The 41,224-nt window shown below is 41.5% G+C and carries 30 protein-coding genes, 8 tRNA genes and 1 pseudogene; 14 read left to right on the top strand and 25 right to left on the bottom strand.

Translation table 11 applies throughout. The features are described 5' to 3' along the window. From AB4180_RS18355 to AB4180_RS18385, 7 genes are all read right to left on the bottom strand, one after another. Positions 1-220: Arm DNA-binding domain-containing protein (locus tag AB4180_RS18355; RefSeq protein ID WP_133151474.1), on the bottom strand; the 220-nt coding region annotated here is incomplete at its 3' end. Between the two features lie 137 nt (positions 221-357). Beyond that, positions 358-1,824 (bottom strand): metallophosphoesterase, encoded by a 1,467-nt coding sequence (locus tag AB4180_RS18360; protein ID WP_017099605.1) that lies wholly within the window; start codon positions 1,822-1,824, stop codon positions 358-360. Further along, a complete protein-coding gene (locus tag AB4180_RS18365) occupies positions 1,806-2,747 on the bottom strand; it encodes a hypothetical protein (protein WP_017099606.1) in 942 nt (313 codons plus the stop codon). The genes AB4180_RS18360 and AB4180_RS18365 overlap by 19 nt, the downstream gene beginning before the upstream one ends. 394 nt (positions 2,748-3,141) lie before the next feature. After that, a tRNA-Leu gene (locus AB4180_RS18370) sits at positions 3,142-3,219 on the bottom strand. A gap of 85 nt (positions 3,220-3,304) precedes the next feature. Further along, positions 3,305-3,380 (bottom strand) — tRNA-Gly (locus AB4180_RS18375). Positions 3,381-3,424: 44 nt separating this feature from the next. After that, positions 3,425-3,498: transfer RNA gene (locus tag AB4180_RS18380), tRNA-Cys, on the bottom strand. An 83-nt stretch (positions 3,499-3,581) separates the two neighbouring features. Beyond that, positions 3,582-3,668 (bottom strand) — tRNA-Leu (locus tag AB4180_RS18385). 349 nt (positions 3,669-4,017) lie between these two features. Between AB4180_RS18385 and AB4180_RS18390 the strand changes: the two genes are divergently transcribed. Further along, a complete protein-coding gene (locus AB4180_RS18390) occupies positions 4,018-4,806 on the top strand; it encodes a lipase family protein (RefSeq protein ID WP_017101843.1) in 789 nt (262 codons plus the stop codon). A gap of 97 nt (positions 4,807-4,903) precedes the next feature. Here the strand turns inward: AB4180_RS18390 and AB4180_RS18395 are convergent, their stop codons facing one another. From AB4180_RS18395 to AB4180_RS18425, 7 genes are all read right to left on the bottom strand, one after another. Next, positions 4,904-6,769 carry a methyl-accepting chemotaxis protein gene (locus AB4180_RS18395; protein WP_017077332.1) on the bottom strand — a complete coding sequence of 622 codons (1,866 nt, stop codon included), beginning with the start codon at positions 6,767-6,769 and terminating at the stop codon, positions 4,904-4,906. Between the two features lie 319 nt (positions 6,770-7,088). Beyond that, positions 7,089-7,162 (bottom strand) — tRNA-Cys (locus AB4180_RS18400). A 64-nt stretch (positions 7,163-7,226) separates the two neighbouring features. Continuing rightward, positions 7,227-7,313, bottom strand: a tRNA-Leu gene (locus AB4180_RS18405). Positions 7,314-7,393: 80 nt separating this feature from the next. After that, positions 7,394-7,469, bottom strand: a tRNA-Gly gene (locus AB4180_RS18410). Between the two features lie 49 nt (positions 7,470-7,518). Then, a tRNA-Cys gene (locus AB4180_RS18415) sits at positions 7,519-7,592 on the bottom strand. Positions 7,593-7,790: 198 nt separating this feature from the next. Then, positions 7,791-9,236 carry an ATPase RavA stimulator ViaA gene (gene viaA / locus AB4180_RS18420; protein WP_009845428.1) on the bottom strand — a complete coding sequence of 482 codons (1,446 nt, stop codon included), beginning with the start codon at positions 9,234-9,236 and terminating at the stop codon, positions 7,791-7,793. A gap of 12 nt (positions 9,237-9,248) precedes the next feature. Continuing rightward, the gene (locus AB4180_RS18425; protein ID WP_012600558.1) at positions 9,249-10,904 is read right to left on the bottom strand and encodes an ATPase RavA domain-containing protein; all 1,656 of its coding nucleotides are present in this window, start codon (positions 10,902-10,904) and stop codon (positions 9,249-9,251) included. A gap of 287 nt (positions 10,905-11,191) precedes the next feature. On the opposite strand from AB4180_RS18425, the gene AB4180_RS18430 reads away from it, so the two are divergent. The 11 genes from AB4180_RS18430 to AB4180_RS18480 all read left to right on the top strand — a co-directional run bounded on the left by AB4180_RS18430 (position 11,192) and on the right by AB4180_RS18480 (position 22,555). After that, complete coding sequence (locus AB4180_RS18430) at positions 11,192-11,707, top strand: NUDIX hydrolase (RefSeq protein WP_009845430.1); 516 nt, start codon at positions 11,192-11,194, stop codon at positions 11,705-11,707. 40 nt (positions 11,708-11,747) lie between these two features. Continuing rightward, positions 11,748-12,752: a low-specificity L-threonine aldolase gene (gene ltaE / locus AB4180_RS18435; RefSeq protein ID WP_009845431.1), complete on the top strand. Its 1,005-nt coding sequence runs from the start codon at positions 11,748-11,750 to the stop codon at positions 12,750-12,752. A 762-nt stretch (positions 12,753-13,514) separates the two neighbouring features. Next, positions 13,515-14,039 (top strand): hypothetical protein, encoded by a 525-nt coding sequence (locus AB4180_RS18440; protein ID WP_017097466.1) that lies wholly within the window; start codon positions 13,515-13,517, stop codon positions 14,037-14,039. Between the two features lie 77 nt (positions 14,040-14,116). After that, positions 14,117-14,614 (top strand): hypothetical protein, encoded by a 498-nt coding sequence (locus AB4180_RS18445; protein WP_009845433.1) that lies wholly within the window; start codon positions 14,117-14,119, stop codon positions 14,612-14,614. 114 nt (positions 14,615-14,728) lie between these two features. Continuing rightward, a complete protein-coding gene (locus tag AB4180_RS18450) occupies positions 14,729-15,454 on the top strand; it encodes a molecular chaperone (protein ID WP_009845434.1) in 726 nt (241 codons plus the stop codon). A 2-nt stretch (positions 15,455-15,456) separates the two neighbouring features. Next, positions 15,457-16,143: a molecular chaperone gene (locus AB4180_RS18455; RefSeq protein ID WP_009845435.1), complete on the top strand. Its 687-nt coding sequence runs from the start codon at positions 15,457-15,459 to the stop codon at positions 16,141-16,143. After that, a complete protein-coding gene (locus AB4180_RS18460) occupies positions 16,127-18,619 on the top strand; it encodes a fimbria/pilus outer membrane usher protein (RefSeq protein WP_198592276.1) in 2,493 nt (830 codons plus the stop codon). The genes AB4180_RS18455 and AB4180_RS18460 overlap by 17 nt, the downstream gene beginning before the upstream one ends. Beyond that, positions 18,609-19,490 carry a hypothetical protein gene (locus AB4180_RS18465; protein WP_102250355.1) on the top strand — a complete coding sequence of 294 codons (882 nt, stop codon included), beginning with the start codon at positions 18,609-18,611 and terminating at the stop codon, positions 19,488-19,490. The genes AB4180_RS18460 and AB4180_RS18465 overlap by 11 nt, the downstream gene beginning before the upstream one ends. A gap of 95 nt (positions 19,491-19,585) precedes the next feature. Continuing rightward, the gene (locus AB4180_RS18470; protein WP_009845438.1) at positions 19,586-20,269 is read left to right on the top strand and encodes a helix-turn-helix transcriptional regulator; all 684 of its coding nucleotides are present in this window, start codon (positions 19,586-19,588) and stop codon (positions 20,267-20,269) included. A 378-nt stretch (positions 20,270-20,647) separates the two neighbouring features. Further along, complete coding sequence (locus AB4180_RS18475; RefSeq protein WP_102250356.1) at positions 20,648-20,962, top strand: cytochrome c; 315 nt, start codon at positions 20,648-20,650, stop codon at positions 20,960-20,962. A 378-nt stretch (positions 20,963-21,340) separates the two neighbouring features. Then, a complete protein-coding gene (locus AB4180_RS18480) occupies positions 21,341-22,555 on the top strand; it encodes a tyrosine-type recombinase/integrase (protein WP_102250357.1) in 1,215 nt (404 codons plus the stop codon). 89 nt (positions 22,556-22,644) lie between these two features. Here the strand turns inward: AB4180_RS18480 and AB4180_RS18485 are convergent, their stop codons facing one another. The 9 genes from AB4180_RS18485 to AB4180_RS18525 form a co-directional block, all read right to left on the bottom strand. Then, positions 22,645-28,032: a sacsin N-terminal ATP-binding-like domain-containing protein gene (locus AB4180_RS18485; RefSeq protein ID WP_102250358.1), complete on the bottom strand. Its 5,388-nt coding sequence runs from the start codon at positions 28,030-28,032 to the stop codon at positions 22,645-22,647. A gap of 92 nt (positions 28,033-28,124) precedes the next feature. Beyond that, complete coding sequence (locus tag AB4180_RS18490; RefSeq protein WP_102250359.1) at positions 28,125-31,079, bottom strand: type I restriction endonuclease subunit R; 2,955 nt, start codon at positions 31,077-31,079, stop codon at positions 28,125-28,127. A gap of 8 nt (positions 31,080-31,087) precedes the next feature. Further along, positions 31,088-32,389: a restriction endonuclease subunit S gene (locus AB4180_RS18495; RefSeq protein WP_102250360.1), complete on the bottom strand. Its 1,302-nt coding sequence runs from the start codon at positions 32,387-32,389 to the stop codon at positions 31,088-31,090. Between the two features lie 7 nt (positions 32,390-32,396). After that, positions 32,397-33,956: a type I restriction-modification system subunit M gene (locus AB4180_RS18500; RefSeq protein ID WP_102250361.1), complete on the bottom strand. Its 1,560-nt coding sequence runs from the start codon at positions 33,954-33,956 to the stop codon at positions 32,397-32,399. Positions 33,957-34,067: 111 nt separating this feature from the next. Then, on the bottom strand, positions 34,068-34,640 hold the full coding sequence (locus AB4180_RS18505) for a recombinase family protein (RefSeq protein WP_102250362.1): 573 nt from the start codon (positions 34,638-34,640) through the stop codon (positions 34,068-34,070). A gap of 154 nt (positions 34,641-34,794) precedes the next feature. Continuing rightward, positions 34,795-35,895: a site-specific integrase gene (locus AB4180_RS18510; protein ID WP_102250363.1), complete on the bottom strand. Its 1,101-nt coding sequence runs from the start codon at positions 35,893-35,895 to the stop codon at positions 34,795-34,797. A gap of 46 nt (positions 35,896-35,941) precedes the next feature. Beyond that, positions 35,942-36,373, bottom strand: coding sequence for a helix-turn-helix domain-containing protein (locus AB4180_RS18515; protein WP_102250364.1), 432 nt, complete (start codon positions 36,371-36,373; stop codon positions 35,942-35,944). A 3-nt stretch (positions 36,374-36,376) separates the two neighbouring features. Then, positions 36,377-36,574: an AlpA family transcriptional regulator gene (locus AB4180_RS18520; RefSeq protein ID WP_102250365.1), complete on the bottom strand. Its 198-nt coding sequence runs from the start codon at positions 36,572-36,574 to the stop codon at positions 36,377-36,379. A gap of 97 nt (positions 36,575-36,671) precedes the next feature. Then, positions 36,672-37,682 (bottom strand): hypothetical protein, encoded by a 1,011-nt coding sequence (locus AB4180_RS18525; protein ID WP_102250366.1) that lies wholly within the window; start codon positions 37,680-37,682, stop codon positions 36,672-36,674. A gap of 293 nt (positions 37,683-37,975) precedes the next feature. Here AB4180_RS18525 and ylqF point away from each other — a divergent pair, with 293 nt between their 5' ends. Beyond that, positions 37,976-38,920, top strand: coding sequence for a ribosome biogenesis GTPase YlqF (gene ylqF, locus AB4180_RS18530; RefSeq protein ID WP_102250367.1), 945 nt, complete (start codon positions 37,976-37,978; stop codon positions 38,918-38,920). A 185-nt stretch (positions 38,921-39,105) separates the two neighbouring features. On the opposite strand, the gene AB4180_RS18535 is transcribed toward ylqF, so the two are convergent. Beyond that, positions 39,106-39,651 (bottom strand): GNAT family N-acetyltransferase, encoded by a 546-nt coding sequence (locus AB4180_RS18535; protein ID WP_102250368.1) that lies wholly within the window; start codon positions 39,649-39,651, stop codon positions 39,106-39,108. Between the two features lie 166 nt (positions 39,652-39,817). Here AB4180_RS18535 and AB4180_RS18540 point away from each other — a divergent pair, with 166 nt between their 5' ends. Next, positions 39,818-40,960 carry a fatty acid desaturase gene (locus AB4180_RS18540; RefSeq protein ID WP_009845442.1) on the top strand — a complete coding sequence of 381 codons (1,143 nt, stop codon included), beginning with the start codon at positions 39,818-39,820 and terminating at the stop codon, positions 40,958-40,960. Between the two features lie 111 nt (positions 40,961-41,071). Here the strand turns inward: AB4180_RS18540 and AB4180_RS18545 are convergent. Beyond that, a pseudogene (locus tag AB4180_RS18545) lies at positions 41,072-41,224 on the bottom strand (IS4 family transposase); the annotation flags it as partial.

The following is a 41,224-nucleotide window of genomic DNA, read 5'->3' on the forward strand; positions in this document are numbered from 1 at the left end:
AATTACGCAACAAAGCCGGGAAAATACCCAATGACGCAGATCCTTTCTTGCCATTAAGCGTATACCTGACTAGCCATTTTTTACGTCCATTTTTACCTACTAATATCTTGAAACCCGATAACTCAGAGCACGAATATTCAGCTTCTGTAGAACGCGAGTCTGGATCATTAGGGGGTAAACTGGCGATCTTAGTAGTTGTAAATTTAAAACGTTTCTCCATAAAAGAAATCACCTATATTTAATCCATACTAGGTTTTAATATATAATTAGCTTTTATTTAGAAACGGCCAAACCACAACTATAATCTATCGTTATAGTTGTGGTTTGCTAAATATTATAATTTACGACTTTAAATAACTACTGTTCCTGCACGGTAGGCGAAACAGGTAAATAATTATCATATAAATCATACCCACGTTTTCCGTCAGATATAATTTCTCTGATTCTCAGCTTGATCTTATCAAGTTCAAAAGTAAGTAGGTTGTATGAATTTCTAGTAGACTCAGCTCTACGTTCACGACTAACCCCCGTACTCCCGCCAGATACTATTAATATAGGAGATTTGGGGTCTTCATTTGCTAGGCTAAAACTATGGTATTGAGCAATTCTATTTTCATGCTGGTGGCCATGTAATGCCATATGTATACCAACATTAGCTGCTTTATCTAACAATTCAACCGCATCTAGAGTGAGAGATATCGCATTTCTATTTGGCATCTCAACTTGACTAATGGGCACTAAATGATGGTGAAGAGCCATCATTTTATAAGTCGGTTTACTCATATTTAAATTAGCCAAGTCGTCAAGTATGTCTAAACCTAGAGAACCAACATAACCATATTCTGTAAGTTTAGAGCTTGTTACTCTACATGAGTTCATTATTGATAAGAATAAATCTACATCACCCAATGAAACAATAATGTTATAATCTAATTGACTTTTCCAATGCTTCCCAGTTAATTCTTCGGAAAAAAGACGATAGTCACGCTCGTGCTCATATGTAACCTGAGTATTTCCAGCCAACTTATTTTCGTCTATGTTGCTATCACTCGGGTAGCGTTTCATATCATGGTTTCCAGGGAGAGTAATAATATTGCTTTTATCAACCCCAAGTCCGCTAGCTATCGAGTGAAGCTCACTTATAATTAAGTTTTTTGTACTATCTGACCAATCAGATCTTGTCGTAAAATCACCTGTAATAATGATTGCAGCAATATCTTTGTTTGCTTTTACTCGCTTTAAGTCAGTCAGAATACAATCACTAAGTGTCTTCGCTGTCCCTCTTTCCAAAACCTTATCTGAAACAACGAAACCGTGATCAAGTCCAAAATGTAAATCTGAAAGATGAAGTATTGACTTTCTATCTGAACCGCTGTTGCCGATTCTAGAAACTCTTACGCTAGAGCATCCATAGCTATCACGAAGTAATAGTGTATTTTCACCCACCTGCCTACCTAAATTAGGTTCATAATCAATGACATTGATTGAAGTCAACTGAAACCAAGCTTCAACTTTCTCACATTGGTGTCTATAGTATTCAGGGACCAAAGATATGTCGACGTCAACTTTCCTTTTCCTATACACTTTATTGAAAGATGCAGTGAAACAACGTTTAGTCGATGGATCAATTAGATAAACGTAATCAGATACCGTGTCATCACTCTCTAAACTGTTAAATAAGGACTCAAATCCGTCTTCATGTTCTTTCTTCCACCACCCCCACAACACTATTCCTTTTCTATTAATAATAGCTTTATGCTCGTCTATTGTGTCGATGTCGGGTGTAGTATCTCTGAACCGTAAGATTATGCTAGGTGCTGCCATTCCATTACTCGTTTATAAGGTTTATTCGGTATATTCCACTGTTGTAGCACTGTTAAAAAAGAGTCTGCTGCTGATGAAGGCACCTTATCAGATAACCCCAAATGAAAACGTAAGATCTCTAATGCATTCGCGCTACCAATTACTGTACCCACTTTGTTTTGAGAGCTCCACAGGTCGATAACTTCCCTTCCAATTGCTCTCCTACTAACGGAAGGCCAATACCATCCATTAGCTAATGGATGCATAATTATTTTTGCAGGTAGAACATCGTGATGGTTCACACGTAATGCAAGCTGATAGTCATCTATTACAAATCGGTGCCATAATTCGGTCTTAGTGATAGCTTTCGACAAAGGAGGGATTTCTTTAATTTTTATGACAAGTAAATCGCCAAAACGCCAGTCTTCGAGAACATTATCATCACTTACTTCACTTGCTCTCATTTCAAAAACAGGAGTTTCGTAACAAAAAAAATTAGATTTTATTTCAAAATCAGCCCAGCTAGTCAACCATTCAAATAAGTTTTTTCTTTCTTCGATGGCTTGTGGCCTTGTTAATTCCGGCCAGAGAGAAATATAAATTTTTGAACCAATCGCTAAGTGTTGCGCACTCCAACTGATCCAGCGAATAGTATTCTCTATATACCAAGGCGGATCTATGACAGCAGCATCAAAGCTCTTACATAGAGGTAAATCAACATCTACGTCTACTAACGAATGAAAATTAGACCAATGTAAAGGCTGTCGATCAACAAGAAAAACCCGATTATCCAATTCTTGATGTTTTCTTATTAAAGAAGGAACACCTAGTGATAGCACTGACTCATGATCATCAAATAATTGACTCAGTTTATCAACAGTTTCTCTCGTAAACCGCCAATCATAGTCTAAGGGGTGAGGATCTGGAGGCATAAAATGTGACATCTATATTCTTTAGTTTTTTATATGACATGCGCAACTTAAGGTAACATAACACATTGATAAGTTGCAATTTATATTAATTTTGATCTGCTTTTTAGAGCTACTTAGTCAGCGTTAAAAAACTGTCAACTGGCCAGCAACCCTTAAATTTATTTTTATTAAGGCTTCGTGTCCGCTTCATCACTCACAGCCCGACCGGACAGAGACCAGAGGCACACAGAAATTCAGCCTTGGGTATGCTGGCACGACAATTACGCACAGCTCATCAGCACAGGAGGTTCTTGGCAGCTAACTCGAACAGAAAATCTGCACAGAGAACAGGAGATAGACAGGAGGGAAGATTCCGGAGGGAGTTTTATCTGAATTCAGGCACAAAAAAACCAGCATTAAGCTGGCTTGGTAATTACCGACTTGAACCGGCACAACGCGAACGTCGAGGGATTTTAAATCCCTTGTGTCTACCAATTCCACCACCAGGGCACGCAATTCTTTATTGCGATGCCGATTACTGAAAAGTAAAATACCATCTTAATGTCAAAATGAATCAACATTACAAAATTTGGAGCGATACATCGGGTTCGAACCGATGACCTCAACCTTGGCAAGGTTGCGCTCTACCAACTGAGCTAGTATCGCATTTTCATTCTACTAATTTCTTACCTTATCAAAACGTAAGAGAATGGAGGCGCCTCCCGGAGTCGAACCGAGGTCCACGGATTTGCAATCCGCTGCATAGCCACTCTGCCAAGGCGCCTTTATCAACATAAAAATATATTGAAGTGTTTTAAGAGGACCACTCTTTGTTCAACACTCTACTCAAAGTAGAAACTAGATAGATGGTGCCCTGGGCCGGACTTGAACCGGCACAGCGCGAACGCCGAGGGATTTTAAATCCCTTGTGTCTACCAATTCCACCACCAGGGCAACGCAATCATGCGATGCTGATTACCGAAGAGTAAAACACCATCTCTCTGCGACCTAAGCCGTGAGAACGAGGTGTACTTTAACGGATAGAAAAAATTCGTCAACAGTAAATTTTATCTTTCAATTCAAGTGATTAATTATCGAACTCAAACGAATGAATTTAGTGCAGCTTGTACGGTTCTTATTCGTAGACTTTGAGTTTGAGTTGGAATTCAAAGGCCGAATTCCCATTTTCAGACTCACAAAATACTGTCAATTCCATTGAATTAGAGAAACACGACTTAGTTTTCATGTGCTTTTCACATTCAAAGGCTAGAGTTTTAAGTAACGACTATTACGAAATGACAACGTGAAGCCACTAAAACGATACCAATATGAACGCTACGCTGTGCTCTGCAACCTCGCCTACCCTAGAGTTTTTAAACAAACTCGTTACGGTTTTGACCCTAATGGACAGCGCATCATAAAGAATCAGTTTGGCAAAACCATGATTCGAGTCTTATGGAGCAGCGACAAAGATGAAGTCGTCGTGGTTATCAAGGGGTCACACAGCGTTTCTGACTGGCTACTCACTTTTGCTCTATGGACAAGAAGCTGTAAAAGGATTGGGCTGAACTATCGTGTACATGCCGGGTTCTACCATCTCATGTTTCAAGGAAGCCAACCAAGCCGTAATGAAGATAAACTGGGACAAACTGTCATTGAACGCTTGGAAACCACTTTAATTCCTCTATTGGAACAAGGCAAAAGAATATCGATTACTGGCCACTCTTCTGGTGGCTCTATTGGTTGTGTATTCGCTGATTACTTGGACCAAAAACACCCAGGTTGTATTAAACGAATCGTCACGTTTGGACAGCCCGCGGTCGGTGATTGGAGTTTCAAAAAGAACTACCGCTTGAGCAAGAAAACCTACCGTATCTGTTGCGAAATCGATATTGTCACCTTCATGCCGCCCGTACCGCTGTTGTATTGGCATGTAGGCAAAGTACTTTGGCTCTATAACGGCAGGATTTACGAAAACACACCGACGTTAATACGCCTCGGGCGATCAATATTCAGTTGGTTAATCCGGCCTTTCTCTTATCACCTAATGAGTAAGTATATTCGTAACAAAGACTTCTTTGACAAACATTGAGCATGCTCTATAAATAAAAAAGAGCACACGCTTTAACAGCCAGTGCTCTTTCTAGTTTCTAATTGATCTTTGTGCTTAAGCTAATATTAGCCTGAACTTAAAGCTTGAATCGTGACAGCTCTTGTTTCAAGTCACTCGCTAAATGACTTAGCTGATCGGCTTGTGAAACCGCATCGGTCGCATCAACTGCCATCACATCACTCACTTCACGAACAGATTCGGTATTCGCATTGATTTCAGCGGTAACCAGTGACTGCTCTTCAGCAGCAGAAGCTATCTGAGTTGCCATATCGCTGATCATCTGAATTGCCTCACGTATTTGAGCCAAGCTCTCTCCCGCCATATCCACGTCATGTACGCTTGTTTTCGCCATATCGTGGCTTTGTGTCATCACTTTAACGGCACCACTAGTCGCTTGTTGTAAGCGCTTGATCTTGTCTTCGATCTCTTCTGTTGAAGCATGAGTTCGTTGTGAAAGCACTCGAACCTCATCGGCAACCACTGCAAAGCCTCGACCTTGTTCGCCTGCCCTTGCTGCTTCAATTGCCGCATTGAGTGCAAGTAAGTTAGTTTGCTCCGCTATTTCGCGAATCGTCGCCAAGATAGACGCGATTTGTTGACCATGCTCTTCAAGCTCGCTGATGATAGACACAGCGCTTGTTAGCTCTGTTGCAAGCTCATTGATCGATGATTGGCTTTTAGCCATCTGTTGGAAGCCTTGTTCGCTCAACTCAACAGAGTGAGTCGCACTTTTGGCCGTACTATCAGCATTCGTAGCAATTTCTGCTGTTGCTGTCGCCATTTCTGTCACAGCTGTTGCAACCATTGTGATCTCGTCTTGCTGTCTGCTGACGCTATCGCTGCGTTTTAATGCGCTGCTGTTGGCGTGTTCAGCTCCGTTATTCATTGCCGTCGAAACATCAGTCACGTTTTTCATCATTGCATGAAGTCTATCTACGAACACATTAAACTTGTCGGCAAGTTGCCCTACTTCATCTTTACTCGACACTTGAAGGCGCTGTGTTAAATCACCTTCCCCTTCCGCAATATCAGCTAATGCTTCACTCACTCGACCCAGTTCAACTAATTGACGAGCCACAAACCATGAGGTTGCTGCAGCCATAACGATCAATACAATCAAACCTGTGGTGATTTGGCTAATCAACATATCGAACAACGGCTGCTCTAGTACGTCTTTATCCATTTCAATCACAAGTAGCCAGTCGGTGCCTTTAATAGGCTCAGCCATGATGACGCGCTCATCACCATCAACTTGTGTAAAAATTGTCGTTAAGTTTTGTGCAGCACTGTTTAATCCAGAAACACTTAATTCAGGTGCTATCTCTTTGACTTGCTTAAGGATGAAATCTTTATTCTTATGAGCAACGACCGTGCCTTGCTTATCAATTAGGATCGCTCGTCCATTACCTGGAACCTGAATAGCCAACACATCTTCAATTAGCTTGTCTAACGCAAGGTTAGATGCCACAACACCTATGATCGATCCATTCTCGGTCACAGGATCGGTCAATGTCACCACTAAGGTTTGCATGGTTACACTCACGTAAGGCTTGGTTGTTACTGCGCGGTTCTCAGCTAAGGTTTGTTTATACCAACCTCGAACTCTTGGGTCATACCCCGCTTTATTCAATGAAGGATCATGACGGAACATCTCACCTTCTTTGTTACCGTAATAACTCAATCCAAACCCACCAGATACCAAGGTTTGACGTAAATGAGGAACGATATCTATTGAAGGGTTAAGCTGTACTTGTTGTTTAAGCCCATGTACTGCTTGTTTCTTATCGTAAAACCAGTCACTGATGCCCTTTGCATGGGCTTGAAGTGTATTACGACTTTCACTTTCTATAGCTTGCCAGCTGTTTGTTTGAAAAGTCTTATAACCCATGAAAAGAAGAATGGCAGATGTAACAGCAATCGCCAAAACTACAGAGAAAACCATTTTTCTCTTTAGACTAAATTGCATATTTAAGAACCTCTTATAGAATAATTAAAGAAATATAAAGAGGGACACTATCACTCATACACATGTTTTAATTAGAGTTATCCCATAAAACAATGAAACAAATTGAGCATTATGGTTAATTGTGACTTTGATTTATTTAGCGGTCTATCAACAAAGGTTCAACTTAGGATTCCACCAAAACGGCGTTGGGCTTAGCAAATATCAAAGGGAGAAATGAAGAGGTAAGGACGAAGAAACAAGAAGCAAAGTGCCAGAAACGAAAAAACCAACCACTAGGGCTGGTTTTTCTGAATGATGGAAGCGCCTCCCGGAGTCGAACCGAGGTCCACGGATTTGCAATCCGCTGCATAGCCACTCTGCCAAGGCGCCTTCAAGTCGTGTTTTAAGAGAACGACTCTGTTGATTACTACCAAGCAGGTAACAATCAAATAGATGGTGCCCCGGGCCGGACTTGAACCGGCACAACGCGAACGTCGAGGGATTTTAAATCCCTTGTGTCTACCAATTCCACCACCAGGGCACGCAATTTTTTATTGCGATGCCGATTACTGAAAAGTAAAACACCATCTTAATGTCAAAATGAATCAACATTACAAAATTTGGAGCGATACATCGGGTTCGAACCGATGACCTCAACCTTGGCAAGGTTGCGCTCTACCAACTGAGCTAGTATCGCAATTTCATTGTTCTTGCTTATTCTCTTCTTGTTCATGAAAGAAAGAGAATGGAGGCGCCTCCCGGAGTCGAACCGAGGTCCACGGATTTGCAATCCGCTGCATAGCCACTCTGCCAAGGCGCCTTTTCAATTCAACACTTTAGGGGCTAAAGCAAGCCACACCGCTGTGTTCGGGTGCCTACTTTACGGATCGCGGGGAGATAGTCAAACAAAAAAATGAATTTCAATTCCGTTTGCTGACATTTAAATCAAATTGCTGCATGTTCGATCTCTTCAATCAATAAACACGCAGCAAAATGGAGCAAATTAAGGAATTCGACGTTACCACTTCTTCATAAAACGACCGACTAGGCTTGGATGGTAAGCCCAACAATGGTCAAACATCGTCATAAGTTGTGGGTTGCCATATTTCGAAAGACTAACCGCATGAAAACGGTTTTTGTGCTCTTTCAATTTTTCAACCTGAGCAATCATTTCATCAGACTGCTTAGGAGCAATAAAGTCAGAAAGCACGATCAAATCTGCGTTCTTGTATTTGTCACCCGTCATCAAATCAATCGACTTCATCAGAACAGGTTCTAAATCTGTACCGCCATGGAATGAGTAGCTTAAAAAGTCACTCGCTTCACGTAGGCCATCTTGCCTTGTTAATTCATAGGTAATCTGCTCAGAAGAGAACAAAATCACGTAACAGTCTCTCTCTTCGGCTAGAGCTATCTGCATCAACGCATAAGCCATAGCTTTGGCTGACTGCTCTGGGAAACCGCTCATAGAACCAGAAGCGTCGACACAGACGATAAACGGGCCCTTTTCAATATCGATATTCTTGCTATCAGGCTTTTGCGCTTTCACTTTACGTAATGTCCGTGATTTACCTTGCGAACGATAGCTCAATAAACGCTTGTCGGCCAAGTGCTTATAAAAGATAACCTCAAGTTCAGGGTAAGCTAAGAACATGGTTTCGTTTGGCAGCATCTTGTTGAGATCATCACTTTCATGAATCCCAACAATATCATCGACTGCTTCATCGCTTTTCTCTTCAACCATCTGTAGTTCTTCTACAGGGGCTTTGTGTAGCGAAGGGTCATCTTCCTCACCAGCCATACGGCCTAGCTTTTCTGCGATCTCTTGCAAACCCTTGTGCTTATTCAGAAACTCAGCGTGGCGCTTCATGATGGTTAGGTCTGTTTTGCTTAATTTGGCCGATGCCATGTCCCACAAACGCCCTACACTGCCTTCATCGCCCGACTCTGTCACTTTGTCCATGTTTTTCATGGTTTCCATGCGCTGATAAAGATCAGCTAAGACTTTTTCTTTGCTTGTTTCGAGTTCGGTGACTTGAGCTTGTTTGATGGCGTCTGATAGCGATTGGTACCATTGATCACAAAAGTAATGTGGAAACATCGCGTTATAAACACCTTTATTGTTTTCCATCAAACGTCTTGCTTGTAGGTAAAATGCTGAGTGCCACTCCAGCTTCTTAATAACGCGATCAATCTCGTCAAAAAACTGAGATTCATCCCAGTAAATCACTTCTTGGTAAAGTGCGATTTCCTCTTGGAAACGGTCGGTTTCACACACTTTAGTGACGCGTTTTTTTACTTTACCGCGCCATTTAACTAAGTGGTTTTTGACTGATGTTTTCACACCTTTATTCTCAGCAGCCATCATCACTTGAGAACGAGCGATAAGATCATTCATCGCGGTATCAATGATACCTGAGTCAGCCACCATCAAAGCGAGGTTTAAGCCGTCAGCTCCTAACATATGCTCCCCCTCTTACTCAAAGTACTGACTCATGAACTTAATGCGTTGCGCGATCTTGCTACTCTTCACTTTTGTCGTTTCAAGCTCTTGTGTTACCGCCTGTAAGCTTGATTCCATCGCTTTCGGTAAATCAGGGTCAATATAGTTATGCGGTAATGCGTCATGGAATTCAGTGCGTACTCTTTTTAACTTGAATTCAGCTGCAGTTAACTGTTCTAGGGCTTTCTCAGCGCCATTCAACCACTTGTTATACAGTTCTTGATCTAAACCGTCAGTAGTCACCACACTCACCAATACAGAACGATTAGCAATATCTTTGATCACTAATTGATTCGATGCATCCAAGTCGAGCTTTAAGCGGCATAGATTTTTGTTTTCGTTTACGTAACCATAAATATCGCCATGACCTTCTTTTAGAACGCGGTCAAAATCATCTTTGGCTACATACACCCAACGACTATCGCCTTTCTCAGATTCAGACACCGACATATTGCTTTGCAGCATAACCAATTTAATAAGATTGTATGCGCTACCGACGCTGTACATTTTCGCGTTCTTGATATCATGTTGGTAAACGTCTTTACGTCGTAAGCCACTGGTTGACTCCACTGAGAGCGACACCGACAGAGTCGATTCAACATCATCTTGAATCTCTTCTAGCTCTTCACGAGACATTTCGATTTGAGATTTAGACTCTTGCTGATCAAACGCTCGGTTCAACGCAAAATCTTTTACAACGCTACGAACCACATCGCGAGATTCAGGGCTATGCCACAAACAATCTTGAAGAAGCATAATATCGAGCGGGTTAACGCTATCACGGCCACTGAAGAATGCGCTCGCTTTCAATAGTTTAACCGCTTTCTTCCAGCGTCTGTCCGAAACATACAAATCCGACTCTGACGCTGAGCCTTGCTTCTTAACCGTGTCTTCAAGCATGGTTTTTAGCTCAAATAACTTGTTAAACGAATTATCCGTCAACTCCAGATTATCGAGTTCTTTCTGCCATTGATGATATTCAATGTCTGTAATCGCTAACCCTTTGGGAATGACAGCTTCTTGAGAAGTACCTGTCGTTAGCATCGATTTGAAGTTTTGTTTGTTTTGAATACGGTTGACGAACACACGAACTAACATTCGGTCATAAAGTGCTTCTAGTCCACTGTCTTCGTCAGGAAGTTCATTAGACGCTGAAACCAACAAGCGCATCGGCACACGCTCAATGTCTGCGCCGTTTTTAAATGTCTTTTCGTTAACCACAGTCAGTAACGTATTGAGAATGGCAGGGCCTGCTTTCCAGATCTCATCAAGGAATACAACTTGCGCGGTTGGTAGGTAGCCTTCGGTCAGCCTTACGTAACGACCGTTGTCTTTTAATTCTTGAATGCTTAGTGGGCCGAACACTTCCTCAGGAGTAGAGAAACGTGTCATCAAATATTCGAAGTAGCTACTGTTGTCAAAAGCCTGGATGAGGCGTTTAGCGATAAGGCTTTTTGCGATACCCGGAGGGCCCAATAGGAACACACTTTCGCCAGCCAGAGCCGCCAGTAAACAAAGCTTAATGGTGTCTTCTCTTTCATAAACGCCATCAGAGAGAGCATGCGCTAATTTATTGATTCTTTCAGAGAGTAGCGCCTTGTCAGCATGTGAGGAAATAGAAGGGTTCATGCGTTACTCCGAAAATCTTTGAACAGTTGAGAGTGTAGATACGTTTTTATACATTTGTTAGCACTTTGTTACAAGTATCTTTTATTATTGAGTTGCCTTTATATCAGATGGTTAAGCTGCAATTTTCGCGCAATCATAGATTCCAATTATGAGAGTAGCATCACGAATGGTGTGAAACTAAATCTATTGTTAACCCTAATTTTTCTTTTATTTTCGACACCATAGACGTTATGGTGGTACACGTCTTCAGTTATAAGAAAAATTGGCAAGGAAAGTGGCCAGATTGCATGAGTAAAGTTATCCATCAATGGAAAAGTATTTCTCTTATAGAAGAGAACGTGACGCTCCCTACGAACGTCGTGGTAAAACATACAACAATAAACCACCCCGGCGCGGCCGTTATTCTTCCTATCACTTCGTCTGGAAAAATCATCCTCATTAACCAGTTTCGTCCTTCTCTTAAAAAATGGCTTTTGGAACTCCCTGCTGGCACGATGGAAATTGATGAGACACCTCTTCAATGTGCACAACGCGAACTCGAAGAAGAAACGGGTTACAGTGCAACTTATTTCCAGAGCTTGGGACAAGTTACCCCTTTAGCTGGCTTCTGTGATGAGATCCAACACTTGTTCATCGCAAAAGACTTAAGCCTTACTACCCGCTTTGAATGTGATGAAGATGAAGTAATAGAGGTTATCGAACTTAGCTTGGAAGAACTGCAACATAAAATTCGCAACGATCAAATTACCGATACCAAAACCATCGCTTGTTTAAGCAAAGCCCAACTATGTGGCCATCTATAGCCAATTATATGACTACCTAATAGTACTCTAGGAGATAAACATGGACTTTCGTTCTGACACCGTAACTAAACCTTCGCAAGCTATGCGTGATGTAATGGCAAATGCAGAAGTAGGCGATGATGTATATGGCGATGACCCAACCGTCAACGAACTAGAACAATGGGCTGCAAATGAAACCGGTTTTGAAGCGGCTATGTTCACTTCTTCCGGCACACAGGCCAACCTACTGGGTTTAATGGCGCACTGTGAGCGTGGTGACGAATACCTTTGTGGCCAACAAGCGCACAACTACAAATACGAAGCTGGCGGCGCTGCAGTATTAGGCTCGATTCAACCTCAGCCAATCGAGAACAACCCTGACGGCACGTTAGATTTTAAAAAGCTTGCTGCAGCGATTAAGCCAGACGACAGCCACTTTGCTCGTACTAAGCTTCTTAGTTTAGAAAACACAATCAATGGTAAAGTGCTGCCAGTCTCTTACCTAGCGGAAGCGCGTGAGTTCGTAAACCAACACGGCCTGCAAATGCACTTAGATGGCGCGCGTGTCTATAACGCGGCGGCTGCACTAGATGTTCACATTAAAGAGATCGCACAACACTTCGATTCGATGACAATTTGTTTATCAAAAGGTTTGGGTGCTCCGATTGGCTCTCTACTTCTTGGTAGCAAAGCGTACATCGCTAAAGCTCGTCGATTGCGTAAAATGGTCGGTGGTGGTATGCGTCAGGCTGGTATTCTTGCTGCAGCAGGTAAAATGGCGCTCACGGAGAACGTGGCTCAACTTAAAGTAGACCATGAAAACGCAAAAAAACTAGCGATTGGTCTAAGCAAGTTAGAAGGTTTCTCAGTTAACCCTGATTTCATTCAGACTAATATTGTGTTTGCGAAGTTAGATCAGTCGATTGATATTAACCGTATCGCACGGGAGTTAGGAGAGCAAGGCATTACAATGTCACCAGGTAACCCTGTACGTTTTGTTACTCATAGAGATATCAGTTCAAAAGACATCGCGACTTTCCTAACTAAGTTGGAAAGTGCGCTTTAACGCTGAACAAGATTCGCATTAAAGCAATTAAGACTAGAGCTTCCCTTACGAAGCTTTAGTCTTTTAAAAAAATCATTCACCTCTTCCACCGAAAAATAGATACCTATACCGACTAATCTGCCTAATAGACTCAACTAAATTAACTGCAACAGAACGCAATCTTGTTTTGGCCTATGTGAATACCTTCTATGTATTAAACCTGCGTTTAAGTATTAAATTATCGTTAAATTTCGATTTTCATTTGTGAGATTAAATTTCTCATGCACGATAAAATCAAATAATTTAATCGTAATAATTTAATTTTTATTTGCCACGCGTACGGTATTTAAGAATAAAACACACCAATTCTAAAAAAACATCGTAAGAGGCTAATTTAAATAGAAATTACCAACTAATATAGATAGCCACTTTTCACTATTACAATTAAAAATCGTCACATTCAAATTATAAACCAGTGAATAAAACTAAAAATAAAATATTCCTGGAAGAATAATCCATCGAAAAATTCACCAAAAATAACGCCGTAGACCATAGTTCTAATTTTATCAATTAATAAAAATCCACTCGTAAATTTAACTGTGGGTCAAAAACTGCCTATCTAATTGAAAACAAAATTATTATCTAAAAATGTACTATTTATACATTACCTTAAACTCATACTAAAACTCATACTTCGTCTAAATAATAAACTTTTTTTACTACTTCACCATTTTTTAAAGCACTTATAGTTTTGAAAGTTAAGCAACAGGTTACATTCAATCAATGAGAGGTGAAATGATGATTAGAGCATTCGTATTTATTCACAAATTCATCGTCTCAACGTTAATTTTTAGTCTGTCACTTTCATTCTACACCAGTGCTAACACCTTAACGTTAGGAATTAATGGCCAGATCAAAGATCGATGCGAAATAAATTTCTTTTCTGGCAATGTCATGAAGTTTACGGAACATCGTGATGTGCAACTATTGCCTTTTAATATGTATTGTAACCGTCCGTTGGGTATAACGATTAATTCAAAATATGGAGGCTTAAAATATCAACACCAAGGGGTTGATATTATTGAAACTTATAATCTGTCATTACAAATAGACGAGCTTCGTCTTTATGAAAGTAGGCACAGTAGCCAACTTACTTCACCAGTAATGATAAACAGTTCTGGTGTTATTCCTTTCTCTCAACAGGGGAGCCTTAGGGTAGCACTCGAAAATAGCTTGCGTTTCGCGGGTTATTATCAAGACGTTATTGAGATCGAAGTTTACCCTTCGATTCATAGCGTGACCAAGTAAAAGCTCTGCAATGTATCTGCAGAACAACATACGCTCAGCAGTATTCGAGCCAATCATTTAAGATAAAGGAATTTCTAATGAAAAAGCTAACACTCTACGCAGCAACAGTCACAGCTATTTTTGGTGCTCAAGTTCAAGCCGCTCCTGGTGATGTCCAGCTAGTTGGTTTTGTTTCACCTGTATGTGAAGTTACTGGTCTTTCAACACAACTGATGGACTTTGGTAATGTATCTCAAATTCAAAACCTTTCTGTTAGTGGCCTTAACATGAAGTGTAATGACGTCGATGGTGCAACTGTAACACTGACGAGTGCTGAGGGTGGTCTAGAGTCCGATGATAGCGAAGACTACGCTCTTACATACGAAGCAACATTTAACCCTTCAGGCTTAGCTCCTTTCACGCTTAATGCGCCAGGAGGCCCAGGCCTAAATGACGTTTCAATCAGTAACTCTTATGGTGGTTCAGGAGTATTGGCGACTGGTGTTGCCGCGTCCATTGATATTGTGACAACAGAAACCTCCCCATGGGCAGGTGGTTATTCAGATACGTTAACCGTAAATATCACCTCAAATTAGAGGTTGAATAAGTCGGGGGCTATTATTTGGCCTCCGACTTCATCTAAGCCTTTGTTGTATTAAAACTTAACCTCAGTTGTATTACGACTCTAGTTTAATTTGGAGCTCATCGCGATGTATAAATGGATCATGCATAAATGGACTGTTCTCTTATTATTGTCACTCACTTGTTTGTCAGCTCATGCGTTCAAAGTAGAGCCGATGTCTATGGAGATGACGCCACTTGGTAAAAGAGCTCAAATGACAATGAGGGTTGAGAATTCGTCTACCGAACCACTCACAGTCGAACTGTCTCCAGTATTTATGACTATGAATGAATACGGAAAAGAGACCACGACGCCTGCAGATGACGAGCTATTAGTGATTCCAGTAACTGCAATTATAGAGCCTGGACGTTCGCAATCTATTATGGTCCGATATTTAGGCGATCCGTCCATTACAGAGTCAAAAGCTTTTCGTATTGCTGTTAAGCAAGTGAAAGTTCAAAGAGCAAGTAGCAACCAAGGGCAAGTGAGTCTGTTACTTCAGTTTAATACGCTTATCAACGTGCGACCTCAGAACACGGCCTCTCAACTAGAAATTAAAAGTATCGAACCAAATAACAAGAATAACAAATGGGTCCTTGAAGTACTGAACAGCGGTAATAGTTATGGTCGGTTAACCAATACGACATGGAAAATTTCTGACGGCAAAAAATCAACCTATTTAAAAGGCGTAGAAATCGCCAAACGTATTCCAGGAACTTTAGTTCTTCCCTATTCCACTCGTTTTTTCGAAATGCAGCCACTTGAAAATTACAATGTAGAGACGCTATCGATTGAAATCGAGCAGGATCAGTAGCAATGAGACGTTATATTTTTGGTGGGTTCATTTCTTGTTTTCTGTGTGCACAAGCGCTTGGCATAACACTGTTTCCAACCGTCATTGAACTCAATACCGATCACAGGGCAACATCGCAACTGGTTGTGACTAACAACTCAACGCGGGATCTCCCACTTGAAGCTAACGTTCGTCGTTTGAAATTCTTACCTGATGGTACGTTCCAAACATCAGATCTATCGAGTGAGGTGATGTTTGTGTTTCCACCTGCCGCTATGTTGGCACCCGGTGAACGTCAAGTATTCCGTATACAATGGTTGGGAAACCGCCAACTCGAAACTTCCCAAAGTTACTTTGTTCGTTTCAGTACCGTAAATATTGGTCAAAACAACGAAAAAATGGACAGTCCTACCAGTTTAACAACCGGTATCAATTTGCAAGTTCACTACAATGCGTTGTTGCACATTCACTCATCCTCGCTAGAGCCTGACGTGAACTTACATATAGATGAACAAGGAAAACTAACACTCACTAATTCAGGGTCGCGATTTACCTATACATCGTTACTTCATTTTAAGGGGCTCGAATCTCAGAACCAAAAGGTACATGAGGCTTTAGGTGAACAGTTTATTCCACCACGCTCGACTATTACTTTGCCTTCTTCTTTAAATTACTTACCAGTAGGCACTTATCATGGATATGAAAACTGAAACCTCTCACAAGATGTGGCAAGTTTTCTATGTCTTGGGATTAGTACTGTTTTATTGTGCCGCCTTAAGCCCTGTAACTTGGGGCCAGGATATGGTATTGAACCCGACAGGACGCGACATTCAACTTACCTCTTTACTAAGGATAAGTGACACCATTCTTGGTGAAGCGGATATTATCATTACCGCAAACAACGAAATTCTTTTGCCAAAGGAAAGTACGCTGTCTCTCCTTTCGTCTGTCGTCACTCAAGAAGGTATTGGTAAGCTCCATGACACGACAGACGATGAGATGCTGTCGCAGCACCACTTTATGAGCGTAGGGCTGGGACTAAATTTCGACTTTTCTTCGTTGGAATGTATCGTGACGGTTCCGCCAGAATTTAGCTTAACCCAACAACTCTCGATGAACGGCGCAGATGATTTTTATAACTATGCTGAGCCAAGTCTGTTAAGCGGATACGTTAACGTCGCCCTTTCCGCCAATGAGAGCCAATATGTCGATCAAAAATCGTCAAGGCAAGATCTTTATCGCAGTCAATTCGACTCTGCACTTAACATTGGTTTTTTCAATTTTGAATATGAATCCTATTTAGAAAATGGTTCATCGAAAAAGTCACAATATGTGAGAGAAGGAACTCGTCTTAATATTGACTTTGCACAGCAAGGTACACGACTTGTGCTCGGCGATATGTACAACAGTGGCCAATCTTTTCAGGACAGTACCGACATACTTGGTATTGGCTTAACTCGAGATTTCACACTGATTCCAACCAGAAATGCACGACCACGAGCCAATCAATCATTCACACTTCAAAGAGCCTCGAATGTCGATGTCTATATAGATGGGATTGCAGTCCAACGATTGACCTTAGGCGCTGGTAGCTACAACCTGAGTGATATACCTCTTGCGCAAGGTAGTAACGATATTGTACTCGTCATTACCGATCGTTCTGGGAATGAAGAGCGTATCGAGTTTTCTATTGCGACGGGTAACGACTTACTCAATAGCGGTGAGTTTGAATATAGCATTATGTATGGAGCACCCTCTGAACTCCAAAATGGACAATTAGAATACCTAACCGATGAGCGTATTTTCCATGGTTATGTTGATGTGGGGATTAACCCTTGGTTAACGTTAGGTACCAACTTTCAAACCCGTGAAGATTTATACCAATATGGTACTACCGCACTCATCGCTTCTAGATGGGGAGTCACTGAACTCAATGCTTCACGTAGCGAACATCCTGTATTAGGAAACGGCGATGCTTACAAATTTGCATTCGATGCGGAATTTTCCAGCAAGAATACACTGGCTCCACAACTGAGTGTTAGTTATGAGTATCTGAGCAACAATTTTACTGGTGTTGCTGGGTTTGACGCCTCCGATAAAGACATCAACTTAACCACTCATTATGCTTCTGCATTCGGTTCGATTTATCTAAGTCGATCATTACGTGCCGCCATGACAGTCAATTACCGTTTAGGAATAGACAAAGAGAACGACTATTGGCTAATTAGCCCGAGTTTATCGGACGGACTGTTTGATACTCACGCGACTTGGAGTGCCCGTGTTAGCTATCAAGATCACGCCAGTAAAGACGATGACATCAGCACTACGCTCACCATAAGTTGGCCTCTTAGCCGACAAACTCGTGTCGTCGGTCGTTACAGTACAGAGCTAAGAGAAGCCGCCTTAGATTACAGCTATCAGAATAATATAGGTAACACCGGAGGGATATCAGGCTTTGCGAGTGTCATTACGAATGAAGAAACGGACGCCGATATGGACGCTGGTATTAACTATACGGCAAACCGTTACGAATTGAGTGCGACCCATGCCTCTCGACTTGACGACATTAGTGGTGACACAAGAAACCACAGTACCGACGTAACCATCAGCAGTGCACTTGCGTTTGCAGGTTCATCGGTAACGATCGGCAGACCAGTCCGAGAAGCATTTGCTATTGTCAGCAAGCATGAAAGCCTCGCAGAGAATGACGTGGCATTGGACCCAACAAAAGACGGAGAGTACGCACGTGTTTACCTTAACGGAGATGCCAGTGCCATGGTTCCTGATCTTGTTGCTTACAATAGCCAAGTCATCGGTTATGAGGTCGATAACTTACCACCAGGATATGATTTGGGGGATGGTGCTTTTTGGGTTAAGCCTGACTATAAACGGGGCTTCCAACTACAAATTGGTTCCGATGCGGTCTTAACCGTGATCGGTAAGCTATACGACCGTCAAAGTAACAATCCAATTTCACTTGTCGCTGGTGTAGCACATTACCTTGGTGAAGCTAAACAGTTACCGATTGACTTCTTTACCAATCGGAGTGGCATATTTGCGATATCTGGGTTAAAGCCAGGGAAATATCAACTGATTCTAGACACTAAAGGACAAGAGTCAGCCGTCATTACTCTCAGCGAGCGCAGTGACAACTTGATCAGACTAGGAGATGTGTATGTGGATTAAACAACTTCGGTGGGGTGGATGGTTCCTCATCGCCATAAATTCTGTATCCTCTGTATTAGCATGTGAAGCTAGTGCATTGACGATTCAACCCGTCTCATCCCAGTCGCAATACGACGTGTTCAACACAGGTACTTACGCAACAATTAATACTTATAGGATCGATGCAAATATAGTTGGAGAAGCCTGTAAATTGAGTTTGGTTTTACAACTTAACGATACCAGTCGGACGTTAAAAGGGTTAAACCAAGACAAGCTCAACTTCGAGTGGAGTGGACAAGTGGGTGTGCCAATCGCGAATCAGTGGCATTTATCATTAACCGACAGTCAACCTTCGACAACCATACAAATGCGTTTCCCAAGCAAACAGTGGCTAGCGTCAGGAACCTACCGGGGGCTTTTAGAAGTGTCGCCCTCTTATACCTCAGACAACCAACAAATAGAGATTAGCCCTAGCTCACTCCCAGTATCTGTTACCGTGCCACCAGCTGCAAAAGTTCACTTTTATGGGTTAACTCAACAGCATTATGACCTTGATCTAGGAACATTATATTCAAACAAGATTATTCGTTCTGCACCGAACCTATGGGTGCAAAGTAATACAGCGTATACCATCGTATTGGAATCATCCCATCAAGGGATGCTACGTCATGAATCTGATGAGACAAAATGGGATATTCCATACGAACTTTCCCTAGATAACGATAGAGTAAACCTCGGTCAACTTGATGCAAAAATTCAGCGTATTTCGGCTACGATCGGTCAACCTATTCCTTTGAGTTTTGTAATTGGGGAAACAGAGAACAAACCGGGAGGAATATATGACGATACATTACAAATTTCTATAGAACCCCTCCTTTCACAGCAGCCTTAAATATGTAATTATATAAATCCTGAGATATGCAACGCAATTATATAAAACCCAGTATCATATAATCACAACACGATTTGTCAGTTTCGGAGTAAAGTATGCATAACAGTAAAAATAATTTAAAGCACATGCTCCTAATTGGCGATAACGGTATAAATAACCAGTTTATTCAACGAGAAATAGAGAAATACAGTGACTTTTGTTTTAGTCGCGAATGTATTTCTGGTATTGAACGTTCGAATCATCGCAAGACGTTTGATGTCATTCTCATTAGTTACTTACTCTTAGCTGACATCAAAGATGTTTACATCACCTTATCAAAAGTAGAGTCCAACAAATGGGTAATCTATGACGTTCCCTCTGATATTACCGGACAGAGTATTACCGTAATGCAACTATTCAACATGTTTAATATAAAGGGCATAATCTATCAAGATGCTCCTGTAGAACACCTTACACGTTGCTTGAAAACGGTTTGTGATGACGACCTATGGTTACCGAGGAAGTTAATGTCGCATATTTTATCCAATGCGCGCTCCCAAACATTCAAGTCACAGGTAATATTATCTACCCTTACAAAAAGAGAAGCTCAAATATTTAAACGAGTTATCAGAGGAGATACAAATTTAGAGATATCAAGTGAACTATTTATTTCAGAAAGTACAGTAAAAACGCATGTATATAATATATATAAAAAAATAAACGTAACCAACCGAAAAGAAGCAATAAGAAAAGCAAATTTTATCAATAGTTTAGAGACTATTATACAACCAGGCATGTAGTTAATATTTGAGTCACAAATATAGAGACACTGGATTGCAGTTATTTTTACAACAGATCGTATTATAATTTAGGCCCTTGAAAAGGTGATCTTCTATTATCCCCCTCCGTCATAAAATCACAGTTAGACTGAACAACGAAGTTTAAATCATATCACCAGTGACTTAATTACATTCTGCCCTCTAAGGTACGAATAGAATTTTTGAACTCACAAAACATCACTTCTTAAGCCCTCTACTCGCCTAACAGAACGAAGTCAGTTGTAACTGTCAACACTATTAGCTTCTAAAATATCTAAAGCATAAAGCATCTAAAGCAATTCGGACTTGAGCTTCCCCTTAGGGTAAGCTTTATTGTTATGTTTTTACCGGAGCAAAAGCATGACTTACCGTTCCTTCACTTTACTATTACTCACTCTTTCCCCTAGCCTTCATGCCTCTAATTTTGGCGATCCTGAACTGGGTAAAATGAAGTCACCAAGTTGCATTTTCTGTCATAACCCCACGGGTGAAACAAGTAACACTGCTTACCCAAAACTTTCTGGCCAAGATTCAACTTACCTCTATAACACAATGAAAGCTTACCAAAACGGTGATAGACAAGGAGCTTACGCTGAGATGATGCAAACACAACTGAGTAAACTCAATGATCAAGACTTGAAAGATATTGCGGCTTTTTATACTTCACAACAGTAATGGATTTCACCTTCATTAGGTCAGTCTAAGTTAAATAAACATCACTAAGTCGCCTATACTTCAAGCAAACTCACTGAGCTCATTGAAGGTCGGGAGAGATATACCTTTACACGTATCATCCAACCCTTACAATGTGCAGCAAATATATTTATCAAGGTTTATCTCTATGTCTATTCAATGGTTTCCGGGGCCATTTAACCAACTTCCAGTAACGTTCAATAAAAACCATAAAACTATTAATAATCAGAACTTTAAACAATCACCACATTCAGTAGCGTCCTAAGAAAACTCACCACTTCCACTATTTTTTGTACCCCATGATGTACCCCATAGAAAAGAACTACTGTATACTCCCCCACAAATTTCAAAGGGGTTCGTATGCCAAAACCAACAGTCAGACTGTCCGACAAAGAAATCAAAAATGCGGAGATTAAAGGTAAGGAATATATCCTTGCTGACGGTAATGGCCTCAATATTCGTATTCGTCCTAATGGCACTAAATCATGGCAATTTAGATACAGTGAACCTGTTACTGGCAAGGTAAAAAAAATATCCCTCGGTTCTTACCCTACTCTCAAACTTAATGATGCGAGAAAGCTGGCGCAAGAACACAGGAACCAAGTAGCGACTGGCGTTGATCCGAAACAACGCATTGAACAGAAGAAACTAGAAGCCATTCGCCAAGAGACCAACACGTTCGTTGCTGTTGCTGAGCAATGGTTTCAGCGAAAACAAAAGACAATAAGCCCTGCTCATGCTGAACGTATGTGGAGAACATTGGAATTGTACTTCTTTCCGCTGTTAGGCGAGGCGCCAATAGATACAATTACTCGCAGAGGTGCTATTGAGGCATTACGCCCATTAGAAAAAGAGAAAAAGCTCTCTACCATCAAGCGGATTTGTCAGTCATTAAATCAAATCATGGAATATGGTGTTGATAGTGGCATTATTGACGCGAATCCGCTAACCCGTATGATCAATGCGTTTGAAAAGCACAAGGTGGAACACATGCCTACCATCCGCCCCGAAATGCTTAACACGCTTCTAGAGCAACTTGATACAAACACCACTCTTCACAACAAAACCAAGCTACTTATTCTTTGGCAGTTGCATACAATGACAAGACCAAAAGAAGCCGTTCGAGCACGCTGGAAAGATATTGATCTTAATGATAAATGTTGGACGATTCCAGCGAGTGAAATGAAGCGCAAAAAAGAGCACAGAGTACCACTATCCGAAGAGGCCGCGGAAGTACTGGCAAAAATGAGCCAGTACAGTACAGGGCATGAGTTTGTTTTCCCTAGTGAACGCAACTCTACAGGCCATATGAGCGTTTTTACCGCCAATGCAGCACTGCACCGAACCCTTGGCTTTAAAGAAACACTTGTTGCCCATGGGCTTAGATCTATCGCATCTACGGCTTTGCATGAGCAAGGCTTCGATACTTTGCATATTGAAGCCAGTTTGTCACACTCAGATCAAAATGAAACCAGAGCAAGCTACAATCGGTCTGATTTCTTTGAACAACGGAAAGAGATTATGGACTGGTGGAGTGATTACATTTTAAAAGCCAAATCTGACTCAAGATGCTAGTCAAAACTAAACAAACCTAGTTAACAGAAAGACGGTCCCCTAAAAGGGGGCCGCTTTCAAACGCCAATTGGGGTTTTTACAGTCTCTTGCTACATAGGAAAAGGTAAAATTTCCACACAATCAAAAACTTGCTCTTGATTCCATTCACTTGGAAGGAAGTATGACTTCACTTTATTGAACGGATTACCCAAATCTAAAAATGTAGCTTTAGATGTGTTTTGACCAACAACTACTATCAAAGACCATGTAGAGTCAGCTAGCGCTAGTTCAACTTGGGTTCGACTTAACTTCACACCCCGCTCTCCCCATCCAGAAGGAAGAGTCTTTACTTCAATTTTTCTGACAATAACATCGTTAAAATCAACCTCTAACAAGTCATATCCAGGATTGTTTTTCGGTGCTTTCTGTATTCTATGACCCTGAGGTAAGGTCTTCATAATAGCATTTAGCACATTATCCTCACCTACATCACCCAATAATGTTGCTTGATTGCCCGTGAAAGCTGTCCCCATACCACTTTTTCTGTTGTGACTTATATAATCACGGTGTCCAACATCCAGTTTAGGTCTATCTAATTTCTCTCCGGGATCTCGTAATTTGGAGCTGGGAACCCTTGGTGCATTGTGAGTTAAGTCGCCCAAACTACCCTTTTCTATTTTGTCAGTAGAGGACCGCGCCTCAGTTGAGTGTTGCGTCTTCTTTGAGTTGTCTGGCATAGCAGATTCAACTACCCTTTCTTGGCGATCATTTTTATCAATATGGGCCTCTAACCTTCGAATTTCATCTGCTAAATCATGAACGTCATTCTCTAATTGTTGATTTTCTAGCCCAACATCTCTAGGTTCAATAACATTGTCGTTAACGATTGCCGGAGCAGCATATTGTTCAGCGGGTAAGGCGCTTACTTCTGCTTGATGAAGTTCTTCATCTAATTCAGCTTCAATCAAATCCACAAACTCAGACTGACTAGCGACGGGGTCATGAGAGAATGTTGGTTGATTAAATTTTGTCTCGTTGGGAAGTTCAGGTATTCCCTTCTCCTCTCCTAGATATTCATCAGCTTCCTCTTCAGACTCGATATCCTTTATCAATGTCGCAATCATGATGGATGATTCAGGGTTTAGAGAAAACTCGTTACTTACATAGCTAGCCAAGGCCTCACAAAATACTCTCGATGATCCAAGGACAACGTACAACTCACCATCTCCGTTAAACACTTTCTTCTTGTTTGTATCGTAGATCCATTGAAGGCCAATGTTACAAGATAAAGTGAGAGACTCACACATCGTGATTCGATCTGGTATCAATCGCTCTTTATAGCTCAGTTCAAATTCGCTACTTGGTGATTTCAAGTTATGAAAGGCTAACCTTCGAACTGCATTTTCAAACCAAGCCGCTTTCAACTTTCTGCTAAATTTTGCAATATCATCTGGAATCTGTCTGGACGAAAGAAACTCAGTCGCGTCCTCCTTAATCCTCATAGTAGAGCCATACTTGATAGACTTAGCGTTTGAATTTGTCGCTAGCTTCGTAAATTCACCGACACAAACCCGAAGATGTTCATTGCTAGAGCTCGCTGAACCAAGCTCATCTCCCTCATCTATAAAGACTTTTGAACTTTTGCAAAGCTTGCCATTCGTTGTCAAAAGAGGCACTTCATCCCATTTGTTTATCACTTGTAAATGTTCTTTTTGTAGCAAAGAAAGAGCATATTTAGCTACGAGAACCTGATCAGAATTTAACACCCGATCTAGCCCTAAATTTAACGTTAAGTAATCGATAAGAAACTCTTTGCTCGGTCCAGTCCTGACCCCTAATTTTTCAAGCCCTTTTATTACATCAGTTTGATCGTGTTTCAAGACTCCAAGAAAATCTTCGACAGAATGTAAGCCATGTAAGCCGGATACTCTCCTAAAGAATACGTTTTTGGGTTGAACCCATTCCCTATTAATCAGTATTTTTTCTGGCTTATCTTCATGCCTGAGATCCTTTTCCCTTCCGCACACAGCATAAAACCGTGTCGATGCATAAAACAAAAACCGCTCGTTACCACGGTTTATTGTTGTCCCTATTAGTTTCTGATAATTCTTAATCTGAAGTTTTGGTGGGGCAAACGTTTCTAATCCTAAGAACCTATACAGAGAGTTTGAGGAGTCTCGAGCAGACGTCCTTTCTTTTTGGTTTTCACTCTCAATTCTTGGTGCTAGGAGGTTAAAGCTTGGACACAGTTTGTATTTGTGTGTTTTGAGCGTAATTGAGTTTGCAGTACCTAGTTGCAAAGCAGCGTTTTCTTTCCCATCAACGACATTTTTTCCAATTACACATGGGATCCAAGGAACCCTAGAAAACTCTTTGTGATCGTTTGCGAACTGTTTAGCTGCATTTTCAAACTCAGGAAGGTGGCGCTTAATAAAGCTTACTAAGTTAAAGGCCTCTTCTACGTCCCTCCTTTGCGAGATATGTATTGCACCTTGATTTAGAGCTCTAATAGAAACCGTCTTTTGTGCCCCACACAATTCAAGTAGTTCATTCCAATTATCATGCTGGAATGGGCTCAACTTTTTAGCAGTCGCTTTAAGCGCCTCAGGTAGTGTCCCGAAGAAGCTTGGAGCGTAAACCTCACCAGCTCTTATAAAAGAACCATTAGCGGCAGGTACTAAACTTGCGGAAGTTAGTAATCTTATGACGTTTGGTTCATTTCGAATAGATTCAAACTCGTTACACAACCATTCCAAAAGTCGAGTTTTAGCCTTAATATCATTAACCCCATTCAAATACTTAACGACAACGTTCTCAATGTAGTCAGAAAACGACATCGTGGATACATCCAGCTTTTCGAACACATAGAAGAAATCAACCTCTCCAGAGTGAACTAGGTCATAGAGGTCACTAATCTGCGCTAACGACTTATCGACGCTGAACCCACCAGGTAGGTATAGACTCGTTTTGCTATCGTTAATGTAAGTAAGCGAACCATTCTGTGTTAACGCCAGGGGGATACGATTTTTAACTTCCTCTACCAAATACCTGTAATCGCGATGAGATTTATCCGCTCTTCCAACAGAGTGAAGGACAAAGTGTCTAAAGGCTGGGATTTCCAAAAATGACTTGGTTGACTCATTCATCTTAGCAATCTGAGCCAAGATGACCTCATTCGTGATGATACTGAGAGGACTGAAGTTGGGTTTTAATAGGTCGTTTAGTTTTTGATAGCTTTGTACCCATGGTTTATCAAACAGACAAACACCAAGCTTCTCATAATGCTCTCTATTATCCGGTTTTAGTTCGAGGTACGGAACTTTCCCGGAGGAGCCTAACTCTTTTAGCGTAAACGCTTTAGAACCGCTAATCTTATAAATCGGAAGCGATACCAAAAGTTGTTTAACTTTGTCGGTTGATCTTTCAGCTTCCCCAGACCTGCGAATCAACTCAACTACTTCATTAAACCAATCTAGGTCTACAGATTCTGACGTCATCATTTCTGATAACAATTTAAGTTTGTTTTCTAGCGTTGAAAATAACCAAGGTTCTGGCATTTCTTTCAGTTCGAGGTCATACAAACTTTGGTCAACAAACTTAGATTTGTCATTTTTGAAAAGTGATAGGTCGTGCTTTGCAGAAAACAGTGACAGATCTTGGATCCTGTGTAGTTTATTATCGAGGCAATACTGCAAAGGAAGTCCGACGACACCTGTTGCCCCTTGCTTTCCTAACACCGCATATTTAAGAACATGAGAAACATTTTGTTTACGAGCAAAAAAGAAGTGAGAAAGTAAGCGCTCTTCCTGAGGAAAAACAAAATCTCGGGCTTTGTCAGAAACGGCGTCAACCAAAACATCAGGGGTAAACTCTGAGATTATGCCGCCAAAGGCTCTCAAATTTGATACAACGAATCTAGGCGGCTCTGGGAAGATTAGTTTCAACTCTTTCTGAACTATTTTTTTGAGCTCTTTGGTGGGAGCTGCTACTTTAGCCTGACGCGAACAATAGAAGTGATCATTAGAAGGCTGACCCCAATAGGAATTGTCTTTATGCCAAATTTTCAAACATTCAGCTTTCGCCATTCGTTTGTAAAAGCCTTTCTGTATATATGATGTAATTTCATCTGAGTCTTTCGATAAATTCGGCCAAAACTCATAGTAATCTGTCTCTGAAAGGTTGTGTTTATACTGGAGCAACAATTCTGCCCACGCTTTGCCTATTGCGTGTTCAGCTAGCATGAGATTCCATTTTACCAAAGGCGTCTGATCGTCATTCCCCGCTTTCAATACTATTGAAGTTCGTTTATCGTCAAGTTCGAACCACCCTTGCATGTGAGCTTTGCTTTTGGTTCTAATACCTAATGGTAAGAAGGTAAAGAACTGACCTCTCTCATCGTTCTTAGGAATCTGTTGACCTATCGGTATAGCCACTCCAGCCCAAGGTAACACTTTTCTGAAGTTTGGTCCCAACCCCAAAAACTTTAGAGCCTGTTTTAGAAGTAAACTATCAGTCCCTTTGAATAGCCCATTGACTACAGCCCATTTAGAGTCAACAGACTCTGTACGTGACGTACTACGATCAAAATAATGGCATTGAAATTCATGTTCATACGTCACAGTTGGAAGGTCAATATTGTTCGATAGCCAAGATTGACAAATCTCTTTTGGGGGCTTGTTTGTTGGTATGGCTTTGTTTAGCTTTTGCTTTACTGAACTAATTTCTTCTATATTTTTAGTTTCGATTTTCAATAGTTCTTGCGTATTTCCGTTCTCATGAACTATGCACAAAACTAAAGTGTGAACATTCCGTAGAAAAAGCAAATTATCTGAGCTTTTTCTCCATTCATCACACCAATTGTAGAAGCGCTGCTTGGTGAAAATTTGACTTGATATCTCGCTAGTTTTCGCAGTTTCGGACGTCCTTAAAGGTAAGCGAAAAACTGTTCGACCAACAGTATCTTCCTCACCAGGTAAAAGAAAAGTTCGCAGCCATGGTTCTAAACGTTCGTAGGTACTGCTGTTTACCTCATCATGCTTCCAAGTAGCGACTGCGTTATTTCGTCCCTTACAGACAGCCGATTCATGTGCATCGAACCATTTAGACGTACCACGCCTCATACCACCAGAAATTAAGCTAGGATGATCGCTAATACTAAAACTAGATGTAAAGCCTTGTCCAAACCGACCAGTGGATTGAGCTTTATCGACCTTACTACCATCCATAATCTGATCAATAGCCTGGAAATCCTGCTCGTTAAAAAGCGCATCATTCGAAATGACTAGAGCGGGCCCTGAGGCAATGTTTAAGGCTTGCTCTTTAAAGGATCCATGGTTTCGAAGATCAAGTGCAACTGTAAGTCGCGAAGCTTTCGCGTCATCTGCGTTTTGCAAAAACTCTTTAAGTAAGGAGTCCGCATTGTACTTTTCTATCATTTGCTGAATTTGCTTCGTCACAGATGAGCGATAACTACTTGTATAAGAAACTTCGAATTGCATTGTTTGACACCTTGATTAGCAAAATTAATAGCACGATTGGCGGTAATGTTTTTGTTAAAATAGTCGCTTTGAAGTAAACGGATATGAGCTTATTAACTAAACCCATTTATAAAAGTTTCAGTGAACGCTTTTAGTCTTTCTGCAATCCTTGGCAAAATGGTTCTGCGGGTTCTAAAGGTCATCTTTTCAGTAGTGAGCTGAGCGATGTCATCTGACTTCAAGCTCTCCACATTCAAACCATTTTCGATGTTCGTTACCATCTCGCCAAACTTATCGGAGTCTAGCTTCTCTTCTTCGGCTATCTGGCTAATTTCCTTTTGTTTCTGCTCTTCGATGTATTCATCGAATTGTTCACCCTGTACTAAGCCCTGTAAGCTCTTTTCGATAAACCCTTCAATCAGGTGGCGCTTACTGTGAAGTGTTGGCTCAGAAGCGAGCAGGTTTGCGATAACCTGACGCTTCTTATCTTTGGCGTCATCACATGACTCTTCAAGCATGGTTTGTAGAAGGTGGCGTATGTAGCCCACATTCACGTTGTCGCGTTGAAGCAGCTCTAATTCAAAGTCGATGTCAGCAAGGATTGATTCTTTATCCGTCGGGTTGCCTTTCAACTCTCTGGCTAAATCACCGTACTTTGAGGCGTAATCAACAAACTCTTGTTCTGAAATACCTAGCGCTTCAATGTCAAAATCACTGAAGGTTTCAAGCTGGTTTTTCAGGCGCATTAAAATACGGAACTGTTTAATGAATCCTGCTTGCATGTCTTCATCTGGAAGATTATCAACACTTTGAACATCTGGAGCTATCGCTTTTAACGCTTCAAGCGCTTTGGCAAAGTCTTCGGTTAACCCTTCAAGATCGGGTACTTCGATGTACTCTGTCGGTTGTTTGTTAGAAAACAGTGCAAACGCTTCATCTGCTTGTGGCTTCAGGTTGCGGTAGCACATCACGTTGCCGTGAGACTTCACCGTGCCGTTCAATCTATTGGTACGAGAGAAGGCTTGAACCAATCCATGATATTTGAGGTTCTTATCCACGTAGATGGTGTTTAGGCTCGGCGCATCGAACCCCGTAAGGAACATATTCACTACAAGTAAAATATCTACTTCACCATTCTTTGTGCGGTTAGAGAGATCTTTGTAGTAGTTGTAGAAGCTGTCGGTATCTTGGGTTGAATAGCTCGTGCCAAATTGCTCGTTGTAATCACCAATGTACGAATCTAGCTTGTCTCGGCTGTGAACCTTAGCGTTCGCTTCCGCTAAGCCTTTCACATTGACTTCACCTTCAAACTCTTCGGCTTCGTTGACGCCATAGCTAAAGATGGTGGCGATATTGAGCTTGTGCTTACCTTCCGCCTTGAGAGCCTTAAAGGTGTCGTAGTAGGTGATTAAATCAGGGACACTCGCCACACACAGCATCGCATTGAACTTGTGTTTAGTTTTGAACTTATGAATGCCAATGATGTGCTCACAGACTTGCTTTATGCGCTTAGGAGAGCTGAAGAACTCCGATATATCAATGCTGGATACATCGGCATCTAAGCCTGTTTGTTTGTGCTTTAGCTTGCCGTAATACTCGATGGCAAAAGGCAGTACGTTGTCATCTCGAATCGCATCGACAATCACATAGCTATGTAGGCGCTCACCAAACAGATCTTTGGTTGTTCTTTTCTGAACGCCCTTTCCTTCCACTTTTTTAGCTGTGGCGTTATCAGCAAAGATGGGTGTGCCCGTAAAGCCAAATAGCTGAGCTTTCTCGAAGAACTCAACGATATTCTGGTGGGTTTCACCAAACTGGCTACGGTGACACTCGTCGAAGATGAAAACCACGCGCTCTTGGCGTAAGTGTTCGACTTGTCCTTTGAAGCGAGGCTTAGTGATCAGGTTGTTGAGCTTTTGAATCGTGGTGATCGTCAGCTTATTGATGCGATTTACGTTACTGCTGTAGATAGGCGAATATTCGGCAACTTGCGCTCGTTCTTCAGCAAGTGGTAATAGAGCTTCACCATCATTGGCGCTACTTCCTGACGCATTAGCACTTTGTTTAGGTACAGGTCGAGAACCGAGGAACTGGTTTAATAAACTCTTGGTGTCACCCGTACTATCGACGCTGCCTTTTAGGAAGGCATCAAACTCTTTGGCTGTTTGGTAGTCGAGGTCTTTACGGTCGACCACAAACACCACTCTATCGACGTTATCTAATCTCGATAATATTTGTGCAGTCTTGAAGCTGGTTAAGGTTTTACCACTGCCAGTGGTATGCCAAATATAGCCATGCTTATCACTGGTCTTAACCTGCTCGACTATCGCCTCTACTGCGTAAAATTGGTAAGGGCGCAGCACCATTAAGAACTTGCCTGTCTCATTCTGGACGATATAGCGGCTGAGCATTTTAGTCAGATGTTCTTTATTTAAGAAAGCATCCGCAAATTGGTGCAGCACATTAATCTTATTGTTGTCGACATCCGTCCAGTGGAAGGTCTGTTTGAATGACAACTCACGGTTGTTTGAGAAGTATTTCGTATTCACGCCATTAGATATCACAAACAACTGTATGTAGTTAAACAGCCCACCTTCTGCGCCAAAGGTGTGCTTGTCGTAGCGTCTGATTTGGTTGAATGCTTCCGCCATTTCAATGCCACGGCGTTTAAGCTCTATCTGCACTAACGGCAAGCCATTCACTAAGATAGTCACATCGTAGCGATTCTCATATTTACCGTGCATGGTGACTTGGTTAGTCACTTGGAAGATATTCTTTGAGGCGTCGGTATTCAACAAAGTGAGGTAGCTGATGGTGCCATCGTCATGCACCACATCGACCTTACCTTTGAGGCGTTTGGATTTGTCGAAGATGTTGCCTTTTTCGAGGCTAATGAGCACATTCTCAAATTCACGCTCGGTTAGCGTTAGGTTGTTCGCACGCTCAAGCTGAGCCTTTAGGTTGGCTTTAAGCGCGGCGGCGTTCTCTATTTTGACGGGTTCAAAGCTCGCTGCGGTAAGCTGAGTGATTAAGTCATTTTCAAGTTTAGCTTCTGATTGTGTGCTCATTTCGTCCCTTACACGAACATTTGTTGTAACAAGCCTTTTTTCCACTCTTTGGCTTTGTTAAGTTCAGAGTTGGCTAGATCTATCTTCTGGTCGATAGCTGATAGGAAGTGGACTATCTTAATTTGCTCATCCGAGCTAGGGACTATGATTTTTAATTTAAGTAAGTCTCTAGTGTAGATAGCTGCAACACTTGTTGTGCCTGTGGCAAAGCGTCTTAATCCACTGATTCCATTAAAAGAATTTAAGCAATAGTTCATAAAGCGATTATTCTCAAACCCAAGTCTAAGTAAGTTAGAGTTGTAATAAGCTTCAGGTAATTCATTATTCCAAATTGCTACTTTCCCAACTAAATCTAAAGTATTTCGAGTGTTGAAGAATAGATCGCCCTCTTTGATTCGATCTTCATGGTCAATAGCTTCACCTGATTTGATATATTCGACTTTCTTTAAGCTAATCGAACCTCGACCCAAATTCCCCATTTTTATAAGTGGGTGCTGAGTCGTATCTTCTGAGTTTTGATAATTTCCTCCGAGCTTATGACTCAAGAGTACCTCACCTAACTTCCTCTCTTCCCAATCAGGAAACTCGCTGCCATCATCGGCTTTGAATCGTAGCGTGGGTGGCATAAAGATAAGTTGCCCGTCTTGCTCATGCCACTTGCCATTAAACAACTGTTGCATCACTCCAAGTTTGTATTCGGTGAGCTTGTCTTTCTTCTCTGACAACAACCCAATCTTCTCATCGACCTTTGATAAGAAAGAGGCGATTTTTTGTTGTTCTGGGAGAGTTGGGGGAACCGAAAGCTTAAGCTTTTTTATTTCTTTTACTGTTAGTGCTGGCTGAGCACTACCAAATGCAACAACATCAATCTGCTTTGTAAAGTGACGAGTAAACATCGATTTATAGACAAACTCATTGCTAAGCTCTTTCCATTGATGACGTAGTAACACCATACCAGAGTTAATTCTTAGGCTATCAAACACAACTTCATCTGTATAAAGCGCTTTATGTCCAACACTTCCACGAGTAGTTAAAACAATGTCACCTCTTTTCAGCTTTCCTTTTCTAAGCAATCCATCTTTTTCTTGAGTAATAAATTGCATCTCGGAGAACTGAAAGCCTGACTTAGTTACATTTTTTGCAGATAAAAATAGGCAATAGCCTTCAGGCAGCAGTTCATTTTTATTCGGGTATTGCGTCCCTAGATCACCATCGATTACATTAATATTTAAATCATCAAAAGTAACCTTTGACCACTGCCCTTCAAACTCCCCGAATCGCAGCGTCGGCGCATTCATTTGTACAGTCATAACATACTTACCCCTGCTCTTTATTTAAGGGAAAGGGCGCTTTGATATTAAGCTGAGAACAGAAATCAGCAATATCTACATCTACCGAATGCATCTTAGTTTCAAGCTCGGTTAGGTCTGTTGCCACCGCATCAAGGTCTACTGCCTCTTCCTCTTCAAAGGTATCCACATAGCGAGGGATGTTGAGGTTATAGTCGTTTTCAGCGATCTCAGACAGCTCCGCGACATGCGAATATTTATCGACTGATTCGCGTTTACTGTAGGCTTCAACAATACGAGTGACGTCTTCTTCACGAAGGTGGTTTTGAGCTTTGCCTTTTTCGAAGTGGTTCGACGCATCAATGAACAAGACGTTATCAGCGTGCTGACGAGTCTTCTTGAAGACTAAGATACAAGTTGGAATACCCGTACCGAAAAAGATACCCGCAGGTAAGCCGATCACTGCATCAAGGTAGTTTTTGTTCTCGATAAGGTGCTTACGAATATGACCTTCAGCCGCGCCACGGAAAAGGATACCGTGAGGGACGACGACAGCTAGTGTGCCAGTTTCGTTTAACTGGTGAACCATGTGCAGTACAAAAGCAAAGTCTGCCTTCGTTTTAGGGGCAAGTTTACCGTAGTCAGCAAAACGCTCATCGTTTAGGTGTAGGTCGTTCGCGCTCCAGTTAGCAGAGAACGGAGGGTTGGCAACCACAGCATCAAAACGTTTATCTAAGTGCATTGGGTGTTCTAGAGTGTCGTCGTTTTTAATATCGAACTTATCGTAACGGACACCATGCATTAGCATGTTCATACGAGCAAGGTTAAAGGTGCTTGGGTTTTGCTCTTGTCCACAGAACTCAAGATTAGTGCTACTCACTTCTTTTGCCACACGCAATAGCAATGAGCCTGAACCACAGGTTGGATCGTAAACCGATTTCACATCACCGTTTAGGCTAACGAGCTTCGCAAGGATTTTAGACACTTGTTGAGGTGTGTAGAACTCACCTGCTTTTTTACCTGCACCTGAAGCAAATTGCCCAATCAGGTATTCATAGGCATCACCCAGTAGGTCTATCTCGGTGTTGTCGATTTGGAAATCGATGTTCTCTAGGTGAATCAGCACTTGGCAAATAAGTTTGTTACGTGCGTCTGGGTTCTTACCTAACTTGCTAGAGTTAAGGTCGAGTTCTTCAAACAACCCGTTAAAATCATCCGCCGAATCAGCCGCTGTTGTGGATTGCTCAATGTCATTAAGGACACGGCTTAGCTCATCAAGAATGAACTCAGACTTCTCGCCACGCTTAGCAAGGCTTGAGAATAGCTGTTTAGGGGCAATGAAATAGCCAAGGTTCTCGACACACTCATCATGCAGCTCTTTAATTAGTTCATCATCAGACTCAACGAACTTAATGCCATCTTCTGTAAGTAGTTCATCACAGTAGCGGTTCAGTTTGTCTGATAGGTACTTGTAGAAGATAAGCCCTAGGATGTAATCACGGAAGTCGTCGGCTGACATATTGCCACGCAGCGTGTTAGCGATGTTCCAGAGCTGTTTTTGTAATTCTTGTTGGTGTTCACGAACCATGAGAAACCTTACTGATAATTTCACACAAAATAATTGCGTACATTGTACCAGAAGATTCCAAAATGTGGTTTAACGTCTTAATTTGAAATGACTAAATTCCTAACTGATCAGCTAATCAGCTTTGTTCCAGTGTCTTTTAACTGTGGCGATACCAAGGTTTAACGCTGACGCAACTTTTGACTGTGACAAACCTTCAGCTTTTTTGTTTTGTACCAACCTTGTTGTTTGATGTGCCACGGGGCGACCTAGCTTTCTACCCTGCGCTTTTGCTCGCTCTATTCCTTCTTTGGTTCGCTCCCTAATACGATTTCTCTCAAACTCAGCAAAAGCAGAGAACATTTGTAACATTAGCTTTCCTTCGGCGCTTGAAAGATCTGATACGGGCAAATCTAAACAAACCACCTTAATCCCTTTTTCCGTTAACAGATTAATAGTGTTTTGAACGTCAATATTATCTCTGCCCAAGCGGTCAAGCTTTAACACCACCAACATGTCCCCTTCTTCCATTTGATGAGTGAGCAACATTTTAAACTTTTCTCGCTTCATAGCTTCTACTGAACCAGAAACCGTTTCACTAATGATTCTCGAATCAGTAACTTCATACCCTTTCTGGCGAATAGCTAATATTTGGTTTTCGGTTGTTTGTTCGGTTGTCGATACTCGACAGTAAGAAAATACACGCATTACTCGTTCTCGGCTTTAAATTGGTATCAGATATAGGGGTATCATATATATTCAGTATCATAAAGTAAACCTGCTATATTTATGATACCCAACTTACATTAAACAAACTGGTATCAATATACGAATATTTGTTGATACCAGGCTTTTTTATAAATTACATTCCTTGTTCTCTAGCGGCTGAAAGTAACCTTTGTAAAAGTGCGGCGTCATCTTCGCTGGCTGCTGGTTTTGGAGCCGCAAGTTTTTTCAACAATTCGGCTTGCCGATGATCCGCTACATCTCCATAGCTAGAAAATGTTGTTAATACCTTTTCATGTCCAAGATTCTGGCTCCACGCTTTAAACTCTTCAGCGTTGTTGCATAGCCTTTCTCCCAACCTAACTAGCGTATTACGGAAACTATGTGGGTTGTAATATGGCAACTCCGCTAATTTGAATGCTTGTTTGAAGATCCGACGAATTGGGCCTGCCGTTGACCAGTGCTCTTTTTCAACGCCCATCACCTCAAATTGATGAGTTGGGCTGTTCTTAATTTTAGTCTTTGGAAACAATGGATCGTCAGGGCCAAACGACAACTCATGTTGCAAGTAACTAACCCACTCGGTCAATATCTTCAAAGGTAACTCGCCAACTGGAAAGAAGTAGGTGGTAAATGTTTTGCTGAACTTGGTGTTCACTTCCCTAGCATCTTGATAAAGGCTTTGCTCAGCAACACAAACATGCTTGAGCTTTAGTGAGGCAATTGCGCTATCTCTTGCGCCCGTTAGTAAAGTAAACGCCACCAGCGCTCTATCTCTCAATTCAACATTGCTCACACTCGGCATAGCCTCAAGAACCTGCGTTACTTGCTCTATGGTTGGAACTGGTTTCTTACGCTTCGCGGTGGCAATTCGAGCGTCTTTTTCAGACAAATTAAAATACTCAGTATCACTATAAGTAATACGGGATCGATAGCCGCTTTGTAGAGCTAACCATTGCAAAAATGTCTTAAGGTGTCTCAACGTTGTATGCAAGGTAGCCTTACTTAATGGCTTGTCTGTAGCTACACTCTTTTGCGCCATCAAGTGCTTCTTAAAACCCACCGCTTGTTGATATCGAAACAACTTAAAATCTTTATAATTTGTGTATTCCTCAAAGCGATTAATTGCCTTTAGAACACCATCAATAGATGACTCACTTTGGCGTTTTGCTTCCTTCAAAAAAGTACAATACTCTTTAGTAGATCGGACGTTATTTTTGTTGTGTTTTCTCTTCATTCTAAATACTCCATATTAAGTACAATTCACGAGGGCTCTTTCCCTCCTAATTATGTGTTTTTGTGCTAGCGGTAGTTTCCACCTGCAAACCCTTGCGAATGAGGTCTAGTTGCCGCCAACTGAAGTATTTATTTATCTTCGAACCGCACTCACAACACTTGGCAAACACCCGGCCGTGACCACTTTTAAGCTGAATAAAGTTTGCTGTTTCTAGAGCTGGTTTTCTTGGTGACCGACACTTGAAGCAATAGAGTTCAGAGCTTTTACATTTACGTTTATTACCTATTCGACGCTGACGAATAAAGAGCCTTAAATCTGTACCTAAAACCAATAATGGGCGTACCTCATCGAAGACTGGCAAGCCGTCTTTGATCCAGTTACGAACTGTTCTTTTATCGACTTTGTACAACTCAGCAACCTCGCCCACCGTATAACTACGGTGGATCTTGGCTAAGTTTGGGTTCAATCGTTTTTTCACTAGCTAACACTCCAACACTTTGCTTGCTGAAATGCGGGCGTCTACCCAATTGTTGATATCGTCTTCTATCCAACCTACTGCGCGGTCGCCTATCGAAATTGACTTAGGAAATTCTTGCTTAGACATGCGTAAGTAAATGGAACTGCGTGATAAGCCAGTTTTCTGGATTACTTCTGGTAAGCGGATGATTCGTTGAGACATAAAAAAACCTCTTGGGCCGTTAATGGAAACAAGAGGTTAAAGTTCTAAAGGCTGTTCAATTCCAATCTGGGAAAAGCAAACTCCAATATTGGATTATCTAAGGCCATTGCTTTTTAATTTTAAGGAGTATTTGCCTAATTGTTTCATTTGATAACTCCTCCCCCGAAAGCTCACTAATCTTTTGTATAGGCGTTGCTGCACCTCTAGCATACGGGTCAATCTTAGAGTCCAGACAAAACGCTCGAATCAGACTGAGGTAAGTAATACGCTCTTTAACCGCCAATGGTTTATCATTTTGTGTTGAAGGATCTTGATTTTCAGCTAAAGATTGAACAAAGCGAGTCAATTCACCTGTTCGAATGACAAACTGATAACTGAAATCGTCAAGATCAAGGTATTCGTCGGACCCAATAAGCTTTTGGGGGGATTCTGCCCCTTCTTGCTCGGTTTCCGAAAGTGCAAGGCTAAGTGCAGAAAACTCGTCAAGCTCGTCATCATTTAAAACATCTAACGCATAACTGCTATTTGCGACTTCGTTAACTGTAAGCCCTTTTGATTTCAAAAGACTATAAAGCCTCGTTTGCAAGGCTGAACTATCATCATTTGTGACATTCAGGTTCAAGCTAGTTTGAACCCAATAAACTAACTCCTCGCGCTGCAAAAAAAATCCGTTCGCTCCCGATAGTTTTGGCTCAGCACCATTAACTTCATCTTGGTACAACTCATGGATTTTTTGTCGCTCTAAGCCGATCATGGCTAAGTCCCAGAGCCCTTCAATGGCGTTGATCGTTTTATCGAAAACAAGCCATTTATCTTCTTCGACCTGTAATGCCTCATCTAAGGAAATTGAGTATGGTGTATCTAAAGGCTCGCCTGTCAGAAGGTTGGTATCTACTTCAAGTTGATTGTTTTCATCACATTGGCCATCAATATACTGACCCGCGACAGCAAACGCTTGGTTGATAATTCTTACCGATACTGTTAATTCATTATCTAATGCCAGCTCATAGATATCGGCAATAGTTACAGGCTCCTCCAAAGATTTGGAAAGGTATCTAGCGGCATCATCAATTGTTAAGTATTTCTTTAGTTTTAATAGCTTGCTCATTTAGTGCAATTTACCCTTTAGTCCACCAGCGACAGAACATCTACTGCCACTACCAATCAGTTCGACGTAAAAGTATCGCAATAAACCCTATAGGACTATGTTTTTCAGAATGTAATAACTGCTCTACTAATTACAGCGCACACGATAAAATGCTAACATCGTCACAATAGAGACATTTGTGTTTGGTGGCCCTACAGCATTGGCGACAATTAGTCCCACATAGGTAATTATTTTTATGTACCCCATGTTGTACCCCAAAACGCAAATAAAACAAAAAAGAACAAGGTATTCAAATGGTTAACAGTAGCATTCAATGGTTTCCGGGTCACATGCATAAAGCCCGTAAAGAAATCGAAGAAGTTATCCCACAGGTTGATGTGATCATCGAAGTACTGGACGCTCGTATCCCGTTCAGTAGTGAAAACCCAATGATCTCTTCACTGCGCGGCGATAAGCCTTGTGTAAAAGTGTTGAACAAGCGCGATCTTGCGGATCCTGAGCTTACTGAGCGTTGGATTGAGCACTTCGAGAAAGAGCAAGGCGTTAAAGCGATTGCGATTACTACTAGCGCTAAAGAAGAAGTTAACCACGTTATGGAGCTCGTGCGTAAGTTAGCACCGCACCGTGAACAGATGGGTAAGAACATTCGTACAATGATCATGGGCATCCCGAACGTGGGTAAATCGACCATCATCAACTGTTTAGCGGGACGTACGATCGCGGTTACTGGTAACCAACCTGCGGTAACTCGTCGTCAACAACGTATCAATCTACAAAATGGCGTGATCCTTTCAGATACTCCTGGAATCCTATGGCCTAAAGTAGAAAACCCACACAGTGGCTTCCGCTTGGCTGCAACAGGCGCTGTAAAAGATACGGCAATGGAATACGATGAAGTGGCATTCTACACAGTCGAGTACCTTGCAAAGCAATACCCTAACCTTTTGCAAGAACGCTACCAAATTGAAGAGCTGCCAGAGTCAGACATCGAATTAATGGAAGCGATTGGTCGTAAGCGTGGCGCACTTCGTGCTGGTGGTCATATCGACATTCACAAATGTTCGGAAATCCTACTTCACGAACTGCGTAATGGTACTTTAGGTAAAGTAACGTTAGAGCTACCAGAAATGATCACACAAGAACTGATCGAAGTTGAAGAAGCGGCTGCGCTGAAAGCCGAACAACAGATTAAGAAAAAAGAAGAGCGTCGTAAGCGTTACTTGAAGAACAAGCGTTAATCTCTCTTCGTTTTAAGAAAAAATCACATGGTGCGACTAAGTGCCAAATAATTGAAGTGTCTAATCTAATCAAAAAAGCCCCGAACAATTTAATGCTCGGGGCTTTTTGGTTTGTTCTTCAGCTTTAAAGCAACTTCAGTAAGAGGCAGCTGTTGAGCAAGGAACCATTATTCAACTTGAAGTGACTAAGAATACACAATGCTTGCTGTTTTCTGTTCAAGTTCAACGGGAGAGCTCCAAGAAATCACCTTCTCATTCACTTGACTTCCACATGGTGCATTCCAAACTTGCTCTAGCTCTTCTTTACCACCAATCGCTTGATAAAAAGCAATCGCTTGGTGATTTTCAGACATCACCTCTAGGTACAGACCTGAATCCGAATAGTATTGCTGCAACCACTTCGATAATTCAGACAATAGACGCTTACCGACACCTCTACCGCGATAATTATTGTCTACGTGTAATGCATCAATGAACGTGCCACGCTCAAAGTTGTGATTACCAAACGCGCAGACGAAACCAACCAGTAAACCACCCTCTTCAAGCAATAAAACATGTTGGTTAAAAGGAGGATTAATCAAACGAGTCTGCCAAATAACAGATCTGTCCTCCAAAACATCATTTTCTAAGTAATCATCAGCAAGAATGCCACGGTAATATAGCTTCCAGCTATCCGCGTGTAATTGGGCAATCCGCTCATAATCTTTATATTCAGCTACCTTAATTTCCATTTATTAGCCCTTAGTACTTCCATTTATGACTTGCTACTACATTTCACACTACCTTTATACAATATTTAAGCAAAACATACTAATACACGTTTACACTTTCAATATTGACTTACACGTGTACGCTGATATTCTAGCGCACAGATGTAAGCTCAATGGAAATTTGCTAATGAATAGTGCCGACAAACAATCTACAAAAAAGCCGCCATTAATCTGGCTCAATATTTTTGTATTCTCTTTTAGTATGCTGCTTGCTGTTGTTGCAGCTCCCGTTTATGGCTACTTTTTTGGCTATGGTATGGAGCACTGGATATGGCTAGCGATCTGCTTTACGTTCTGTAACCTTTCAATCACGACGGGTTATCATCGCTTATGGTCACACAAAGCGTTTGAAGCGCATTCAAGCCTAAGATTCCTGTTTGCACTAGGTGGCGCATTTGCCCTGCAGAACAGCGCGTTACACTGGTCTTCTGATCACCGTGTGCACCACAAGCATGTAGATAACAACGACAAAGACCCATACTCAGCAAAACGTGGTTTTTGGTATTCTCACATCGGGTGGATGATTCGTAACTACAGCACCTCGATGTATGAAAATTATGAAAATTGTCGAGATTTAAAGAAAGACAAAATTGTTATGTGGCAGCACAAGCACTATGTTCTGTTGGCATTGCTAATGAACTTCGGTGTTCCTATCGCTTTAGGCGTTATTTACGGTGACGTACTTGGCATGTTGTTAATCGTAGGTGCGGTTCGTTTGGTGCTTAACCATCACACGACATTCTTCATTAACTCTCTTGCTCACATCTGGGGTAGCCAACCTTTTACCGACAAAAACACGGCCCGTGATAACGGTGTGTTAGCGGTTCTAACTTTTGGCGAAGGCTACCACAACTTCCACCACATCTTTGAGAACGATTACCGCAACGGCATCTACTGGTGGCAATACGATCCTACAAAATGGTTGATCAAGAGTGCTTCTTTGATGGGACTGGCAAGCAAGCTTAAGAAAACCCCTCAAGCTCGTATCGAAAAAGCAGAAGCATCAATGTTACTTAAACGCACGCAGCAAAAGATCATGCATCGAGCCGACAAGCAGCAAATCGCAGACAAACTTCAACAAGAATTCGATGCTCTAGTATCAAACATGAACGAGTATTACGAAGTCAAAAAGCAGCTACTTGAAAGCAAACGCGAAGATGTTGTGAAGAAGTACGAACACTCTCTACTTAAAGTTCGTTACCAACAAATCAAAATGAATTTTGAGCAACAGAAAAAAAATTGGGCAATGACAGTGGAACAGTATGCTTAAGGTAGAACAATATACTTAAGGCTGAGTAGTCCGCTTAATGTACCAGTAACGACACTGCTTGACTCTTATTTGAAGCCCTCATATTACTATGTAATGCCGTTCGGATAAGCATTATTGCTTGAACCTGAACGGATATTTGGCTGGGACAAAGAGGACTGAACGTGGAAACGTTCGGTCCTTTCTTTTATCTGGAAGAATGAAGTGACTCAAACTGTCTCTCATCCTTTTCAGTTTTACAGGTAGAGTTCCGTCTGGGCTTAAAGC

This window comes from Vibrio sp. 10N.286.49.C3, assembly GCF_041469545.1.
Taxonomy (GTDB): domain Bacteria; phylum Pseudomonadota; class Gammaproteobacteria; order Enterobacterales; family Vibrionaceae; genus Vibrio; species Vibrio tasmaniensis_A.

Coding starts and splice junctions, on each gene's coding strand:
- AB4180_RS18360 (WP_017099605.1), bottom strand. CDS start 1,824: ATGGCAGCACCTAGCATAATCTTACGGTTCAGAGATACTACACCCGAC.
- AB4180_RS18365 (WP_017099606.1), bottom strand. CDS start 2,747: ATGTCACATTTTATGCCTCCAGATCCTCACCCCTTAGACTATGATTGG.
- AB4180_RS18395 (WP_017077332.1), bottom strand. CDS start 6,769: ATGGTTTTCTCTGTAGTTTTGGCGATTGCTGTTACATCTGCCATTCTT.
- viaA (WP_009845428.1), bottom strand. CDS start 9,236: ATGTTAGGAGCTGACGGCTTAAACCTCGCTTTGATGGTGGCTGACTCA.
- AB4180_RS18425 (WP_012600558.1), bottom strand. CDS start 10,904: ATGAACCCTTCTATTTCCTCACATGCTGACAAGGCGCTACTCTCTGAA.
- AB4180_RS18430 (WP_009845430.1), top strand. CDS start 11,192: ATGAGTAAAGTTATCCATCAATGGAAAAGTATTTCTCTTATAGAAGAG.
- ltaE (WP_009845431.1), top strand. CDS start 11,748: ATGGACTTTCGTTCTGACACCGTAACTAAACCTTCGCAAGCTATGCGT.
- AB4180_RS18440 (WP_017097466.1), top strand. CDS start 13,515: ATGAGAGGTGAAATGATGATTAGAGCATTCGTATTTATTCACAAATTC.
- AB4180_RS18445 (WP_009845433.1), top strand. CDS start 14,117: ATGAAAAAGCTAACACTCTACGCAGCAACAGTCACAGCTATTTTTGGT.
- AB4180_RS18450 (WP_009845434.1), top strand. CDS start 14,729: ATGTATAAATGGATCATGCATAAATGGACTGTTCTCTTATTATTGTCA.
- AB4180_RS18455 (WP_009845435.1), top strand. CDS start 15,457: ATGAGACGTTATATTTTTGGTGGGTTCATTTCTTGTTTTCTGTGTGCA.
- AB4180_RS18460 (WP_198592276.1), top strand. CDS start 16,127: ATGGATATGAAAACTGAAACCTCTCACAAGATGTGGCAAGTTTTCTAT.
- AB4180_RS18465 (WP_102250355.1), top strand. CDS start 18,609: ATGTGGATTAAACAACTTCGGTGGGGTGGATGGTTCCTCATCGCCATA.
- AB4180_RS18470 (WP_009845438.1), top strand. CDS start 19,586: ATGCATAACAGTAAAAATAATTTAAAGCACATGCTCCTAATTGGCGAT.
- AB4180_RS18475 (WP_102250356.1), top strand. CDS start 20,648: ATGACTTACCGTTCCTTCACTTTACTATTACTCACTCTTTCCCCTAGC.
- AB4180_RS18480 (WP_102250357.1), top strand. CDS start 21,341: ATGCCAAAACCAACAGTCAGACTGTCCGACAAAGAAATCAAAAATGCG.
- AB4180_RS18485 (WP_102250358.1), bottom strand. CDS start 28,032: ATGCAATTCGAAGTTTCTTATACAAGTAGTTATCGCTCATCTGTGACG.
- AB4180_RS18490 (WP_102250359.1), bottom strand. CDS start 31,079: ATGAGCACACAATCAGAAGCTAAACTTGAAAATGACTTAATCACTCAG.
- AB4180_RS18495 (WP_102250360.1), bottom strand. CDS start 32,389: ATGACTGTACAAATGAATGCGCCGACGCTGCGATTCGGGGAGTTTGAA.
- AB4180_RS18500 (WP_102250361.1), bottom strand. CDS start 33,956: ATGGTTCGTGAACACCAACAAGAATTACAAAAACAGCTCTGGAACATC.
- AB4180_RS18505 (WP_102250362.1), bottom strand. CDS start 34,640: ATGCGTGTATTTTCTTACTGTCGAGTATCGACAACCGAACAAACAACC.
- AB4180_RS18510 (WP_102250363.1), bottom strand. CDS start 35,895: ATGAAGAGAAAACACAACAAAAATAACGTCCGATCTACTAAAGAGTAT.
- AB4180_RS18520 (WP_102250365.1), bottom strand. CDS start 36,574: ATGTCTCAACGAATCATCCGCTTACCAGAAGTAATCCAGAAAACTGGC.
- AB4180_RS18525 (WP_102250366.1), bottom strand. CDS start 37,682: ATGAGCAAGCTATTAAAACTAAAGAAATACTTAACAATTGATGATGCC.
- ylqF (WP_102250367.1), top strand. CDS start 37,976: ATGGTTAACAGTAGCATTCAATGGTTTCCGGGTCACATGCATAAAGCC.
- AB4180_RS18535 (WP_102250368.1), bottom strand. CDS start 39,651: ATGGAAATTAAGGTAGCTGAATATAAAGATTATGAGCGGATTGCCCAA.
- AB4180_RS18540 (WP_009845442.1), top strand. CDS start 39,818: ATGAATAGTGCCGACAAACAATCTACAAAAAAGCCGCCATTAATCTGG.